The 47,285-nt window shown below is 68.4% G+C and carries 35 protein-coding genes; 9 read left to right on the top strand and 26 right to left on the bottom strand.

Features of this window, described 5'->3' with window-relative positions:
- Positions 1-63: 63 nt before the first annotated feature.
- From ACFWMR_RS23095 to ACFWMR_RS23085, 3 genes are read right to left on the bottom strand one after another with little or no spacing between them, the layout of a single operon-like run.
- A complete protein-coding gene (locus ACFWMR_RS23095; RefSeq protein ID WP_378379839.1) occupies positions 64-2,238 on the bottom strand; it encodes a xanthine dehydrogenase family protein molybdopterin-binding subunit in 2,175 nt (724 codons plus the stop codon).
- On the bottom strand, positions 2,238-3,197 hold the full coding sequence (locus ACFWMR_RS23090) for an FAD binding domain-containing protein (protein ID WP_378379838.1): 960 nt from the start codon (positions 3,195-3,197) through the stop codon (positions 2,238-2,240). Before ACFWMR_RS23090 ends, ACFWMR_RS23095 begins: the two co-directional genes overlap by 1 nt.
- On the bottom strand, positions 3,184-3,636 hold the full coding sequence (locus ACFWMR_RS23085) for a (2Fe-2S)-binding protein (RefSeq protein ID WP_093937369.1): 453 nt from the start codon (positions 3,634-3,636) through the stop codon (positions 3,184-3,186). The genes ACFWMR_RS23090 and ACFWMR_RS23085 overlap by 14 nt, the downstream gene beginning before the upstream one ends.
- Before the next feature lie 222 nt (positions 3,637-3,858).
- Between ACFWMR_RS23085 and ACFWMR_RS23080 the strand changes: the two genes are divergently transcribed.
- Complete coding sequence (locus tag ACFWMR_RS23080) at positions 3,859-4,434, top strand: TetR/AcrR family transcriptional regulator (protein WP_378379837.1); 576 nt, start codon at positions 3,859-3,861, stop codon at positions 4,432-4,434.
- An 80-nt stretch (positions 4,435-4,514) separates the two neighbouring features.
- On the top strand, positions 4,515-5,351 hold the full coding sequence (locus tag ACFWMR_RS23075; RefSeq protein WP_378379836.1) for an alpha/beta fold hydrolase: 837 nt from the start codon (positions 4,515-4,517) through the stop codon (positions 5,349-5,351).
- Between the two features lie 13 nt (positions 5,352-5,364).
- Here ACFWMR_RS23075 and ACFWMR_RS23070 read toward each other — a convergent pair whose 3' ends face one another.
- Together ACFWMR_RS23070 and ACFWMR_RS23065 are read right to left on the bottom strand one after the other, a co-directional pair.
- Positions 5,365-7,524 (bottom strand): DUF6461 domain-containing protein, encoded by a 2,160-nt coding sequence (locus ACFWMR_RS23070; RefSeq protein WP_378379835.1) that lies wholly within the window; start codon positions 7,522-7,524, stop codon positions 5,365-5,367.
- 99 nt (positions 7,525-7,623) lie between these two features.
- Positions 7,624-8,214 (bottom strand): isochorismatase family protein, encoded by a 591-nt coding sequence (locus ACFWMR_RS23065; RefSeq protein ID WP_378379834.1) that lies wholly within the window; start codon positions 8,212-8,214, stop codon positions 7,624-7,626.
- Positions 8,215-8,334: 120 nt separating this feature from the next.
- Between ACFWMR_RS23065 and ACFWMR_RS23060 the strand changes: the two genes are divergently transcribed.
- Entirely contained in the window at positions 8,335-9,333 is a 999-nt protein-coding gene (locus ACFWMR_RS23060; RefSeq protein WP_378379833.1) for a GlxA family transcriptional regulator, read from the top strand.
- 471 nt (positions 9,334-9,804) lie between these two features.
- On the opposite strand, the gene ACFWMR_RS23055 is transcribed toward ACFWMR_RS23060, so the two are convergent.
- Complete coding sequence (locus tag ACFWMR_RS23055) at positions 9,805-10,170, bottom strand: ArsR/SmtB family transcription factor (protein WP_378379832.1); 366 nt, start codon at positions 10,168-10,170, stop codon at positions 9,805-9,807.
- Between the two features lie 298 nt (positions 10,171-10,468).
- On the opposite strand from ACFWMR_RS23055, the gene ACFWMR_RS23050 reads away from it, so the two are divergent.
- Entirely contained in the window at positions 10,469-11,149 is a 681-nt protein-coding gene (locus ACFWMR_RS23050) for a hypothetical protein (RefSeq protein ID WP_378379830.1), read from the top strand.
- A gap of 16 nt (positions 11,150-11,165) precedes the next feature.
- On the opposite strand, the gene ACFWMR_RS23045 is transcribed toward ACFWMR_RS23050, so the two are convergent.
- From ACFWMR_RS23045 to lanL, 9 genes are all read right to left on the bottom strand, one after another.
- Positions 11,166-11,315 (bottom strand): hypothetical protein, encoded by a 150-nt coding sequence (locus ACFWMR_RS23045; RefSeq protein WP_167406331.1) that lies wholly within the window; start codon positions 11,313-11,315, stop codon positions 11,166-11,168.
- Positions 11,316-11,428: 113 nt separating this feature from the next.
- Complete coding sequence (locus ACFWMR_RS23040; protein ID WP_378379829.1) at positions 11,429-16,303, bottom strand: DUF6531 domain-containing protein; 4,875 nt, start codon at positions 16,301-16,303, stop codon at positions 11,429-11,431.
- A 77-nt stretch (positions 16,304-16,380) separates the two neighbouring features.
- Positions 16,381-16,731 (bottom strand): beta/gamma crystallin domain-containing protein, encoded by a 351-nt coding sequence (locus tag ACFWMR_RS23035; protein ID WP_093937380.1) that lies wholly within the window; start codon positions 16,729-16,731, stop codon positions 16,381-16,383.
- Positions 16,732-16,912: 181 nt separating this feature from the next.
- Complete coding sequence (gene map / locus ACFWMR_RS23030) at positions 16,913-17,734, bottom strand: type I methionyl aminopeptidase (RefSeq protein WP_378379828.1); 822 nt, start codon at positions 17,732-17,734, stop codon at positions 16,913-16,915.
- An 897-nt stretch (positions 17,735-18,631) separates the two neighbouring features.
- Entirely contained in the window at positions 18,632-19,996 is a 1,365-nt protein-coding gene (locus ACFWMR_RS23025; RefSeq protein WP_378379827.1) for a diaminobutyrate--2-oxoglutarate transaminase family protein, read from the bottom strand.
- The gene (locus ACFWMR_RS23020; protein WP_378379826.1) at positions 19,993-24,057 is read right to left on the bottom strand and encodes a Pls/PosA family non-ribosomal peptide synthetase; all 4,065 of its coding nucleotides are present in this window, start codon (positions 24,055-24,057) and stop codon (positions 19,993-19,995) included. Before ACFWMR_RS23020 ends, ACFWMR_RS23025 begins: the two co-directional genes overlap by 4 nt.
- Entirely contained in the window at positions 24,054-25,319 is a 1,266-nt protein-coding gene (locus tag ACFWMR_RS23015) for an aspartate kinase (RefSeq protein ID WP_378379825.1), read from the bottom strand. Before ACFWMR_RS23015 ends, ACFWMR_RS23020 begins: the two co-directional genes overlap by 4 nt.
- A gap of 799 nt (positions 25,320-26,118) precedes the next feature.
- Positions 26,119-26,247 carry a DUF3105 domain-containing protein gene (locus ACFWMR_RS23010; protein WP_378379824.1) on the bottom strand — a complete coding sequence of 43 codons (129 nt, stop codon included), beginning with the start codon at positions 26,245-26,247 and terminating at the stop codon, positions 26,119-26,121.
- 164 nt (positions 26,248-26,411) lie between these two features.
- Complete coding sequence (lanL, locus tag ACFWMR_RS23005; protein WP_378379823.1) at positions 26,412-29,162, bottom strand: class IV lanthionine synthetase LanL; 2,751 nt, start codon at positions 29,160-29,162, stop codon at positions 26,412-26,414.
- A gap of 210 nt (positions 29,163-29,372) precedes the next feature.
- Between lanL and ACFWMR_RS23000 the strand changes: the two genes are divergently transcribed.
- Entirely contained in the window at positions 29,373-31,931 is a 2,559-nt protein-coding gene (locus ACFWMR_RS23000) for a helix-turn-helix transcriptional regulator (RefSeq protein ID WP_378379822.1), read from the top strand.
- Between the two features lie 4 nt (positions 31,932-31,935).
- Here the strand turns inward: ACFWMR_RS23000 and ACFWMR_RS22995 are convergent, their stop codons facing one another.
- From ACFWMR_RS22995 to ACFWMR_RS22980, 4 genes are all read right to left on the bottom strand, one after another.
- Positions 31,936-32,712 carry a ribosome hibernation promotion factor gene (locus ACFWMR_RS22995; protein WP_378379821.1) on the bottom strand — a complete coding sequence of 259 codons (777 nt, stop codon included), beginning with the start codon at positions 32,710-32,712 and terminating at the stop codon, positions 31,936-31,938.
- Entirely contained in the window at positions 32,709-33,590 is an 882-nt protein-coding gene (locus ACFWMR_RS22990; protein WP_378379820.1) for a universal stress protein, read from the bottom strand. The genes ACFWMR_RS22995 and ACFWMR_RS22990 overlap by 4 nt, the downstream gene beginning before the upstream one ends.
- Positions 33,591-33,630: 40 nt before the next feature.
- The gene (locus tag ACFWMR_RS22985; protein WP_378379819.1) at positions 33,631-34,155 is read right to left on the bottom strand and encodes a flavodoxin family protein; all 525 of its coding nucleotides are present in this window, start codon (positions 34,153-34,155) and stop codon (positions 33,631-33,633) included.
- A 146-nt stretch (positions 34,156-34,301) separates the two neighbouring features.
- Entirely contained in the window at positions 34,302-35,297 is a 996-nt protein-coding gene (locus tag ACFWMR_RS22980) for an Acg family FMN-binding oxidoreductase (protein WP_378379818.1), read from the bottom strand.
- Between the two features lie 235 nt (positions 35,298-35,532).
- On the opposite strand from ACFWMR_RS22980, the gene ACFWMR_RS22975 reads away from it, so the two are divergent.
- The gene (locus ACFWMR_RS22975; RefSeq protein ID WP_093937388.1) at positions 35,533-36,195 is read left to right on the top strand and encodes a response regulator transcription factor; all 663 of its coding nucleotides are present in this window, start codon (positions 35,533-35,535) and stop codon (positions 36,193-36,195) included.
- Here ACFWMR_RS22975 and ACFWMR_RS22970 read toward each other — a convergent pair.
- Positions 36,192-37,928, bottom strand: coding sequence for a sensor histidine kinase (locus ACFWMR_RS22970; RefSeq protein ID WP_378379817.1), 1,737 nt, complete (start codon positions 37,926-37,928; stop codon positions 36,192-36,194). The two genes, ACFWMR_RS22975 and ACFWMR_RS22970, sit on opposite strands and share 4 nt — an antisense overlap.
- Before the next feature lie 348 nt (positions 37,929-38,276).
- Here ACFWMR_RS22970 and ACFWMR_RS22965 point away from each other — a divergent pair, with 348 nt between their 5' ends.
- Positions 38,277-39,326: a hypothetical protein gene (locus ACFWMR_RS22965; protein ID WP_378379816.1), complete on the top strand. Its 1,050-nt coding sequence runs from the start codon at positions 38,277-38,279 to the stop codon at positions 39,324-39,326.
- Between the two features lie 323 nt (positions 39,327-39,649).
- On the opposite strand, the gene ACFWMR_RS22960 is transcribed toward ACFWMR_RS22965, so the two are convergent.
- The 6 genes from ACFWMR_RS22960 to ACFWMR_RS22935 form a co-directional block, all read right to left on the bottom strand.
- A complete protein-coding gene (locus ACFWMR_RS22960; protein WP_378379815.1) occupies positions 39,650-40,549 on the bottom strand; it encodes a universal stress protein in 900 nt (299 codons plus the stop codon).
- Positions 40,546-41,151, bottom strand: a complete 606-nt coding sequence (locus ACFWMR_RS22955; protein WP_378379814.1) for a CBS domain-containing protein — start codon at positions 41,149-41,151, stop codon at positions 40,546-40,548. The genes ACFWMR_RS22960 and ACFWMR_RS22955 overlap by 4 nt, the downstream gene beginning before the upstream one ends.
- Before the next feature lie 13 nt (positions 41,152-41,164).
- Complete coding sequence (locus ACFWMR_RS22950) at positions 41,165-42,091, bottom strand: universal stress protein (protein ID WP_378379813.1); 927 nt, start codon at positions 42,089-42,091, stop codon at positions 41,165-41,167.
- Between the two features lie 153 nt (positions 42,092-42,244).
- Positions 42,245-42,988 (bottom strand): ANTAR domain-containing protein, encoded by a 744-nt coding sequence (locus tag ACFWMR_RS22945; protein WP_378379812.1) that lies wholly within the window; start codon positions 42,986-42,988, stop codon positions 42,245-42,247.
- 206 nt (positions 42,989-43,194) lie between these two features.
- Complete coding sequence (locus ACFWMR_RS22940) at positions 43,195-43,878, bottom strand: ABC transporter ATP-binding protein (protein WP_378379811.1); 684 nt, start codon at positions 43,876-43,878, stop codon at positions 43,195-43,197.
- On the bottom strand, positions 43,875-44,957 hold the full coding sequence (locus ACFWMR_RS22935) for an ABC transporter permease (protein WP_378379810.1): 1,083 nt from the start codon (positions 44,955-44,957) through the stop codon (positions 43,875-43,877). The genes ACFWMR_RS22940 and ACFWMR_RS22935 overlap by 4 nt, the downstream gene beginning before the upstream one ends.
- A gap of 169 nt (positions 44,958-45,126) precedes the next feature.
- Here ACFWMR_RS22935 and ACFWMR_RS22930 point away from each other — a divergent pair, with 169 nt between their 5' ends.
- Both ACFWMR_RS22930 and ACFWMR_RS22925 read left to right on the top strand, forming a co-directional pair.
- Positions 45,127-46,302, top strand: a complete 1,176-nt coding sequence (locus tag ACFWMR_RS22930; protein ID WP_378379809.1) for a sensor histidine kinase — start codon at positions 45,127-45,129, stop codon at positions 46,300-46,302.
- Positions 46,299-46,934: a response regulator gene (locus ACFWMR_RS22925; protein ID WP_378379808.1), complete on the top strand. Its 636-nt coding sequence runs from the start codon at positions 46,299-46,301 to the stop codon at positions 46,932-46,934. The genes ACFWMR_RS22930 and ACFWMR_RS22925 overlap by 4 nt, the downstream gene beginning before the upstream one ends.
- The last annotated feature ends 351 nt before the right edge of the window (positions 46,935-47,285 follow it).

Here is a 47,285-nt window from a genome sequence, read left to right as displayed (position 1 = left end):
CCCCCTTCCTTGCGCCTAGCGCAAGGAAGGGGGCCATCATGTACTTCGGGACCGAACCCGGGGCTACGACTCGTCGAGCAGGTCCTCGATCTGGATGGGGATGTGCCGCACCCGGATGCCGGTGGCGTTGTGGACGGCGTTCGCGACGGCCGCCGCCATCCCGACGATGCCGATCTCCCCCAGGCCCTTCGCGCCGACCGGGTTGTGCAGCGTGTCCGGGTACTCGACGAAGTGGACGTCGACGTCGGGGATGTCCGCGTTCACCGGAATCAGGTAATTCGCGAAGTCACCGTTGGCGAATCGGCCGTCGGCCTCGATCTCCAGCCCCTCGTGCAGCGCGGCCGAGACTCCCCAGATCATGCCTCCGACGATCTGGCTCCGCGCGGCCGTCGGATTGATGACCCGGCCCGCGTCGAACACGCCGAGCATGCGGGACACGCGGATCTCCCGCGTCCACTTGTGCACACGGACTTCGCAGAACTGGGCGCCGAACGAGCTGAACGAATGCTTCGTCAGCTCTTCGCCGGGCGCCGACGAACCGGCCACGGAGAGCGACGGCAGGTTCAGTGCCCGCAGCAGCTCGCCGAACGTCATCGTCCGGCCCTCGGCGAACACCTTGCCGTCCGCGTAGGAGACCTCCATGCCCTCGAACGGCGCTCCCGGCGCGGACGCCAGCTTCAACAGATCGTCGATCGCCTTGGCGGCGGCGATCATGATGGCCGATCCCGCGCTCGCGGTCGCCGTCGAACCGCCCGACATGCCACCCGGCGGCAACGTCGAGTCACCGAGCCGCGGCACCACTCGATCCGGCGAGATGTCGAGGGATTCCGCGCCCACCAAGGAAAGTACGGTCAGCAGCCCTGTTCCAGGGTCCGCCCCGCTGGTCGCGACGACAGCCGTTTCGTCGGGCAGCAGGGTGACCCCGACCGTGGCCGGGAACCGCAGCGCGGGGAACATGGCGGTGGCCGTGCCGACGCCCACGAGCCAGTCCCCGTCGGTCTTTCCCTGCGGTGAGCGGTCCGCCCAGCCGAAGCGGTCGGCGCCGATGCGGAAGCATTCGTCGAGATGCTTGCTCGACCATTGCAGATCGTTGCCGGGCGGCGCGTTCGAGTTGTTCCGCTGACGCAGCTCGATCGGGTCCATCTTCATCGCCACCGCGAGCTCGTCGATCGCGCTCTCCAGCGCGAAGGACCCGGGCGCCTCCCCCGGCGCCCGCATGAACGTCGTCGGAGGCACGTTGAGCGGCACGATCTTCTGGCTGATGGCCAGGTTCCGGGTCGCGTACCACTCGCGCGAAGTGCCGTGTGACGTCGGCTCGACGAACGACCGGTCCGCCGCCGTGCTGCACCAGGAGTCGTGGCGCAAGGCGTTGAGCGTGCCATCGTGCTCCGCGCCGAGGGCGATCTTCTGCACCGTCGCGGCGCGGCCCGCAGTCGCGGTGAAGACCTGTTCCCGGCTGAGCGCGGCCTTCACCGGCCTGTCCAGGGCCCTCGCCGCCGCCGCGGCCAGGAACGCCGGCACGGACGTGCGGCCCTTGCCGCCGAACGCCCCGCCCACGAACGGGTTCACCGCATGCACGTCGGCCGGGCTCACGTCCAGCGCCGCGGCCAGCTCCGCCGCTTGGAGATCGGATGCCTGGTTTCCACTGTGGATCGTCAGGCCGTCGGGTCCCCACACCGCGACCGCGGAATGCGGTTCCATCGCGGCGTGGTTCTGGGTGGCGGTGGAGTACGTCGCCTCGACGACCACCGGGCTCGCGGCCAGCGCCTCCTCGATGGACTCGACCCCAGGGGCGAGCACGGCGAGCGAGGAAGGCCCACCCCGCGAGTCCGGCGCGTCCTCGGCCGTGGCGAGGCCGTCCTCCAGCGAAGTCAGCGCGGGCCTGGACCGATAGGAGACCTCGACCAGCATCGCCGCGTCGCGTGCCTGCTCGTAAGTCTCGGCGACGACGAAGCCGATCGGCTGGCCGTAGTAGGCGACTTCCTTGTCCTGCAGAGGAACCCAGGTCTCGCCCATGAACGCCGTGGTCGGTGTGCGCAGTTCCAGGGGATCGAACGGCGAGTACACGCCGAGCACGCCCGGAGCGCCCTTCGCCTCCGTGACGTCCATCGCCTCGATCTCGCCGTGCGCGATCGTACTGAGCACGACGTAGCCGTAGACCAATCCGGGGAAGGTGTGGTCCGCCCCGTAATCGGCCCGGCCGGTGACCTTCAGCGGCCCGTCCACCCGACTGGTCATCAGCGGCTCCCCTCGGTCAGTTCCAGCAGCGCGCGGACGATCGTCCGGCGCAGCAAGGACGGTTTGAATCCGTTCGCGGACAACGGCCGCGCACCCTCGGTGGCCAGCGCCGCCGCCTCTTCGAACGCGGCGACGGTCGTGGGCGCGCCACGCAAGGCCTCCTCGACCGCGGGCAGCCTCCACGGCACGGTCGCGACACCACCGGCCGCGACCCGGGCATCGACGATGCGCGAGTCTTGGACGTGCAGCGCGACCGCGGCGGAGCACAGCGCGAACTCGTAGGATTGCCTGTCCCGCACCTTGACGTAAGTCGAGTTCGACGCCCAATCCAGGCGAGGGACGACGACCTTGGCGATCAGTTCACCGGGGCGCAGGTCGTTCTCCACCTCGGGGGTGTCACCGGGCTGGCGGTAGAACGAGCCCAGTTCGACCGTGCGGGTCCCGGTCTCGCTGACCAGCCGGAGCCGCGCGTCGAGAGCGACCAGGGCGACGGCCACGTCACTGGCGTGGGTCGCCACGCACGAATCGCTCGTGCCCAGCACGGCGTGCATCCGGTTGGCGCCCGAAATCGCCGGGCAGCCGCTGCCGGGAACCCGCCGGTTGCACGGCATGGCGACGTCCCGGAAGTACGAGCAGCGCGTGCGCTGCATCAGGTTCCCGCCGATGCTGGCCATGTTCCGGATCTGCTGGGAAGCGCTGAGCAGCAGCGCCCGCGAGATCGCCGGGTACACGCCTGGATGTCCGGCGATGTCGCTCATCCGCTCCAGCGCGCCGAACCGCAGCCCGTCGTCGGTGTCGATGCCGCGCAACGGCACCGCGTTGATGTCCAGCACCTGCGGTGGAGTGAGGACGTTGAGTTTCATCAGGTCGACGAGTGTGGTCCCGCCCGCCAGGAAGGTGCCGGGTGAGGCGACCGCGTCCTCGACGGTCTCGGGTGCGAGCAGCTCAAAGGGACGCATCGGCCCGCCTCGCCTGCTCGACCGCCGCGATGATGTTCGGGTAGGCCGAGCATCGGCAGAGGTTGCCGGACATGAACTCGCGGACGTCCTCGACGTCCTGCTCGACGGCCGCGACCGCCGACATGATCTGCCCGGAGGTGCAGAATCCGCACTGGAGGGCGTCCTGATCGACGAACGCCTGCTGAACCGGATGCAATCCGTCCACTGTGGACAACGCTTCGACCGTGGTCACCGGCTGTTTCACGGTGGCGGCCAAGGTGAGACAGGAGAGCACCGGCCGTCCGCCGACGTGCACCGTGCAGGCGCCGCACTGCCCTCTGTCGCAGCCCTTCTTCGGGCCGGTGACCGAGAGCCGTTCCCGCAGCGTGTCCAGCAGTGTCACCCCGGGATCGACACTCAGCTGTTCCGTCCTGCCATTGACTTCGAGTGAGATGTCCACTGGATCTCTTTCCGCCGATCGTGCGGGCCGAGAGCCCGACGGCGTAGGTTGAGGTGGTGGGGAGTCAGTCGTGAAGTGAACCGGATATTAATCCGCTTCACTTTCAAGCTAGCGGAAGCCGATCCGCTCCGCAATGTCGACGTCGGCTCCTGGAGTCGCTCCAGGTCCTCGGATTCTTCGGCTACATTCACCGGGGAACGGGATCGGCGAACAGGAGGGGCGATGACGACGGGATCGGTGAATCCCCGGCGCGCGGACACCCGGCGCAACCACGAGCGCATCCTCGCCACCGCGGCGAAGTCCTTGGCCGGGTCGGGCGAGGTCTCGTTCAACGCCATCGCGAAGCAGGCCGAAGTCGGCGTCGGCACGGTGTACCGGCACTTCCCCTCCCCGGAGGCCCTCATCCTGGCGGTCTACGAGCGCGAGGTGCGCCAGCTCGTCGACATCGTGCCGACCCTGCTCGACAAGCATCCGCCGGAGCAGGCTTTCCGGACGTGGACGACCGATCACTTGGCGCACTACATGATGACCAAACGCGGACTGGCCGACGCCCTGCGCGCCGTGACCAGCTCCCGCGGCGAATTGCCCGCCGGAGCCTACGAGGCTATGGTCGGCGCGGTCTTCACACTGCTGAAAGCCAACGTCGACGCCGGCACCGTCCGCGCGGACCTGGCACCTGAGACCGTTCTGCGCGGCCTGGGCGGCCTGCTGTACCTCGACCCGAACGGCGAGTGGCGGCGCGACGTCGCGAGCCTGCTCGACCTGTTGTGGCGTGGGATGGGCACCTCCCAGGCCTGACGGGACGCCTGGCAGGAACGCGACGATGAATGACTTTCCGGCCCCTCGACCGGAAGCCGGCCCGGATCCACAGTGGTCTCATGGGCAAAGCCACTGAGATCGGCGTCAGGCGGACCACCGTCCAGGTCGGCGGCGAAACGATCAGCTGCCTGACCGCGGGGAGGGACGGCCCGGCCGTCTTGCTGTTGCACGGCACGTACTGGAGCCGGGTGTGGCTTCCCGTCCTGGACGGACTCGCCCACGCGGGACTGCGGCCCATCGCGGTCGACTTTCCCGGTCTGGGGCGTTCGGGCGGCGAGCTCACCCTGGAAACGGCGGCCGTCCCGGCACTCGCCGAATGGGTGGCGCGGTTCGCGGCGACGCTGAAGATCGCCGAGCCGATCGCCGTCGCCGGTCACGACATCGGCGGCGCCGTCGCCCAGCATCTCCTCGCCAAGGGACCGCTGGGGATTTCCCGGCTGGCCCTGGTCAACTCGGTCACCTACGACTCCTGGCCCGCACCCCATGTCGCCCGGCTCCTGGAGCGGACGGCCACACCCGACGAATTTCTCCTCGCCCGTCGCCAGGCCGTGACGACCGACCTCGCGGGGGCCGCCACCGGGCAGCTGATCGACGAGTACCTGGAACCGTGGGCCGATCCACGGTCCCGCCGCTCCTGGCTGGCCATGGCAGGCGCCGCCGAAAGCCGTCACACCCTCGATCTCGTTCCCGCGTTGCGGCGGTCCACGACGCCCAAGACGCTGATCTGGGGCGAGGACGACGCCTTCGAAAGGGTGGAGTATGCCGAGAAGTTCGCCTCGGAGATCCCGCGGACCACGCTCATCAGGGTCCCGGGCGCGAGCCACATCCCCACCGAAAACGCCCCGGGACCGATCGCCCGAGCCTTGGCCGGCTTCTTCGCGAACCCTCAGCCCTGAACCGAGATCGGCACTACTCGCGGGCCACTCGCCGGGCGTACTCCAGCAGGTTCTCCCCCTCCGGCCCGGCGGCGTACCGCGCCGCGGACAGCGAGTTGATCGCAGCGGCCAGCGGATCCGGGTTGGTGGCGTTGTGGATCGCCTGCCACAACCAGGCGTGGTCCCGGCCCTCCCTCAGTTGCGATCGCCTGGCCAGGTGTTCCGCATCGGGCCCCAGACGACGCTCCGCGAGCGCGGTGGCGACGACCGGGTCTGCGGCGACGCCGGCGTGCTCGGCCGCCGCGGTCGCCGCCCGCCAAGCCAGCTCCCGCAATTTTTCCTCGGGCACGAAGGCCAGCCGATCGGTTTCGGCACCCAAAGGACCACTCCCGGGATACGCACGCGATCCGTCGGCTTTCCGCGCCTCGGGGTACAGCTCGGGCAGGGGCGGCAGGATGCGGTACGCGACGTCCAGCTCGCCTATCCGCTGGAGGTCTTCCTTCCGCAGCCGGCATCCGGTGTAGCGCTCGACGGCGACAAGGCCCTTCTCCAGTCTGTCGCGATAGCTGTCGAAATCCAGACCGGACAGAGCCTCGTCCACCTCGGGATCCTCTATCTCGTCCGCGTGGCCGAGTTCGAACGCCGCGAGAACCTTCCCGTCGTCGGCGAAGGAAAGCCGGGTCAGCGCGTTGACGTTCCAGTACATGCTCGCCGTCCGGCCCGCCCGTGACACCGGTTCCAAGACCCCCGGGTGCGAACCCTGGAAGCCGTTGAACTCGACGGCCAGCACGCCGCCCTCGACGGCCAGCACGGAAACCCAGGGGTCGAGGTCGAATTCCCGCGAGAGTTCCTCGGCGGACTCCGCGGCCGCGGCCGGATCCGCACCGAAGCCGCGGAGCACCTCGGCGGGAGAGGCCCCTGCCACCATCGTGACCGTCGCCGCCTCTCCCAGCACGCTCTGGGAGACCCACCGGTAAGCGGCTTCCGGCGGCCGCTCGAGGTAGGGCACGGGTTCGCCGCGGACGACGTAACCGAGCCGGTCACCGTGCTTGTACACGATCTCCGGCCCCGGAGGCGCCTGCCACAGCATGAGTTCGTAATGCTCGCGGTCTTCGCCGTCCCGGCCGACCGCGTGCACCCGGACCCGGAAATCACCCGGCCACGGCGGCGTTCTCGAACCAGGCGAGCTGCCCTCGATGAAGGCTGCGTCACCTCGCTCGGCCCGCCAAGAGATCTCGACGATCTCGTCCCACCAGTCGAGGTTGAGCTCGTCCGGCGGCCCTTCGAGGATCCGCATCGAGACCGCCATGTGCCCTTCATCGAGACCGGTCCGTACGGCGACTCCACCCGGGACCGCGACGGCGAGGCCATTCCCGCTGAAATCGGCCTCGCCGGCTTCGGAACGCTCGGCCAGGGTGAACCTGTGATCGCGCACCTCTGCCGAACACGACGCCCAAACCGGCAACACGTACTCGGCCCGGCGTTTCTCCAGCAGCGCCGCCGCATACGCCGGTGGCATCGGAATTTCGCTCAACAGAGCCGAAACAGCGCCCAGTGCGACACCGACGACCGCGGCGGAGGTGCTTGCGACCAGCGGAGCTTCCACTCGCCGCAGAACCACCACGGCGACCGCGACGGCCAACGCGAAATGCACTGCTCCGTGCTCGGCCGCCAATTCGTCTTCGCCGGTGAGGCCAGGGGCGGCGGCCAGCGACGAAGCCATGGCCTCGTGCGCGGCCAGCTCCGCGACAAGCGCCACGACCAGTTCGGAGACTCCCGGCCGCAGCTGATCGAGCAGCCGCACCGCGATGTCGGTCGCGGGATTCGGCCCACCCACCATCCCGAAGCCGAAGCGCGTCGGTGTCGCGTCCGGCCCCGGAACCGCCGCCTTCACTTCGTCCGGGATGGCGACCATCAACTCGTCCAAGGTCAGTTCGAGTGCGCCGAGCAGTCGCTCGGTCACGGGAGCGCCGAGCGAACTCAAACGGCCCGACACCGACGGATCGCCAGAGCTGGCCATCAGCCGACCCGCGACGACACCGAACACGCCCGGCTTCGCTTCCGGCGCGCCCAGCCTGCCGAGTGCCGCCGCGGGATCATGCGGAATTCGACCGCGTAGCAACGGAATCAGCTCCGTGACCACCGGCACGAGGGCATCCGTCAACCCGGACGGCACCTCTGTCTGTCTCTCCATGTCAGCCCCTCCCAGTTCGACAACGCGGGCACGGTAGCGAGACACACCGACAGATTTCAGGTGTCCTTCCGAAAGCGCACCGGGATCGGCTGAGGCCGATCAGCCGAGTTCGGCCGTGGACGGGACGACGACGGCGTAGAGATCACCGATCGTGGCAAGCGCGGCACGGTGCTGCTCGGCCGCGGTCACCGGTCCGGCGGCGGACGGAAGCGCGCGCGTCGCGCAGGCGGCGGCCACCACGGTCGGGGCGTTCCCGCGCAGGAACGCGCCTTCCGCGGTGAAGGTGACGCACATGTGGGTCATGAATCCGGCCACGACGACGTTCTGGTGCCCGGCGGCGTCGACCAGTTCCCCCAACTCGGTTCCGACGAACGAGTTCGGCGCGGTCTTCACCACGACCTGCTCACCCGCGGCCGGGACCACGCGCTCGTGGATCCGGCCGATGTCCTGTTTGAGGTCGTACGGGCTGCCCTCGCCACCGTCGTGCATGACGTGGATGACCGTCGCGCCTTCGGCCCGTGCGCGGGCCAGCAGGGTGGCGGCCTCGTCGAGCGCCGCTTCCCAGCCGTCGAGTTCCATCACGCCGCGGGTGTAGGTGTTCTGGTAATCGACGAGGATCACCGTCGAGTCCGAGAGCGTCGCCGGAGTCGTCGGCAAGGTGCTGATTTCGCGGAGAGTGGTGCTGGTCATCGTGTTTCCTTCGCATTCGGTGGGTACGGCTACCATGATGGCTGACCCGATCCGATATCGAGATACGGTTTCGGGTCAGCCATGGTCGAGATCGGCCGACATCCGCGAGAAGGAAGATCGATGAGCGCTCCGCGTGTGGCCGTCCTGGCGTTCGAAGGGATCAGCCCGTTCCATCTCGCCGTGCCGTCGCTGGTGTGGGGACCCGAATCGCCGGCGGGAGACATGGAACCGTGGCCGATCACAGTCGTCGCCCTGGACCCGGGCAGCCTGCCCACGAGCGCCGGCTACGCCATCGACGTCCCCGCAGGGCTCGACGCGCTCGCTGAAGCCGATATCGTCGTCGTGCCGTGGTGGTCCGACCCGGAGTCCCCGACACCTTCCCCCGTGTCCGCCGCGCTCCGGACCGCGCACGAACGCGGGGCGCTCGTCGTCGGGCTCTGCTTGGGAGTCTTCGCCCTCGCCGACGCCGGCATCCTCGACGGGCGCGCCGCGACCACCCACTGGAAATGGGTCGAAACGTTCCGAAGGCGCTTCCCTTCAGTGGAACTGCGCCCTGAAGAGCTGTACGTGGACGAAGGCGACGTCGTGACCGGCGCGGGCGCGACCGCCGGGATCGACACCTGTCTGCACCTGCTCGCCCGCACGGCCGGTCAGTTCGTCGCCAACCGCGTCGCCCGCCGGATCGTCGCCGCGCCGCACCGCCCCGGCGGCCAGGCCCAGTTCATCGAACTTCCGGTGCCCGCCCCGGACGACGACCCTCTCACCCAGGTGATGAACTGGGTCCAGTCCTGTTTGGACACTCAGCACGGCATCGACGGGCTCGCCGCGCGAGCACATATGAGCCGGAGCAGCTTCACCCGCGCCTTCCGCGCCAGGACCGGCACCACCGTTCACCATTGGCTGGTGGCACAACGCCTCGCGCGAGCCCGTCACCTGCTCGAAACGACCGCGCTCGGCGTGGACGCCGTCGCCGCGCAGTCCGGTTTCGGCACTCCGGCCCGGTTGCGCGAGCACTTCGCCACCGCGCTGGGCACCACGCCGACGCGCTACCGGGTCGAGTTCGCCGGGCCGACGTCGCACGCCGAGCCGACCGCGGTTGGACTCAAGCCCAGTCTGTGAAGGCCCCTTCACAGTGCTAGGCGCCCCGAAAGCGGCTTTTGCGACCTTGGGTCCCGGCGGCCTCCGTCGGACACCCGGAAATCCTTTTCCCGCACCACATCACGAACCGGAACCGTTATTTCCGCAAACGGACGCCCACAAGTCCGGAAAGAGCGCGGGCCGAGGCGTGTCCTACACTTGATTTTCACATGAGTGAATAGCTCACCCCCGAGGGTGAGCTCTATCGAGTGCATTGCCCGGCGTGACTGGATCGAGCAACCGCTCCGGGGCAAGATGACCGGGCACGACGAACTGCCATGACGGAGGACCATGTGGAGCAGTGCGGGACCCCCATCTTCGACTCGCTGGTCGAGGAAACGAGGCGAGCGGCCTCACGAGGCGGCGACGGCAATTCGGAATTGACCGGGAAGCATGCCGATACCGGTCAGGAAATTGACGACGATCGCGCGCCCCGGTAATCCTTGTGGCCATTCATCCCGTTTCCGGCGAATTCGGACCATCGGAAGACGTGGCGGAATTCTGCAGATCGTCGAGCAATTCCATTTGGCCGGTGATGACACTGGTGAGAATTCCGCGCGCGACGGCGAGCAGTTCGGCCACCGACGGACTGGTCAGCGAGTAGGACACGGTCGTACCGTCCTTGCGGGGCACCACCAGTTTGGCCCGGCGCAGCACCGCGAGCTGCTGGGAGAGGTTGGCGGGCTCGATGCCGAGGTCAGCGAGCAGTTCCGAGACGTGATGGTCCCGCTCGCTGAGGAGTTCGAGCACGCGGATCCGGACGGGGTGCCCCAACGTCTTGAAGAATTCCGCCTTCACTTGGTACAGGGGTCTGCTCATCGGTATCCCTCCGCTGCACGGGGAAGGATCGGTCCGGCCGTCCGCATGACAACAATCGTGCCCGACCAGGCCGCCCGCGAAACAACACCCCGCGCGAAACGGGCGGGACCGCACCCGATCAGGGCATAGCCTGCGTTTTCTTCAACCCCAGCACACACCGTTAAATTGCATACTTATGCAAGTCTGCACACCCAGAGAAGGTGAGAACACCTGTGAGCCACGGCATGCGGGATTCCGCGAGCCCCTTGTCGGCCTACCGGCGCACGAGCGCCGCCCGGCCCGTCGCGAGGAGCGCACGGTGACGACACGCCGCCCCGCGCCCGCCGCTGCCACCCGGGCCCATCTGATGCTCGCCGCCCACGCGGCAGAACTGGCCGACCTCGCCGCGAACGCCGCCCGGGCGGACACGGCAGCCGATCAGGAGACGACGCGGGCCACACCGGACCATTCGGACCTGATCGGGATGGCGCAGCAGATCCTCGACGCGGCCGTGGTCGCCGCGAGGCTCGACGGAAAGACCTGGCAGGAGATCTCCCGCTCGCTCGACGACGCGACACCGCAGTCCGCGCGTACGCGGTATTGGCCCGCGGTCGCGCGGTTCCGGGCGGATCCCTTTCCCTCACAAGACGCACGCCGCGAAGGCGTGCCGGGGCGTACACGGCAGACGTCCTTCAGGCTGCGCCGCTCGCTTGTCCCGGAACGGCAACCCGAAGCTCCGGCCGAGGCCGGAGCGGGTGCGACTCCCCCGCCTGCCTCGCACCTCGCCCTCGTCACGATCCCGTCCGAGCAGGGCGAGACCGAGACGGAACGCGAACCGGCGGCCGCGGACACCAGGCTGAAGATCGCGGAAAGGCTGGTCGCCGCCTACGAGCGGATCGCGACCAACGACCGGCAACCGCCACAATGGATCCTCGACGGCCTTGCCCACGCCCGCCGTACCGCCGCGGAACTCCGCGCGGCGGGCAGATCCGCCGAATGACCTCGGCGAGCCGAAGCTACGCCGAGGTCGCGAGACCGGCTTCGCGGTCGAGGTCGCGCTCGTCTTCTGCCTGCTTCCGCAACACCATCTTCGCGACGAGATCGAAGATCGGCGTCGCTTCCTGCGGGAAGGTCACGCTCTGCTGATTCGCACTGTCGGCGATCATGAACTGCTGCTCCTCAAGAGTGACGGCTACTGCGACCCATCACTCTAACGGCCGCATCACAGTCACGGGGCGTAATTCGGGTTTTTCGGCCGAATTTCCCGTCACAGCGGCGCTCACAGGTACTGGCTGAGGTCGTGCCCCTTCGGGTTCTTGATCCACTCGGTGCCGTCGGGCTTGGTGAACTTGCCGCTGATGGTGTCGAACTTGGTGCCCAGCGGGGGCAGGTCCGGCAGCGGGACGTCCATCTTGCTGTTCATCAGCCGTTTGGCGATGTCCGGGGTGATCCCGGTGTACTGGGTGTTGATCTCGACGTGATCGCGGATGCCGCGTTCGAAGTCGTTGTCGGATTTGGGGAACTTCACCTCGTCGCTGGGCTTGACCTTGAAGTCGATGGCGATGTCGGAGGCGTCCCGTCTCGCCAGGGCGGGGTTGATGTCCACGAAGGTGTGCAGGCTCGATTCGAGCTTCTTGTAGTTCATGTTCGCGGTGTGGGTCAGCGGGATCATGTTGTCGGCGGTGCCAGGTCCGCCCATGTCGCCGTTCTCGAGGTGCCCGCGGATCCACTTCTCGTCGGCCCTCAGGAACTGGTTCCCGTCCGCGTCGGGTTTGTTCCTCCGGGTGTTCTCCAGGGTCTCCACGAGCTCGTCGCTCAGCTTGTTCTCCCCGTACACCGACCCGTCCGTGTCCACCTTGTTGTGGATGACCGAGTTTTCGTTCAGCTTGTCGACGTCGGTGACCTGGTTCTTGTCCGGCTGGTTGACGAAATCCTTCCCGCGCGTGGAGTTCTTGTCGTAGGTGGCCGTGACCTCTTCGGTGGTCCCCGCCTGGTTCTTGGTGCGGCCACCGCGGTTGGCGTTGTCGTTCTCGGTCCGAGGGCGCTTCGCGCTGCCCCCGGTGTTGCCCGCGTTGTGCCCGGTTCCGGAGGTTCCAGGGCCGTCGACGAACTTGCGTTTCTTGGGACACCAGACCAGGCCGAGCGGATCCGAGCCCGAAGTCGGGTCGTGCGGGTAGCCGGCGGGATCGGGCCCGGCGGGGAGGCCGAGCGGATCCTGGCTGAGGTACCGCGCGGTGGCCGGGTCGAAGTAGCGGTGCAGGTTGTAGTGGAGCCCGCTCTCCGCGTCCAGGTACTGACCGGGGAACCGCAGCGGTGTGCCGGGGAACGGCGTCCCTGGCAACGGCAGGCCCCACAGTGTCCAGCGGCCGCTCCAGTTCGGGATGCCGACCGGGTCGAGCAGATCGGTCGGCGTGCCGATGGAGTCGTTCACGAAAGCCTGGAATCGTACCGATTCGGCGGCTTGGTCGGTCTGGGTGACCGGTTCCTCGGTGTCCGGCCGCCGCTCCCAGGTGGTGACGGTGACGCCTGACGGCCCGGTGTGCGCCTGCTCGATCAGGGCATTGCCGTCCCAGACGAAGCGCACCTGCTCGACAACCTGGCCGTCCGGGCCGAGGAGTTCCTTCGCCGTGCGGCGGCCGAGCGGGTCGTAGCGGTACCGCCAGCGGCGTCCGTCCGGCGTGGTGAGACCGGTCAGCCGGTTGCGCGCGTCCCACTCGTACCGCCAGATCCGGTCACCCTCGTGCCTGGCGGTACGGCGACCGCTCACATCGTGTTCGTAGTGGACCGCACCCGCGCTGGTGACCGTGTTGCGCTCGTAGGTGCGCTGTCCGGCTTCGGGGTAGGCGACGTTCGTGGTGGCCCATTGCACGACCTTCCCGGCGCGGTCGTAGGCGACGTCTTCGCGCACGCCGTCGACCAGGTGGGTGGTGATCCGTCCGGCCGCGTCGCGTCCGAAGGACTCGCCTCCGGCGGCGTCGCGGATGGCGGTCAGATCGCCGTCGGCCGACCGCGCGAACTCCCGGTGCCGCAGTACGGTGCCGGTCGCGTCGGTGAGGGTCTGGCCGACGATCCGGTCGTCGGCGTCGAACTGCTGCCGAAGCCGGGCACCTCCGTCGACACGGCGGTCGATCGGGCGGCCTTCGGTGTCATAGGCGTATTCGACGAGGTGATCGGCGGTCGACAACGCGCTCGGCCGCTCTTCCTTGTCGAAGGACCAGACGCTGGTCGCACCCGACGGGGTCCGGCGGCTGATGGCGCCTTGCGCCGAGTCGTACTCGAAGATCACTTCGAGTCCGTCGGTGACGGTGCGGACCGTCCGGCCGTTCTCGTCCCGTTCGAACTCCACGACGGACTCGCCGTCATCGGCACGGACCAGTTCGCCCACCACGTCGTAGGCGTAAGTGGTCTCCGTGTCGTCGGTGCGGATCCGGACCAGGTTGCCGATCAGGTCGTAGCCGTATTCCGTCGCCCGGCCGGCGGGGTCGACCGACCGGACGAGCTGGCCCGCCGCGTCGTAGGCGTAGGTGGTCGGCCTGCCGTCGAAGTCGGTCTGCCGGACGAGACGACCCGCCGGATCGTATTCGTAGGTCCAGGTCAGCCCGGCGGGGTTGGTCACCGTGGCAGGCCGCAGCTCGGTGTCGTAGGCGTACTGGGTCCGCCCGCCCGCCGGATCGATCTCCGCGGTCAGCATGTCGAACGGGCCGTACTCGCGCCGCGTCGCGCGCCCCGACGGATCGACGTGCTCGATCTCGTTGCCTTCGCTGTCGTAGCGCCAGCTCTGCCGCTCGCTCAGCGAGCCGACCCGCCAGGCCCGAAGCCCCTCGACGGTCCAGCCGATCCGGGCCCGTCCCCTGCCGTGCGGAACCGAGCGCGGCCTGCCGAACAGGTCGTGGTCCTCGGTGCCCGGGTCGTCCGATTCCGGGCCGGTGTCGATGGTGATCCCGCCGGAGACACCGACCGGATCCTGCCGCGGATCCGGCCCAAGGCCGTCCGGGTACGCCCGGTAGCGGGTGTGGTCACCCTCGTCCGCCACCAGCCCGTCGACCGCGCCGTCCTCGGAGCGGTTCACCAGCACCACGGTGTCGTCGGGCCGGGTGACCTTCGAGATCTCGCCATCGGCGTTGTAGGTGAACCGCGTGGTGCGGCCGAGCGGGTCGGTCTTCGACAGCATCCTGCCCCTGTCGTCCCAGGTGAAAACCGTGGACGCGCCGAGCGGATCCGTCTCGCGCACCACGTGGTGCGCCCCGTCGAGCTCGAAAACCGTGACGTGGCCGAGGGAGTTGGTGTAGCGGGTCCGCCGCGGCTCGTATTCGAAAGCGCAGTCGAGGAAACCCCGATCGCCGACGGTGCGGACACAGCGCCCGGCCGCGTCATAGATGTAGCGGTACCAGATCCCGTTGCGGTCCTGCCATTCCGCCAGACGACCTTGCGGGTCGTAGTCGAAGCGCAGAGCCCGCCCCGAAGAGTTGGTAACCTCGGTGAGGTTTCCGGCGTCGTCGTAGCCGTAGCGCATGACGACCACGTTCTGGCCCTGGCCCGGATCGGTCATCCGCACCGCGTGGATCCGGCCGCGTGCGCGGTCGATCTCCAGCACCCGTCCGTCGGAATGCCGCCAGCGCAGGCCGGCACCGTCGGCGTCGTGGTCCACCTCGATCCGCGGGCCGTCCTCGCCGAGCTCGAACGCGGTCAGCGGCAGCACTCCCGCCGGGGCGCCGGACACCGGCGCGAAGCACAGCGTGATCCCGGAATCCCAGGTCACGAGCCGATACAGCCCCGCCTCGTCCACCATCAGCACACGCGAGGGCCCGGCGAGCGATTCCATCGGCAGTCCCGGCAAGGGCCGCGGGAACATCATGACCGTGCCGTCGTCGGAGAAGAAATGGACGTGATCGGCGGTGAATTCCAGCCGCAGATCGGCGGTCGACGCCCAGGACGGGCCGAAACCGGTGCCCTCCCGGTAGCTCGACATGTGCGTACGGCGGATACGGATGGGCAGCGGGCCCGCCAGCGACAGGTCGTCCTGCACCATCACGACCTCGCCGGTGGCGATGTCGATCGGGTCGCCACAGAGGTTCAGTTCGTCCGGCGCGGCCGGCTTGTTCGGCGGGTTCTCCCCGCCTCCCCGAGGCGGGCTCTTGGTCCCGCCACCGGAGCCTCCGCCGGAACCCGAAGGAGTGACGTGATCGCCGGTGGGGTTGGTGTTGCCGTTCTTGTCCCCGCCGCCGGAACCGCCCTTGTCGCCACCTGTGTTGCCCTTGTCCCCGGACGGACCGTGATCGCCGGAGGGATTGGTGTGGTCTCCCGACGGGCTGGTGTTTTCGTCCTTCGGGTTCGGCTTGGGCTTCGAATCGGGCGATTTGGTCTTGATGTCCTTGGGCTTGCCGGACGGCTTGACCGTTCCGCCCTTGAGGTTCTTCAACGCCTTCGCGGCGTCACCGAACAGATCGTCGACCTTCTTCAGCAACGGCGTGAGGGCCTTGAGCGCCTTCACCAGCTTCGTCGTGAGACCGGTGATCTTCGACGCCGTCTTCGCCACCGCCGCCACGACCTGCGGCACCACCCACGCCAGCCCGATCCCGAGCGTGAACACCACCTGCAACGCCCACGAGATCAGATGCCCGATGAGTTCGGCGATGATGTCCCGGACCAGCGTCCGGACCGCGGCGACGACCTCCCCGGCCGTCTTCACCCCGCTGCCGGCGCCCTCGCTGCCCTTCTGCGCGCTCTCGATCAGCGTCGCCGTGTTCTTCGCCTGCTTCCGATACGCGTCAGCGGCTTCACCCGACCAGCTGCCGAGGTCCTTCTCGACCAGATCCACCAGCTCGACGGAGACTTCCCCGAGTTCTTTGGCGATGTTGGTCCAGGTCTCCGCCTGCGCCGCGATCTCGTCGGCGTTGCCGGTCAGCGCGTTGAGGGCCTCCTTCAACGGACCGACGTGCTCGATCAACCAGCCGACACCGGCGGCGAACACCGCCCCGAACGGGTCCATCACCGCGGTCAGCGCGTCCAGCGCGGTCCCCACGGCGCCCATCGCGACGGATGCCCAGTCGCCACTCTCGATCGCGGACTTCAGGTCGAGCGCGCCCTCCAGCAACGGCACGCCCGACACCGCAGTTGTCGAGTCCTTGACCGGCGCGACGAGGGGATTGCTCATGACTTGATTCAAGCATGGAGCGATGGCCGGACGGCGTCACACCGCCCGGCCATCGGATGACACAGCTCAGCGGGCTGTCACCAGATGCGCACCTCGTACACGCGGACGGTGCCGGAGAAGCCCACACCCTGCCAGTAGCCCAGCGTCGAAGTCTCGTACCGGCCGTTGCGCTCGTAGTTGACGGTCACCTTGTTGTTGCCCGAGAAGACGTTGTAGACGCCGCCGATGTTCGTGCCGGTGACTCCGGCGTTCGCGAAGCACTTGTTGGTCCCCATGCCGTTGCCGAACGAAATGTCCAGCTTCACGAAGTCGTCCCTGTTGCCGCAGGCGACCTCACCGATGGCGAAGGCGGGGCTCGCCGGAATCGCGACGAGCAGGCCGAGGGCGGCCGCACCGACGACCGAAAGCCTCTTGAGACTCTTTCGCATTATGGCTGGATTTCCTTCCTCGCAGGGATGATCGCCCATTCGTTCACGGGGCGGGAGCGAGCCTATCCACGCTGGAACGACGAGGAACGAAAAGTCCGTGACCCTGCCTGTTGTGCGTCCCGACACTGACCGAAGAGGCAGGAAGGTGCCCGAGATCACTCGTACGGCTGACTCGAAGGGCTCAAGAATCCTTTGTGGACAGCCGATCGGACCCGGCCCGCGCCACGGGTGCCTCCTGCTCACGACGGGTGAGCACCAAGGGGACGTCCTCGGTGACGGCCACCGTGTGCTCGGTGTGCGCCGCGCGCGAGCCGTCCGCCGATCGGATGGTCCAGCCGTCGGGGTCGAAGACGATCCGGTCGGTCGTGCGGGCGAACCAGGGTTCGAGCGCGAGGGTGAGCCCCGGCTGGAGCGTCAGGCCGCGGCCGGCTTTACCTTTGTTGGGAACGTGGAGTTCCTCGTGCATGGTGCGGCCGATGCCGTGGCCGCCGAACTCGGTGTTGACCGGATAGCCGTGATCACGGGCGACCGCTCCGATGGCCGCCGAAATGTCACCCAGACGATTGCCGGGACGCGCCACGTCGATCGCCGCCTCCAGAGCTTCCTCGGTGGCTCGGACGATCCGCAGGTCCTCCTCGGCGGCCGTCCCGACGATGACCGTGCGCGCCGAGTCGGCCGCCCAGCCGTCGATCGTGACCGCGAAGTCCGCGGTGAGCACGTCGCCGTCCCGCAGTACGTAGTCGTGGGGCAGGCCGTGCAGGACGGCGTCGTTGACCGCCAGGCAGATGACGTTGCGGAACGGCCCCTTGCCGAAGGACGGCGCGTAGTCCCAGTAACACGACTCGGCCCCGCGCCGTTCGATCATCCCGCGTACATGGTGTTCCAGGTCCATGAGGTTGACGCCCACGTCGGCGAGTTCGCCGACTTCGGTGAGCACCTCGGCCACGAAACGCCCGGTCACGTGCATGCGCTCGATCTCGGCGGGCGTCTTCAGTTCGATCACGGGAGCCTCACGTCCAGGGTTGGTATTATCATACCGGCAGCCTAACACGAAGTGGTATAATAATACCAACGATGTCTCCTGAGTGGGCCCGGTGTCGTGAGTGTTTTGGGTCGTTCTAACCGGCTTTACCACTCACGACCTCTCTTTCCTCAACGTCGAGCACGACACCTCTGCCTCACTTTCGCGTGACCGGATGGACGGCACCTGTGATCAGACGGACGACACACGTGACTGGACGGACGACACGCGACGGGGACTCGGCTGGCGCCGCGTGTCGTCCGTCTGATCACACGAGCCGTCCACACAGTCACGTGTGTCGTCCGTGCGGTCACGCGAAACCCGCCGGACCGTAGGTACTCAAGACACGATTGGCTCTAACCCCACTTGCGACTCACGACCACCTCGACCTGATGCGATCCGCCGGGAAGGCGGCGTTGCGGAAGCCACTTTCCGTGAAGGCCCCCTTCACGCTGCTCAGCCGAGGGAACTCGACCTTCACGCGTTGCCAAGTACATGAAGGCCCCCTTCCTTGCGATAGGCGCAAGGAAGGGGGCCTTCATGTACTTGGCAGGCGGGCGGGCCGCCGGGACCGAGTCGGTCGGGGTGGTCGTGAGTGGCAAGTGTCGTTCTAGCCGACCTGTATTTGCCTACCTACTGGGTCCGGCAGTAGCTGAGCCGGCATCCTCCACACTCGACCGTGCCACCGCTGACACTGCACATCGGCTCTGGCCGGTGTGGGTCGACAGATACCGGTCCGAAGGTGGCGATGCGGCAAGCGCCGGGAAACGAGCCCAAGCCGAGCAGGAAACGAGTACTGGTCCGCTCAAGCCCGAATCGCGGGAGGCGAGCTCGGTATCCGAGGCCCACTTGGCCCCTGTGCCTCCGCTCTCGCTACCTCTACCGGGCCGAGACGCAGTGCTCGACGGCGTCCAGCAGGATCGCGCAGGCCAGCTCCACCTCCTCCTCGTTCACGGTGAGCGGGGGCATCAGCCGGATCACGCTGTCGTCGCGGCCGCCGAGTTCGACGATCAGGCCCTGCCGCAGCGCGTGCGCCTGGACGGCACGGGCGAACCCGCTCGCCGGTCGGCCGTCGCGGGGATCGGCCAGTTCGATCCCCCACATCAGGCCGAGGCCGCGGAACTCACGGACCCAGGGATGACCTCGCAGCACCCCGAGCCGTCTTTCGAGCTGCCGCCCACGGTCCCGGACGTTGCCGAGCACGTCGTCGCGCCGGACGATGTGGACGGCCGCCGTGCCCGCCGCGAAGGCGGCCTGGTTGCCGCGGAACGTCCCCGTGTGCGCACCGGGTGCCCAGCCGTCCAGCCGCTCGTCGTAGAGGATGACCGCCACCGGCAACCCCATCCCGCTCAAGGCCTTCGAGGCGACGATCACGTCGGGTTCGATGTCGTAGTGCTCGAACGCGAACCAGGTCCCGGTGCGACCGCAGCCGGTCTGCACCTCGTCGACGACGAGCGGGATGTCCAGTTCCGCGGTCAGCTCGCGGACACGCCGCACGAAATCGCGGTCCGCCGGGATGACCCCGCCTTCGCCCTGCACCATCTCCAGGATCACCGCGGCGGGAAGCGGGATCCCGCCGTTGGGATCGCGCAAGGAGCGCTCCAGCAGGCCCACGCAGTTGGTCTCGCAGGTCTCCCGCGAGAGCCCGACCGGACAGCGTGCGCAGTAGGAATAGGGGAAGAAGTGCACCCCGGGCACTCCGTTGGTGATCGGCCGTTTCTGGGAGACCAGACCGGTCAACGCCATCGCCGCGTGACTCGATCCGTGGAACCCGCCCTGGAAGGTCACCAGATCACCGCGTCCGGTCGCGGTCTTGCAGAGCTTGATCGCGGCGTCCACGGCGTTGGCCCCGCCCGGACCGCAGAAGTGCATCCGCATCCGCGAGCGCATGCCGGGTGGCAGCATGGACAGCTGGGCGTCGACGAACTCGCGTTTGGCCGGTGTCGGGAAGTCCAGGCCGTGGGTGAGCACGCTCAGCTGCTCGCTGGCCGCTTGCACCAGCTCGGGATGATTGTGACCGAGGGACAGCACACCCGCGCCTGCCAGGAAGTCGATGAAGACGTTCCCGTCCATGTCACGGATGTAGCTGCCCTCACCGCCCGCGATCGCGATCGGCAGGTTGCGCGGATAGGCCCGCGCGCTGGATTCCCACTGTCGCTGGTGTTCGAGGAACTCGGCCGAGCGAGGGCCGGGCAGATCACCGTCGACGCGGGGCGCCGGTTTCGCTGTATGGGTATAGGTCATGGCAGCCTCCTTGCCGCGGTGATGATTTCCGCCGTGTCGAGTTCGACCGCCGGATTGGCCTGCCAGCGGGTTCGCGCCGGGGCGGCGGTGCCTTTCATCAGGAACGCGTCCGCCTCGACGATAGCGCCCTCCGCCATCGTCACTCCGTAGTGGACGAAGGCGCCGGTGCCGAGCGTGCAGGCCGGGCCGACGGCGATGTGATCGGATTTGAACGTGCCGTCCTCGAGCGAATGCGCTTGCAGGACGGTGTGCAGGTTGAGCGTGCAGTCGTCACCGATGCTCACCAAGGACCGCTCCGGGATGGCGCATCCGTCGTCGAAGACGCGCCGTCCTATCCGGACGCCGAGGCACCGCCAGAGGAACGATTTGAACGGTGTCCCGTTGAACAACGCGAGATAGCGAGCGGGGCTGAGCTTCCAGTACCGCTCGTGCCGCCAGAACACCGGATCGTAGATCGAACAGAACCGCGGTCGCAGCGACCGGAAGCCCTGCACGGCGAGTTCGGCGAACATGAAGTACGCGACTGTGAACAGAAGCGAGGCCACGATGCCACCGCCGACGGCGAGCGGCCCGAACCTGTCGTGCGCGACGCCGGCGGCCGTCCCGACGAGGGCGACACCGAACAGATGGAGCCAGTGCACCAGCACGTAGACGAGGATGGTGCCGATGTTGTGCCGGTTCTTCGCCACCAGGCTCCGGCGCAAACCGTCTCCGGTGCTGAGGTGCTCGAACCCGCTGTCGCGGCGGACGTTCCGGGGGATCTCGAACGCCGGTGACCCCAGCAGGCCGACGTTCTCCCGGATCGGCCCGTCCAAGGGCACGAGTACCTTCGTGGCCAGCAGGACGTTCCGCCCGATTCGCGCGTCCGGCGGGAAGGCGATCTCGTTGCCCAGGAACGCCTGTGGCGCGATGGCGGTCCGGCGCAGCCGGAACGACGAGGCGGAGAAGTCCGCGTTGAGCATCGAAAGACCGTCCGAGACCATCGTCCCGGTGCCGACCGTGCTGAGGAACGGGGTCTCGTGCTTGACCTCGACCCCGAAGTTGGATCCGGTCTGGTGGATCTTCGACAGGTCGTACCCCAGTGCGCGGAGGTAGTACACGATGTAGCTGCTGTCGCCGAACAGGTAGGTGTACGCCCGCAGGTTCGTCAGCCGCGCGATCAGCCGCTGGATCCCGAAATGCGTTCCGTACAGGGGGTAGACCCGGCCCGGCCGGATGAACAGGTTGAGCAGGCGCGGGATCGTGAGGAAGACCGCCAGCCCGGCGAACAATCCCCCGAAGTACAGCAGCGCCGAACCCACGATCTGGTCCCGGTAGAAGGCCCAGCTGGTGAAGTCCGCCGTCGCCGTGAACAGGCGGTCGACGACCAGTTCCGTGCCGCCCAGAGTCGCGGGAAGCGTCACCAGCAGCAGAAGCAGCAGGCTGGACAAGCAGAACACGAACGGCCGGAACCCGTTGCGCGCCACCGTCCCCAACGCCCGATAGTCCACTGTAGAGAGGCGGGCGGGGGTGCCGTGCCAGGATTCGCCGTCGGGTACGGCCTGCCCGGTGTTCAAGGACGACGAGTGACCGAGCTGCGCGTCGTCCCCGATCGCGGTGTCGATGTCGAGCACGGTCATCTCACCGACGAAGGCGTGGTCGCCGAGGGTGACCCTGCCGGTCTGGATCCGGCCCGCCCTGGCGCGGTAGCAGGAGAAGAAGACGTCCTTCCGGATGACGGCTCCCGCTCCGACACGGAGCAGATCGGTGCAGACCGGTGGGTTCCGGGACAGGATCAAGGCCCCCTTGCCGATGTCCGCGCCGAGCGCCCGCAGGTACCAGGAGTACAACGGAGTGCCGGTGAACAGCATCAGCGGACTGAACCTGACCAGGGTCTTGACCGTCCAGAAGCGCAGGTAGCCAGGGCTCCACAGTGGGATCTCCCCCGGTTTCCACCGTCCGACGATCGTCCACTTCGCCACGATCGGCACCACCGACAGCACGACGAAAACGACGAGCCCGAAGGCGACCGCGCGCAGGTAGACGTCGACTGTCCCGGTCGTCGCGGTGATCCAGGCGAACCCCTTGTCCAGGATCCATCCCGAACCCGCGGCGTAGGCGAGGAAGATGACGAGCTGGAACAGGCCACAGAGGACATAGGCCCTGGTGGACGCCCGGCGTGGTTCCTCGGCGCGGGCGACCCCGCCCCGGGGCGAAGCGGGAGCCAGTTCGGCCAGCGCGCGAACGGTCGGATTGAGGTACACGTCTTTCGCCGACAACGGCGCGACTTCGCCGCGTTCCCGCACCCGCGCGCAGAACTTGGCCAGCAGCAGCGAGTCCGCGCCATAGTCGTCGAAGAAGTGTCCCGTCGCCGAGATCCGCTCGATCCCGAGGACCCCGCCCAACGCCTCCGCCAGGTGTTGTTCGGTCTCGGTGGCCGGTGCCACGTAGTCGACGTCACTCGCCGCTCTTCGCGGATTCGTCGGCGCCGGGAGGTTCTTCCGGTCCGCCTTGCCCGCCGGCGTCAGGGGAATGTGATCGAGCTGTTCGAGGTAGGCGGGCACCATGTAGCCCGGCAGCAGCTCCCCCAGACGGCGGCGTAGTTCTCCGGCGTCGACGGTCGTCTTGTCGCGTCGCAGGCTGTAGTAGGCGACCAGTTCGGTCGTACCGGCCTCCGGGTGGTGGGTCTCGACCACCGCCTGGGCGATCCCGGGTATCTGCAACAGGACCGATTCGATCTCCGTGAGCTCGACCCGGTAACCGCGGATCTTCACCTGCGTATCGGCGCGGCCGTGGTATTCGATCTCGCCGTCCGGGGTGATCCGGCCCAGATCACCGGTGCGATAGATGCGCTGCGACGGGTTGTGCCCGATGTCGAGGAAGTCGGGGATGAACGCGCGCTCGGTGAGGTCCGGCCGGTTCAGGTAGCCCCCGGCGAGCCCGATCCCGGCGATCCCGATCTCCCCCAGTTCCCCGGCGGCCAGTGCTCTCGCTTCGTCCGGGTCGAGGATGACCACCGAATAGGTCGGCAGGGGCACCCCGATGGTCACCGGCCGATCCGGTCTCAGCACCGACCACGTCGCGGTGACCGTGGCCTCGGTCGGACCGTAGACGTTGAGAAATCTGCGGTCCGGGTGGTACCAGCGACGGACCAGGTCCTCCGGACACGCCTCACCGGACACCAGCAGGAACCGCAGCAACGGCAGGTCCTCGTCCAGGCTGGCGAGCAGGGTCGGGACGCAGCACAGCGCGGTGATCCTGTTGTCCCGCAGGAATTCGAGGAGCTCGTGGCCGACGAGGCTGGTGCCGCCGGGTTTCGGCACGAGCGTCGCACCGCACAGCAACGGGACCCAGATCTCCTCGACCGAGAAGTCGAACGCGATCGTCATGCCCTGGTAGATCCGGTCGGTGCCCTGGATGCCGTAGACGTCGGCGGCGACGCTGACGAAGTTGCAGATCGCGGCGTGGTCGATCGTCACGCCTTTCGGCCGCCCTGTCGAGCCGGAGGTGTAGACGATGTAACAGAGTTCGTCCGCCGGCGCGCCTTTCTCGGCCGCGCCGAGCCGATCACCCGGCAGAGCCTCGATCCGGTCCGCGTCCTCGTCGAGACAGAGCACGTCGACGCTGCCCGGCTCGAACCGATCTCGCAGACCCGAGATCGACAGCACCAGCCGGACGCCCGCGTCGCGGACGATGTAGCCCAGTCTGTCGTCGGGAAAGCCCGCGTCCAGTGGCACGTACGCCGCGTTGACCTTCAGCACCGCCAGCATCGCGACGTAGGGATGAACCGGTTCGTCGAACAGCAGCCCGATCCGATCACCGGGCAGGACCCCGTGCGCCCGCAGGTGGCGGGCGAGGCGATTGGCCCGTTCGTCCAGTCCGGCGAATGTGAGCTTCGTGCCCCCGGTGTCCACCGCGAGACGGTCGTCGAGACCGTCGGCGTGCAACCGGTCGCAGAGCCGCTCGTACAACTGCTCGAGCCGATCGCCGACGCTCCAGCGAACCCGCTGTTCGTGACCGTCGCACGTCAGGACCAGGCCGTCGGTGGTGAACAGACCCGACGGCTGGCCGTACGGGCTCATGTCCTGTCCTCCGCGAGGCCGAACGACTCGTGCAGGGCGCGGACGGTCGTGTCGACGGCATCGGCGGGGATCACGGCGGTGAGGCGAGACTGCGAGGTCGTCATCGCCGGCACCGTGACACGGTGATCGGCGAGGACTCGCAGCAGCTCGGGCAGGAAGCCGGGTGGGTCGAGCAACGCGGTGCCGACGACGGAAACCGAGCCCAGTTCCTCGAAAACGGTGGAACGGGCGTCCAGTTCCACCGCGAGTTCCGTGATCGGCCGCCCGAGCGGCTCCGAGCCCCGGACGGTGAATCGCAGTTCGCCGGGATCGGGCCAGCTCAGGTTCTCCGGTTTCACCCCGCATCCGGCGAGCGTCGTGAGCACGCGGGCGTATTGGTCCGGCTCCGACGCCGAAACCTCGACCCTGACCAGCCGCACGTCGCGTTCGTGGGCGATGCCGATGACGCGGGGAGTGCCTTCCAGGGACGGCTCTCCCGTGACGACGGTGGAAGGACCGGGATCCGAGGAATGCGTCACCCGCACGGCCACCCCGTGACGGCGCGCGAGTTCGACGGACCTGGGGTGGAGCACCCGGGCACCGACGCCGGCGAGCTCGACCATGGCGTCGTAGGAGATCTCCTGGACCGGCTGGGTGTCCGGCACGATCCGGGGGTCGGCGGTGCGGACGCCGTGCACGTCGGTGCAGATTTCGCATTCGGGACCGCCGAGCGCGGCCGCCAGCGCCACCGCGGTGGTGTCGGAGCCGCCCCTTCCCAGGGTCAGCAGTTCCCCGTTCGCGTCACGTCCCTGGAACCCGGCGACCACGACGACCTGCGCGTCACGCAGCCGCGTGATGATCTTCTCCGGGTCGATCCGGACGATCGTCCCCGCCCCGGGGTCACCGCTCACCTCGATCCCGGCCTGGTCACCGGACAGCGAAACGGCTTCCACGCCGCGCTCCGCCAGCGCCATGGCGAGCACCGACGCGGAAACCTGCTCCCCCGTCGCCATCAACTGATCGAGTTCACGTGGAGACGGCGGCTCGGCGAACTCCCCGGCCAAAGCGATCAGCCGGTCGGTGGTGTCCCCCATGGCCGACACCACCAGGACCACCCGAGCCCCCGCCTCTACCAGCGAGGCCACCTCGGTGGCCACATCACCCACCATCCGGGGTGTGGCCAGCGATGATCCACCGTATTTCCGTACGACCAGCCCTTCGCTTCGCACCTTTCGTAAAGGCGGGTCCAAGCTGACTTCAAGATCTTGGGTCGAATTCACCATTTTCCTTAATAGAACGCCGTTATGGCTGGGTTTGCATTCGGACAATGAGCAGCACCCGAATAGACCGTGACGAATACACGCATTCGACACGGGTTGCGCTACAACGAGCGGGCCAAGCGCGTCGCGCAGTCGTGATGACAGCATTGGAAAGTAGTGCGAGAAACTTTGAACGGGTACCTCCATCCGTACGAAAGGTCAACCATTGGGTTCGCACGACATAAGTCGGCGACAATGCGCAAGGGCATACGTACGAACAGCCCACTTCGATGGAATTAGGTCAGACGAATGACGTATTCGGATTCAATTCGAAATTCGAGAAAACGGTCGATCGGCAAGACGGAACGAATTTAACCACCCATCGGAAGTTACGAGATCCTTTTACCTCTCCACCAGCCGGGAGGAACCCGTCAAAGAGGCCATGGCGCCCTCAAAGTACGAACCCCGGCATTTTTCCCGTCGTTCAGCGCGGAGACACCCGGGCGTCGGCGCCGTTCAGGAACAGGACACACGGCATCTTCGGACAGGTCAATCCCATAATGCGGGTCGAGTTGCGGCACCTGGCGTCGTTTGCAGTCCGCCAACGCGCGGTCGAACCGGATGTGAACGCCTCACTCACCGGGACGGCATTCTTGTCCGGAGCCGACCGGTCAGCGTCTCGCGAACCACGCCGGAAAACGGTTCAGTGATCACAAACTCCACCAATGGGACTTACCGCTGGATACGCCACCAAAGAACTGATCACCCCTAATGTAATGGGTTTCCGGACGCCGCTGTCGCACGGCGCTCCTTTCTCGACCGACTACGGACCGGCCCGATAAACATCGACGAATCGCGCGATCCTCGGGTCCTCCGGATCGTCCACGGCGAACTGTCTCCCCCACGCGGTCGCTGCCGCGACGGCGGACGAACCGTGGTACGGACCTGGCAAAGCGTGGTGCTTTCCCTTGATCAGGCCGGGGCGACAGGCATGGCCTGGGTCTCCTCGCGTGGGAAACCCGCCGGAGGCGGAGTCTCGTCGACGCCTCCGGCGAGTTCGTCTACGGGATGGCGGTCGCTACCGGGCCTTGCCGGCGACTCGAACAGCCGTATCGGTCATCGCCTCTCGGAATGAGTTCCGGAGCGCTCCGGCGAGCGGCCGTCACGCCAGGCGGAAGGGTCGGGGTGGAAGAGCCGCCGTCCGCCGAACTTCAGGCGGGTGAGGAAAGCGAGCTGGCCGGAGATCCCCGCTCCGTAGCCACTGGTGACGTCCTTGCCGCCTTCATCCGGCAGTACGGCCCGGCCGTTCCGGTAGATCCGCCGCGCCCACATCAGCTGTGCGATCGACTCCGCCCAGGCCCGGTAGGCCGGGTCGCCGGTCGCCCCGGCCAGATCCAGCAGGAAGTCGCCGTTGCCGGGAAGCCCGTGACAGTAGGCGGTTCCCGCCCACTGCCGGGTCGCCATCACCGCACGGGCCGCGCCGATCGAAGCTTCGAGATAACGCTCGTCCCCGGTCACGGTGTAGAGACGGCACAGGAACGTGCCGATTCCCGCGGAACCGTTGCACCACCACACCGGCGCCCGCGACGCCCCCGGACAGTCCGGCCAGTGCATCGCCCCGGCGTCGACGCTCGACGCGGTCAGCAACGTGTCACCGCAGCGCCGGGCGGCGTCGGCGAAGTCTTCACGTCCGGCTGCTCCCGCCGCGGCGAGCAGGAACGCGCCGATCCCGGCCACGCCGTGGGCGAAGCCGTACGATCGATAGCCGGCGAGGTCCGAGTCGAACGACATCGGGATCGTCCACAAGAGACCGTCGGAGCCCGGATTCGCGGCGGCCAGCACGGACTCGGCACAGTGGACCGCGCGCCGTGCCAGTTCCGCGTCGCCGGTCTCACCTGCCAGGTAGAGGAAGCAAGTGCCCAGCCCCGAGAGCCCGTGGGTGATGTCGGGGTTCGGCCAGGCCATGATGAGGTTCTTGACCAGCCGCAGGGCCCGGTCGGTGAGGTCGGAGCAGCCCAGGGCCCGGCCCGCGTCGAACAACGCCCAAGCCGTCCCGGAGAAACCGAAGTACAAGCCGGGAAGACGATGGTGCTGATCGTCGAGATGCCGGAGTATCCGGGGCAGCACGATGTCGTAAAGCCTTTCGACGTGCATGTCGTTCTCGCTGAGCTTCGCCAAGACTGCGAGGGTGCCCGCGAGACCGTGCTGGACGGAACAGGGTTCGTTCAGCTCCCCGAACCCGGTCTCGGGCCAAGGTCTCGGGGCGGCTTCGGACGCGGCCGTCTCGACCAGGTACCCGAGTGCGCCCTCGACGAGTTCGTCCCACTGCTCCGGAGACCAGAGCAGTTCCCTCGACCTGGTGAGCGCCGGTGCGGGGCTTTCGGTCAGCGCGATGACCTCCGCCAGGCTCATCCGCTCGGCGGGGTCGGTGCGCACGAGCCCCTTGATCACCCGGCTCAACGTCCGCGAGACGGGCCGGGACAACGGCGGGGCGAGCCATTCGGCCACTCGTTCCTCCAGCGGGCGTACCTCGGGGAGATCCTCGGCGAAGTCGGGATTCACATGGGCGATCTGATGCAGGAGCGTGGCTCCGAGACTGAAGAGGTCCACTGACGGCTGCGGGTCCGCGCAGGCGAACTGCTCGGGAGCGCTGAGCCCCGGGGTTCCGCTGCCGGCGCCGAGCACCACCCACCCGGCCGGTTTCCCGACGCGGACGGCCGCGAGTTCGAGGTCGATCAGCCGTACGGAGCCGTCGGGCATGGTCAGCAGGTTGTTCGGTGTGAAGTCGCGGACGACCACGCCGCGTTGGTGCAAGCCGCGCAGCAATCGCGCGAGCTTTCCGGCCAACGCGGCACTTTCGACAGTGCCGAGCTGCCCTTCGCCGTCGCGCAGCACGCCGTCGACCCGCTCACGGAATCCCTTGCCGTCCAGGAATTCCTCGACCAGGAAAACGTGTTCCCGCTGCTCGAAAAGGTCGACGTATTCCGGAACGAGTCCGGTACCGGCGAGGTGCCGCAACACGAACGCCTCGTGCCGCAGGTAGTCACGCGCGTCGAGCCCTTCGCGATCAGTGCCGACGTGTGGCCGAGCTTCCTTGACGATGACCTCGCGGCCCGTCTCCCGGTCCAGCGCGCGGTAGACGCCGCCCTTGTTCGCGTGGCGGACCACCCGCGTGACCTCGTACCGGCCTTCCGGCAGCACCGACGTCACCGTGGTGGAGTCCTCGTGGCCGAACGGGTCCGGGAGCCAGGACGGGGCCTGGAAGAAACCCTGGCTCCGGTCCTCCACCGGCGCACCGTTCTCGTCGAGGACGCAATCGCGATAGCCACCGTCATGGGTCAGCATCCGGTAACCGTCGAAAGCCCCATAGCGGTAATGGACCAGGCTTCCCGGGCGATACCGGGCATCGGAAAGGATCGCCGGACCGGACAGACCGGAAGTCGCTTCGTGCAGCTTCTCGGCGAGTTCCAGCAAAGAATCACGATCCGGCGGATAGACGGTGATGAATTTACCGGAATTGCCACGAGGGCACCGGAAGTCGTTGAGTTTCAGCACGTCGGCCGACGTGGAGGCGAATTTGAACTGCGCCGAAGAGGCGAGCAGGATCGGCAAACAGGCCTGCAACACCCAGGGCGCGGACAGCACCGTGGCCGAAACGTGCAGCTTCCAGCCCTGGACACGGGGCTCTTCCACCGGCGGGCGCAGGCAGGTCCAGTTGTCGGAACGCTCGAGCAGCCAGCCGGAAAGCACACTGTCCGCCAGGGAATCGGCAACCAGGTCGCCGGGTTCCGGGAAATCCACTGACAGCGCCACCGTTCGCGGCATGGCCTGGAGATCGTCTTCTTCACGAACAAGCGGGAGAGCCATTGCGTGTCCTCGACGTGGGCGGTTTGAGGACACGAACGTAGGCCGTGACGAAACCACTCCGACAGAGCAGAACAACTACTCAGGTCCCTATTCGGACGGACCGCCGGATTACTCAATGCGAATGGAGCATCGTCGCTTGACGTATCCCGGTACCGCATCGACGCTGGGACGAAAGCGTATCCGCGGAGGACATCTGAGGGGGGTGCCACCTTGGATTCGACGTGGCCGCTGGTAGGTCGGCGGAGAGAGCTTTCCTCGATCGACGAAGCGCTGGCGGGGACCACCGGTGGGCTCGTCCTCGCCGGGGCGCCGGGCGTCGGGAAGACCCGGTTGCTGCGGGTCGCGATGGACCGCGCGGCCGCGGCCGGGCGCCGTGTCGAACTTCTGGCCGCGACCGGAGCGGGATCGTCGATCCCGCTCGGCGCGGCCTCCCATCTCCTGCCCGTCACCCCGTCGTCCGACGAAGAACCCGACCGCACGACACTTTTCCGGTGGGCTTCCGCAGGTTGGGACGAGGACGGCGCGGTCCTCGCCGTCGACGACGCCCATCTGCTCGACGAGGGGTCGGCGGCGCTGGTCCATCATCTGTGCACTCACCGGCGGGTCGTCGTGGTGGCGACCGTGGTGACCGGGGCGAGTGCGCCGGACGCGATCTTCACCTTGTGGAAGAACGGGCAAGCCCGCCGCACGGAGATCCCACCGTTGTCCGACCGTTTCGTCGACGACCTGATCGGACACGCCCTCGACGGCCACGTCCCGGCGTCCGTCCGGACCCGGCTGCGCCGACTGGCCGACGGCAACCCGTTGCACCTGCAGGCTTTGGTGCTCGACGGACTCGAATCCGGTGCGCTGACCAAGGAAAGCGGAACCTGGCGATGGCAGGGTCCGGTGGTCGGCGCGTGGCGGCTGCACGAACTCGTGGAGGCACGGCTCCACAGTTGCGACGCGGACGTGCGAGCGGTCGTCGAGCTGGTGGCCTGTGGTGAACCCTTGCCACTCGAACTGGTCGAACCCGAACCCGGACTGCTCGCGGCCGAACGCGCCGGACTGCTCGAGGTCACCGGCGACGGACGTCGCTCCGAGGCCCGGCTCACCCATCCGATCTACGGCGAAGTGCTCCGTTCGGGCCTGAAACCTCTGCGTACCAGAGAGATCCACCGCACCCTGGCCGAGCGTCTCGGCGCGACCTCGTTGCGGCGCCGGGACGATCTGCTGCGACTCACCACCTCGCAGCTCTCCGCCGGTCTGCGACCGAGCGTCCCCGACATGCTCGCCGCGGCCCGGCAATCCCTTGCCCGCCACGACCTCGTGCTCGCGGAACGGCTCGCGCGCGCCGCCGTCGACGCGGGTTCCGATCAGGCACGGACCCTGCTCGCCGAAGTACTCAGCTGGTGTGGGCGGCATCAGGACGGAATCGCGGTGCTCGCGGAGAGCGGCCGGTCCGAGCCGAGCGACTGGACCACGACCAGGGCGAGGCTCCTGTACTGGGGACTCGCCCGGCACGACGAGGCCACGACGATGCTCCCGGACGACCCGACGGTGACCCGGGCGCTGATCCTGCTCGCCGAGGGGAACTGCCAGGACGCGCTCGACATCGCGCTCAAGATCACCGACCTGGAGTCGGCGCCGATCGACGCGCGGCTCTGGGCCTTCACCACGGCGGTCAATGCCTACGCGATGCTCGGCAGGGCTTCGACGGCGCTCTCCTTCGCGCGCCGCGGCAGGCGGCTCGCGGAACGTCACGACGACCTGGTCCGCACCGGATTGCCGTACCTCCGCCTCGCCGAGGGGTACACGTTGTTGTTCGCGGGCAGGCCTTCCGAGGCACAGGACGTCGCCGAAGAAGGTGGCCAGTCGGCCGTGCGGTTCGGCGATCCCGGTCTGATCGCGGTCTGGTCCGGTCTGTCCGGGCTGATCGCCCAGCTGCGCGGTGAACTCCGTGCCGCCGTGACCTCTCTACGCGAAACCGTCGCCATCGAAACGGTGCAGGATCCGACCGGCAGCCTTCACCTGCACGAGACGCTCCTCGCCGGAACACTGGCGATGAACGGCGCGGGTGACGAAGCGGCGGAAATCCTTGACCGCGCTCATGAGGAAGATTCGGGAACGGCGGTGAAACGGCTCTTCCGGCCGCACGCCGAAGCTCATCGCGCCTGGGTCACCGCCGCCCGCGGTGACGTGCGGGGCGCCGCGGAGATCGCGCTCGCCGGCGCGGCGCTCGCCAGGGAGGTCGGAATTCCGTGCATGGAAGCGGTCGTGCTGTACGAGGCCGCGCGGTTCGGTGCGGCGAGGCAAGTGGAGAAGCGCCTGACGGTACTCGCTGAGATTGTCGAAGGCGGCCTTGCCGTCGCCTACCGTGACGCCGCCGCCGCGCTGGCCGCGGGCGACGAACCCGGTCTGCTCGCCGCGGCGGACGCGTTCGCCGCGCTGCCCGCTCCCCTGCTCGCCGCAGAGATGCTGACAGCGGCCGGGCGAGTGGCCCAGGCCGCGGGGTATTCACGGCGAGCGGGTGCCGCCCTCGCGAGGGCACGGGAACTGGCACGACGCAGCCCGACCGCGCGGACACCGGGGCTCCTCGGGGTCGAGGGCACCCAGCAGCTCACCCCGAGGGAGCGCGAGATCGCCCGGCTGGCCGCGAGGCAGGCGACGAGCCCGGAGATCGCGCGCCGGTTGCGGTTGTCCGTCCGGACCGTGGACAACCATCTGGCCCATGTGTACGACAAACTCGGTATTTCCGGCAGGATCGAACTCGCCACGCTGTTCCGGTGAGCGCCTAGGCGGCCGGGGTGATCAGGCCGTATCGGCCGTCATACCGACGATAGAGCACGTTGCCCCGGGCGCGTTCGAGATCGAGGAAGAAGAGGAACGGCAGACCGAGCATGCCGAGCCGATCCACCGCGTCCTCCGTCGTCAGGACCGGCGCCGGTTGCCCGCTGACGGTCACCGCGAGCGTGAACGGGCTGAGCCGATGCGGTCCCGGCGGCGTCGACTGCGCCAACCGGTGCAGGGTGGGGCCGGCGTGGTAAAGCACGCTGTCCTGCCCTGTCCCTGATTCCGTGAACAGATGGAAGTCGTAGTCCAGGAGGTGCATCTCGAAGAACGCGTCGTCCACAGTGGAGCGAGCGAGTGAGCAGGACTTGTGCCGGACGATCTCCCGCACGCCCTCCGGCCAGGGGACCGTCCCGCCGGCTGGGAGATCGTGCCGCCATTCGTCAGGGTCGACACCCGGCCGCCGTCCGCGCCTGGCCTCCCAGTGGAGCACGCTCCGTTCCAGCTGGCGTCGCAACTTCGCGTCCAAGCGGTCGATCGCCTCTTCGGCGGTCGGCGCGGCGACCTGGGCTCGCAGCCGCCGCCCGCTCACGTCGAGGTTCGCCTGGGCGACCACTGGCGGATTCCCGTACTCGCTCAGCCGAACCGACGCGGCGAGCACGGGACGATGGGCGAGTCCGAAAAGCCGTTTCACCTTCCGCCCGGCACGTTCGGCGAGGACGGGCGGAAGGTCACCGCGCACCGTCACCTGCACATCCGGCGTCACCTTGATCCCGGTCATCTTCGTTCTCCCTTCACCGAAAGCGGTTCCTCGTCGCGGATACCGAACGCGGGAACCACCCCCGGACGGACGACGGCGATCGGGCACGGCGCGCGCCCTGACGAGCCCTGATCGACCGAGCCGAGCAGGAGTCCGCCGAACCCGCTGTCGCCACGCGTCCCGACCACGATCAGCCCGGCTCGCTCGCCGTATTCCATCAACACGCGGCCAGGACGCCCCTTGACCACGAGACACTCCGACACGACGTGCGGGAACTCCGCGGCGACACGGTCGATGTGCTTTTCCAGGGAGCGCAGGAAGAACTCGCGCGCGCCGCCCGAACCGCCGGGATCGATCTCGCGCCAGGTCTTGAGCACGGTCACCGGCACGCCGAGCGTCGAAGCCTCCAGGAACGCGAAGCGCACGGCGGCGGCCGAGCCGCCCCAGTCGTCCACGCCGACCAGTACCGGCCCCGACCTGGTCCGATCGCCTCGGACGACGATGACCGGGCAGTGACCGTGGACCGCGAGCGCGAGCCCCGACGATCCCAGCAGCAACCGGCCGCCACCGGCGATCCCGCGTGACCCCAGCACCACCACCGCCGCCCGCCACGACTCGTCGACGAGCAGGGCTCGCGGGTCCCCGGTCCTGGTCTCGGCTTCGATCTCCAGCGTCGGCTCCGACGTCCGGGCCACCTCGGCCGCGATCTCCAGTCTTCTGGTACCGGTCGCCCACATGGCCTCGCGCACCTCGGCCGCGGTGACCTCCAGGTTGGGATAGTCGTGACCCGGCGGGACACAGGCGTGGACCAGCCGCAACGGCCGTTCGCTCCGGACGGCTTCGCCCGCCGCCCAGCGCACCGCCCGCAGCGCGGCTTCGGAGCCGTCGACTCCCGTCATGACGGGTTCACGCTTGCCCACCATCACCACCGCTTTCCGGTCAGCCGATCTTCGGGGCCGCTACGAACCTTCTGCCGAGCGCCGCACCCCACTCGCGGGCGCGTTCCACTTCACCGGTGCGCAGCACCGTCCGTTGTCCGTCCATCTCGACGAAGAAACTCTCCGCGGGCACCAGCGGCACGAAGCCGAGCCGCCGCAACCTGCGCGCGGCGGTGACCGCGGCGGATCCGGTGAGCCAGCGGGGCTTTCCCAGCCGGGTGTCGAAGGTCGCGACCGGCCTGCCGCCGGACACCCGGTTCAGGGTGCCGAGCCGCTCGCGGAGACCCGTACTCGAGCGCACGTCGTCCTCCGCCTGCCTTCCCGCCTCGTTCCGGCTCGACGGCCACGACAGCCCGTGCACGTGAGTCGGCCCACCGGCGACCAGCAGGTCGGTGTCCGGCGCGGACCGGGCGTCGTCGACGTTGACCACGGACACCTCCGCGAACGGCATGAGCCCGTCCCCCACGGCCTTCGCCACGCGTTCGGTGTTCCCGAACATCGACTCGTACACCAGCATCACGCGCATCAGCGTTCTCCTCCTCGGCACGGAGCGGACAGCTCGACGATCCGGGTTTCCGCGCCGCGTGGACAGGAACGAAGGGCCCTGCGAGGCGGGTCCTCCGGCCCTCCTCGGCGTCACGGGTCGCAATACGAACCTGAGGGACCTCTCGCTCAAAAGCCGCGCCCGAGTACTTCGTCGACCGCGCGGCGAGGACTGGAAGACACCGACCCGGAGGGGTGGCCGAACCGCATGAGCGCCTGCGGGAAACCGGCCAGTTCGAGGTCTTCGCACAACGCGGAACGGACCTCGGGCAGGTGCAACGGCTGAGTCAGGACCGAGCCGACGAGACCACCGTCGACCGCGGCGAGCCAGGTGGTCTGCACCGCGTGACCGGCCGCCAGATGGTCGTACCGGGTGTCGTCGAGGGTCAAGAACACGAGCAGCGTCTCTTCGGCCAGCCGTCGCATCAGGACCGCGTTGTCCGGCAGTGCCGTGGACGGCCGGACCAGCCCCGCCCACGGCAACGACCCCGGCGGGAGTGCCGTCGCGGCGAGGCCCACACCGTGTCGATGGGAGACCTCGTCGCGGATCGTCCACAAGGCGAGCTCGCGCTGATACCCGTGGTCGTGCTGGTGGGCTTCCGCCGCGAATTCGAGCAGCTCGGCGACGCGGGTCAGTTCGAGTTCGTCGCGGATCGGCTTGGCTTCGACGCCCGCCGAAGAGGCGGCGACCACCAGCTCACCGATCCGTTGAGGCGAGACCGGCAGTCCGGAGAAGCGCCTTCGATAGCTGCGCCGCCGCTCGATGGCCGAGTACCGGTGCAAGTCGTCGGCCGAAGGCAGCGCCCGCTCTCCCGGCGCGAGCGAGGCGACCACTTCCGGGCGTTCCGGGTCGGGGAAGGTCTCCGTGCGTGGCCCGTACCCGAGCACGCGGATGGCGATTTCCAGATTCGCGAGCGCGGCGCCGCAGGAGATCACGCGGTCGCGGCCCAGCGGATCGTGTTCCGGGAGAAGCAGGTCCCGTCGCTCGACCAGCAGCAGCCGGTCCCGCTCGAACTCCAGGAGCCACGGCTGGGTGTTGTGCACCGAAGGCGCCCGCAGCAAGGTCCGCGCCAGTACCTCGGTCTCCGCCGTGGACCAGACCTCTCGCTGCTTTCGCCGCATCATGTTCCCGTCCTCCGCGCTCGTGCCGTGCCGGGACCCCACCGTGCGCCGAGCCGGGGGTCCGTGCGCAGGTGCGGAGGGCTCGGATCGGCGGGACCTAAGCCCCGGCCTCGAACCGCGGCGCTGTCCGGTGAGGGACCAAAGCCCTTCCACGGCAGGACGTCCAGACCGGTGTGTCACCACGGCCGCCGGAGTACGTTCGGCACACGGCCAGGACCCTGCGGCAGGAGGACGAGCCATGACGATCAAGGTGTTCCTGGTCGACGATCACGAAATCGTCAGGCGCGGCCTCTTCGATCTGCTCGGCAGCGAGCCGGACATCGAGATCTCCGGAGAAGCCGCGTCGGTCTCGGAGGCCCTCACCCGGATCCCCGCGAGCGACACCGACATTGCGGTGCTGGACGTCCGCCTCCCGGACGGCACCGGCATCGAACTGTGCCGCGAACTGCTCTCCACCGGGACTCGTCTGCGCTGCCTGATGCTCACGTCCTACGCCGACGACGAAGCCCTCTTCACCGCGATCATGGCGGGCGCGTCCGGATTCGTCCTGAAGCAGGTGCTCGGCAACGACCTCGTCTCCGCGATCAGGACCATCGCCGACGGCGGCTCACTGCTCGACAGCCGCACCACGGCGGCGCTGATGAATCGCATCCGCCGGGAGAACGACCGCGAGGATCCGATCGCCGGGTTGTCCGAGCAGGAACGAGCGGTCTTCGAACTCATCGGTGAGGGCCTCACCAACCGCGAGATCGGCGACCGGCTCTTCCTGGCGGAAAAGACCATCAAGAACTACGTCTCCCGGATCCTCGGCAAACTCGGCATCCAGCGCCGGACACAGGCCGCCGTACTGGCGACAGAGCTCAAGAAGGAGGACCGGATCCCGCTGTTCGGTGATCACTAGGCCCGGTCACCGCGGGACAGCGGGACCCGCCACACGATCCTGGTCCCGCCGCCCGCGCGGTCGGTGAACTCGGCATGTCCCCCGCACCGTTCGGCTCGTTGCGAAAGGTTGTCGAGCCCGCTGCGCCTACCGGTCGACGGCAGTCCGACGCCGTTGTCGCTGACCTCGATGGCGAGTTCGGTATCGGCCTCGACGGTCACCGAGATCTCGTCCGCGCCGGAATGCCGGATGGCGTTGCTCAGCGCCTCCCGGACGACGGCTTCGGCGTGCTCGTACAACTCGGCCGGGACGAGCGTGTCCACTGCGCCGGCGATCCGGACCGACGGGGTCACCGCCGGAGCCGTCGTCAGCTCGGTGACGACGTCCAGCAGCCGTCGGCGCAGGCTGGTCGCCTCGTCGGCTCCCGCGGTGTGCAGGTCGAAGATCGAGGTCCTGATCTCGCGGACGGTCCGGTCGAGCTGCTCGACGGCTTGGGTGACCCGGTTGCGGGCGAAGTCGTCCGGCACCCTCGGCAGGATGCTCTGCAAGCTCATGCCGGTGGCGAAAAGCCGTTGGATGACGTGATCGTGGAGGTCCTGCGCGATCCGGTCACGGTCGGCGAGCACGTCCAGCAAGCGCTGGTTGCGCTGCTTCTCCGCGAATTCGAGTGCCACCGCGGCCTGGTCGCCGAAGGAGGACAGCATCGGGATCTGGTCGGCCTTGAACTGCTGGGTGCCCTTCTCCCGGCTGGCGACCAGTACGCCGCCGACGCCCGCCGCGCTGGTCAGCGGCGCCACCACCCCGGGGCCGGAAAGAGCCTTGTCGCCCGAGGTGAAGACCGTACCGAGGTCCGCGATGAGACAGGCAGGCCCGTCATCGAACACCTCGTCGAGCAACGGATGCTCGCCCGAGATCGACTTCCCTTGCAGGAAAGCATGCCGTTCGCCGGAGACCGCGGTCACCGTCAGCGGTCGCGTTCCCTCCGGCCCGTCCTCGGCCAGCAGGATCATCACCTCGTCGGCCCCGGCCAGTTCCCGGACGCTCCGGACGATCAGGCCCAGCGTTTCGATCACCGAAGCACCGCCGAGCAGCTCGCCGTTGACCTTCGCCACCGCCTCCAGCCACCGTTCCCTCGTCCGTGAGCGCTCGAACAGCCGGGCGTTGTCGATGGCCACGCCCGCGGCGGCGGCGAGCGCCTGCAGCACGACCTCGTCGTCCGCGGTGAACTCGGCGGCTCCGCGTTTCTCGGTCAGATACAGGTTCCCGAACACCTCGTCCCTCACTCGGACCGGAACCCCGACGAAACTGTGCATGGGCGGATGGTTGGCGGGAAAGCCGACCGAGGCCGGATGCGCCGACAGATCCGGGACCCGGACCGGATGCGGCTCTTCGATGAGCAGGCCGAGCAGCCCTCTTCCCTCGGGCAGATGTCCCATCGTCGCCCGGATCTCCGGCTCGATGCCCACGTACACGAACTGCGAGAGCCCGTCCTCGTCACCGACCACGCCCAGCGCGCCGTACTGGGCGTCGACCAGTTCCACGGCGGCCTGGACGATGCGCTGCAAGGTCGAATCGAGTTCGAGCCCGGTTCCCACCGCGAGGACCGCGTCGAGCAGCCCCTGCAGCCTGTCCCGGGTCTTGACGATCTCCGAGAGCCGCTCCTGGACCTCGTGCAGCAACTCGTCCAGCCGGAGCCCGGTCAGTACCGCCGCGCTGGGCGGCCGGCTGCCAGCCGGTCGCGGCTCGGCCGACATCGCCGCCTCCTTCCGCTAGGGAATGACGACTCGTTCATCGTCAGGACCGGCCTCAGCGTTCCACTCAGCGGACCCGCTGCCAAGACATGTCGCGATCTCCGCGCAGGGACGACCCGGCCGGACGCACCGGCCACGGCCGGAATGCGCCCGAGTCACCCAGCCGGATAGCCCAAACGCATGATCGAGCCGGTCCTCTGTGGACGGTGGCCGATCGGGGCCGAAGAAGACAGCGATGACAAGATGACAGCCGGGTGTTCACCCGGTCAGTCCACCTTTCGCCGCCGCGCACCCGGAACGCATTAAGCTGCGCATTCGTGCCCAGCCCCGTCCACCACCCAGGCGGTAGCGATGCTCGAGCGAACCGGCTACACCGCGATCGACCTGCGGCCGCTGACCGGCGGCGAGGGCACCAGCGCGTACTCGGTCAGTGACACCGAATTCGTCGTCGGCGAGTCAGGCTCCACACCGGCCCGTTGGAACCGCGAGGGTGTCCCGTCCGCCTTGGCCGTTCTCGACGGCTACTCGGGCGGCCGTGCCTGCGGTGTCAACAAAACCGGAGTCACCGCGGGAATCCTTCACGACGGCGAGCACCTCCTCCCGGTGCGCTGGGATCCCGCCGGTGGCGTCCAGCGTCTCGACCTGCCCGATGGCACGATCTCGGGCGCGGTGAACCGGATCAACGACCGAGGCTCGATGCTGGGCGGCGCGATGGAACCCGGCTATCGCTGGCGCGCGGTCCGGTGGACTCCGGACAGTCGTCTCGCGGAGCTCGAACCGTTGACGGCCGACGGCGAGACCCAGGCGCACGACCTGAACGAGCTGGACGAGGTCGCCGGGACAGCCAAGGACGGCTCGGGTGCCCGCACCGCGGTGCGCTGGAGCCGTACGGGAGAGGTCAGCAGGTTGCCCTCGCCACGTCGCGCGACCGCCCACTGCATCAACGACCAGGGTGTGGTGGCCGCCGACGGAGTGTCGTGGAACCGCGACGGCCAGGCCACGCTCTTGACCGGCGGCCCGGTCTTCCGGACCGGGCAGACGCTGAAACTCACCAATGACGGAGCGACGATCGGCTGGGGCGCGACGACGGACGGGCAGCAGATCGGCATCCGCTGGAACTGGTCGGGTGAACCCACCGTGCTGCCTCCGCTGCCGCCCGACACCACCAGTACCTGCTTCGACATCGACGACGCGGGCGTGGTCGTCGGCGAGTCGGCCGGCGGCACGAAGGTGCGTCCGGTCTGGTGGGACGAGGACGCGACACCGCACCCGCTGCCCTCACCGGCCGGCCTCGACGCCATCGTGGCTCAGCACATCACGATGACGGGCAACGTCATCATCGGCTACGGCTACGACCCCGCTGAAGCCACCTATCGCGGGATCGCCTGGTACCGCACCTGAGTCCTGGCCCTCGCCGAGATCCGGCGCGCCGGATCTCGGGGCCATCGCGGATCGCGGTCACCGAAGCCCCCGCGCCCAGGTGACAGCACAGCAAACGTGGCGCGGTGCACCGCGTGACGGGAGGGAGAGTGGCGTGGAACGACGCGACCGCCGTGATCCCGTCGAGCCGTTCCGGGCCGGTTCGCGAAGCACCGTGCACGAACCGGATCGCGACAGTGTCCACTGTGGACACTCGTTCGCGCGCCTGGGCCACCACGGTGGTGTCGTCGCCGATTTCGGGCGACGACCACGCTGTCCAGCCGACGTCCGGGAATCGGCAGCGGTCACCGGGTGCGCCTCGGCCGGACCACCATCACCGGGCATTCGGCGTGATGGGCCAGTGCTTGGCTGGTCGAGCCGAGCAGGAGGCCGGTGAATCCACCGCGACCGCGGCTGCCCACCACCACCAGTTGCGCTTTCGCGCTCCATTCCAGCAGGACCTGTCTCGGCCGGTCACGCACGAGTGAGCGTTCTACCGCGACGTCCGGGTACTTCTCCTGCCAGCCCGCCAGGCGCTGCGCGAGCAGCCTGCGTTCGTCGTCCTCGATGGACTCCCATTGGGTGACCAGCCGCGCCATGCCGTAGACGTCGTCGTAGGTGACGTCCGACCAGGCGTGCACCGCGACCAACGACGCGTTCCGGCGTGAAGCTTCTTCGAACGCGGCCTCCAAGGCCTGTTCGCTCAGCGGGCTCCCGTCGACGCCGACGACCACCGGCCCGGCATCGGGATAGTTCGCCGTGCCCTTTCGGCCCCGGAGCACGACCACCGGACAATACGCGTGCGCGATGATCGCCGACGCCGTCGAACCGATGGTCATCTCCCCGAAGAAGCCCTTGCCCGTGCCGCCGATCACCACCATCGCCGCCGACTTCGACACGTCTGCCAGGACCGCGACCGGAGAACCCGTGGGCATGAGGGTGTCCACCCGGACGCCGGGAGCCGCCGTCCCTGCCTCTTCCACCGCTTCGTCGAGGATTCGCCGCCCGTCCGCGGCTAGCACGTCGAACCACGGCGCGGGGCCGGCGAGCCCACCACCGTAGGCCCGCTGCTCCACGTGGAGGGCATGCACGATCAGCAGTCCCAGACCCCGTTCGGCGGCGCGGGTCGCCGCCCATCGAGCGGCCGCGCGTCCCGGCTCCGCCCCGTCCACCCCGACGACGATCCTGTTCAGCGCGGCTGTCATTCCTCGCCCTCCTGGTAAGTCACCTTCGCTTGTACGACACCGGGAATCCCTTCGGCGATGACCTTCGCCACGTGGTGGCCGGTGTCGTTCCCGTATCGGTCACCGATGCTGACCAGCCCGTCCTGGACCTCCACCGTCCATCGGCCGGGCCCGCCGTAGATCGCGAGGTGATGCCGGACGTCGGCGGCGATCGCGTCGTCGGCCCGGGCGAACGCGCGGACGAAATCGCCCCGCGTGAGGATGCCCACCACCTTCGCACCGTCCACGATGGGTATCGCGCGGATCTTGCCGTCGAGCAGCGCTCTGCCGACGTCCGCGAGATCCGCCCCGGCGCTCATCCCGGTGACGGGCGTCGTCATCACCTCGGCCACGGTGACTCCCGGCGTCGTCTGGCCCGCCGGGTGCCGCGCCGACCGGATGTCCTCGGGGAACCGGTCCCGGATCAGGTCCGCCTCGGTCACGATGCCGATCAAGTGATCGTCGTCGTTCACCACCGGAAGAGCGGTGAAGCCGTGTTCGGTCAGCAGTCCGGCGGCGCGCTTGGCGGTCATCTCCGGTGCGACGGTGACGACCGGCCTCGTCATCAGGTCTCTTGCCCGCATGTCGCCTCCCGTCTCACGGTCGCGTGCCGCCATCGGCCTCACTCGGCACCGCGGGCCGGATGACGGCGACAGGACATTCCGAATGGGCGACCAGCGCCTGGCTCGTCGAGCCGAGGAGCATGCCTTCGAACCCGCCTCGTCCCCGGCAGCCGACCACGACCAGGCGTGCCCGGGTGCCGAACTCGAGCAGGGTGCGGATGGGGCGCCCCCGGCGCACGACGACCTCGACCGGAACGTCCGGGTACTTGTCCTGCCAGGGAGCCACTTGCTCCTCGACCGACTTCCACTCGTCCGCCTCGATTTCCACGGCGTCGACGTCGAGGAGATGCGGCCGGAGCGCACCGTGGTCCAGCACTTCGGACCAGGTCCGGACAACGGTCAAGCCGCTGTCCCGCAACCTCGCTTCGTCGAAGCCGAACCCGAGGGCGGCTTCGCTGGTGGGAGATCCGTCGGTACCCACGACGATCCGGCCCTCGTCGGGCAGCGGGCCGTCGGGCCGCCGTCCGCGAGCCACCACGATCGGGCAATGGCCGTGTCGGGCGAGCGAGACCGCCGTGGAGCCGATCAACGGTCCGGTGAATCCGCCCAAACCTCGTGACCCCAACACCACTATCGCCGCCGTCGTCGACTCCTGGATCAGCGCGGGAACGGCGCTCCACTCCCGGACCGCGGTCTCGACGACCAGCTTCGGAAACCGGCTCAGGACCCCGTCCCGGGCCCGGGCGATCCACTCTTGGCCCTGATGTGCGAACCCCGCGCGGATCGTTTCTTCCGGGGGAAGGATCCCCGGCATCTTCGCGACCGGTACCCGGTAGACATGGACGAGCCGTAGCGGCACTCCTCGTCGTGAAGCGTCGTCCGCCGCCCACGACGCCGCCGTCCTCGCGGACCGGGAACCGTCGATCCCGGCGACGATCGTCCCGTCCGTGGCGACCGGCATCCCTGCTCCTCTCGTCGTGTTTCGACGGCCTCAGTCTCGAACGAGGGGTCGATCTGATCGCAGAGGATGAAGTCCCGCGGCCCTTGGCCGTCCGTCCCGTTCCCTTGGCGGTCCAGCCCGGGACGAAAGGGCGAAAGTCCCTATCGTCGGGATTCAGCCCGGAAAGCGGGCCCGGTGGTGATGGAGGTCTTCGAGGGCGTCGAGGGTGGCCGTCCGGCGGTACCAGTGCAGCCAGGTCGCCGTCTGGTACGCGATCCGGGACAGTTCGTCGCGAGTCGCCTTCGACGGTCCTTGCCCGGGGCGGTGATAGTGAACGGAAACCACGCCTTCACATCCGTCCGGACCGCACAAGGGCAGGCTGTACACGGCCCGGACCTTCTCCGCGACGAGGGCTTCGAGCGCCGGCCGATCGAAAATGCCGGACTTGGTGACTTCGGCGACCGTGATCGGTTCACGCACCCGCATGGCGATACCGCACGCGGTGGCATCACCCTCGACATGGGCGAAGTGCTGGAAGAACTCGGCGGAGAATCCTTCGGCACGTTCCAGTTTCAGGCCCGTCCGGTTCTTGGTCACCGATTGGATGTCGCCCTGGGCGGTTTGGGCCCGGTCGGTCACGCGGTCCAAGGCCGCCCACAGCAGTCCCGCCGGCCGGATCGTGGACGTGGCGGGCAGGAAATCGAGTTCCGGCGCGCTCCGCCAGACCCGTGGCGGAAACCAAGGGCCTTCCCGCCACGGGCGAGGCGCGACGATCAACGCCCTGGCCAGCGCGTTCGGGCCCACGTGGTGACGGAGCGCGGCGGTTCGCAGCGCGTGGATCGCCGTCGTGGCATCGGCCAGTTCGTACCGGGCCATCAGCACGCCGGCCGCGTGCTCCAAGGTCGCCCGGTCACGCAAATGCCTAAGAAGGGCATCAATGTCGATCGGCTGCCCGTGCACGGCAGTCGATATCCGCTGGGTCCCCTTGTCGCCCGACATCACTCCAGGCGGTTCGCTGTCGCGCGGCATCCAGGCGGCAGCCGCATCGAGACACGCCACGGATCCACTATCCGCTCTCCCTTATCAGCGGACAAGATGGTTTTCCCTGCGAAGGCATCACAAGCTCAGCCGACCGGTGAGGGGATGCTCAACCTCCCGTCGTGGACTTCGGCGATCCGGTCCACCGCGGCCAGGTGGGCTCGGTCGTGGGTGACCAGGACGGTGGCGGTCGCGCGTTCGTGGGTGAGGCGGGTGATCAGGTCGACGATCGTGGCACCGCGATCGTGGTCGAGGGCGCTCGTCGGTTCGTCGATCAGCAGCACGGTGGGCTCGTTCATCAGCGCGCGGGCGATGTTCACCCGCTGCCGTTGACCGCCGGAGAGCTGATGCGGACGTCGTCCTGCCTGCGGCGCCAGCCCGACGGCGTCAAGGAGTTCCATGGCCGCGCCACGGGCTTTGGCCGGAGAACGGCCGTCGATCCGGGCCATGACCTGGAGTTGTTCGACGGCGGTGAGCGAGGGCAGCAGATTGGGCTGCTGGAACACGATTCCGATCTTGCGACGCCTCAGTTCGGTGAGTTCGCCACGGGTCAGGCCGGTGGTCACAGTGCCGTCGACGGTGACGGCCCCGTCGTCCGGGCTGATGAGGGTGGCGGCGACGGCGAGCAGGCTGGATTTGCCGGAGCCGGACGGTCCGGCGACCGCGGTGAGCCCACCCGCCGGAACATCCAGGGTGACGTCGTCAAGAGCGGTGAGGCGGGCGTCGCCGTCGGGATAGGTGAGGGTGACGCCGGTCAGGTTCAAACTCATCGGGCACTCCCCAGTGCGGTCAGCGGGTCGACGGAGGTGATGCGGCGAACGGAAAGGGCGGCCCCCAGCGCGCCGAGCAGGATCATGACGGCGGCCGGGACGAGCACGGTGGCAGGAGTCAGCAGAAAGGGCACCGCGGAGCCGGCGACCAGGGCACCGAGGCCGACGGCCAGTCCGGTCCCGACGGCGGTGCCGCCGACGAGAAGCACGACAGCCTGGCCGAGCGCGTCCTTCAGCAGGAACCCGGTACTGGCCCCCAGCGCCTTGAGCACGGCGATGTCACCGGCACGCTGGATGGTCCAGACAGTGAAGAAGGCGCCGATCACGAGAGCCGAGATGGCGAACAGGAAGCCTCGCATCAGTTGCAGCGAACCGTTTTCTGAGGTGTAGGAGCCGATCGCGGACAACGAGTCGTTCTTCGAAACCGTCTTCGTGCCCAAGGCACTGTCAGTGGCCGCGACGTCGACGTCGGCGCCGGTGGTCAGCGCGAGCACGGTCGCGCTCTGCGCGCCGCCCGCGGGTGGCACCGTCCTCGCCCAGACTCCGAGGCTCGCCCAGACCACCGGCGTGTGGCTGAACCAGGCGTCCCCCGACACCGCGGCGACCGTCAGTGGACGTCCGGCCACCGACAAGGTGTCTCCGGTCCGGACGCCCAGGTCATCGGCCGCGGACGTGGACAGCACCACCGAGTCGTCCCTGATCGCGCCGCTGTCCGGAGCGAGCGCCGAACCGGGCGGGACGCCGAACACGGAGATCCCGGCGCTGCGGTTTCCCGCAGTGGCCTTGGTGGTGGCGATGCCCAGCGGCTCGGCATCGGTGACACCCGGGGTATCGGCCCACTGCCGCCGCTGTGTCTCGGTGAGAGCGGAATTGGCATAGGAGAGGTTCTGTCCGTCGCCAGGAGCGGCGAAGACGATCTTGTCCGCGGGCAGGCCGGTGATCGCGGAGATGTTCTGCTCGCCCAGCCCGGCGGTGAGCCCGGACAACAGGCCGACCAACAGGGTGATCAGCACGACTACGGCACCCATCAGGGCGAATCGCCCTTTGGCGAATCTCAGGTCTCTCCAGGCGACGAACACGGCTCTGGTCTGTCCTTTCCGGCGGGTGGCTGGTACCTCTCCACGATCGCCGCCTGCCCGGGCGAGGACATCTGGCCGGAGACCACACTTCGCGGGCCGGAAGACGGCACGCCGCCTCTACCTTTGGATAGAGGCGCTCCCCGATCCGGCTACGTAGCCTGGACGCATTGTGATCACCGCGCCCGTTTTGACCCCGACCAGCAAGCTGCTGACCTGGTGTCTGCACCTGCTGCTCTTCGCTCTGCTCGCGCTGGCGGCCGTGCGGGCGGTGGCGGCAGGCTCGCCCCGGGCGGCGGCGGTGGTCGCGATGGCGGTGGTCTGCGGTGCGGTGTACGCGGCCGGCCCGCTTCTGCCCCACATCAGGGCGTCAGTGCGAGCCGCCGCGTGGTGGTTGCTCGCGGTGGGCGTCGCGTGGGTGGCCCTGCTGGTGCTGACCGCGGACGGCGTGTGGGTCGCCTTCCCGTTGTACTTCCTGCAACTGCACCTGCTGCCACGCCGCCATGGCCTGTTCGCGGTGATCGCGACCGCGCTGGCGGCGATCACCGCGTTCGCCGTCCATCAGGGTGCCTTCGTCCCGGCGGCGGCGATCGGCCCGGCGCTCGGCGCCGCCGTCGCGGTCGCCGTCGTCTGGGGTTATCAGGCGTTGTACCGCGAAAGCGAACGTCGCCGGAACCTGATCAAAAAGCTCACCGAGACCCGGGTGGATCTCGCCGAGGCTCAGCACGAAGCGGGGGTGCTCGCCGAGCGGGAGCGGCTGGCCCACGAGATCCACGACACCCTCGCCCAGGGGCTGTCGAGTATCCAGCTCCTGCTGGTCGCCGCCGAAAGGACGCTTCCCGAAAACGCAGGGAACGCCGCCCGTTACGTCGAGCAAGCCCGCCAGGCGGCCGCGGACAACCTCGCCGAAGCCCGCCGTTTCGTCGTCGCCCTGTCCCCTCCCGCGCTCGACGACTCCACGTTGGCCGACGCACTGAAACGCCTGTGCGCCACCACCACCGCCCGGCACCGGATCACCGCGAGTTTCCATCTCTCCGGCACTCCCGTGCCGCTGCCGACCACGCACGAGGTCGCGTTGCTGCGCATCGGCCAGGCGGCTCTCGCGAACACCGTCCGGCACGCCGAGGCGTCCACCGCCGAGGTCTCGTTGAGCTATCTGGACAAGCACGTCGCCCTCGTCGTCGCCGACGACGGGATCGGCTTCGATCCCGGGCACAGCGGCTTCGGCTTGACCGCGATGCGCTCCCGGGCCGAGGCCCTCAACGGAACCCTGAGCGTCGGTTCGGCCGCCGGCCACGGCACCACATTGTCCGTGCGGTTGCCCGTCGAACCCAAGGAACGCCCGTGACCGAGCCCCCGATCCGTCTCCTGCTGGCCGACGACCACCCCATCGTCCGGGCGGGACTGCGCGCCGTGCTGGAAACCGAACCCGGCCTCGTCGTCACGGCCGAAGCCGCGACAGCGGAGGACGCGGTGGCCCGCGCCGCGGAAGGCGACATCGACGTCGTGCTGATGGATCTGCGCTTCGGCCCCGGAATGACCGGAGCCGAAGCGACCGCGGCGATCACGGCGAGGCCGGACGCACCCCGGGTTCTGATCGTCACCACCTACGACACCGACGCCGACACCCTGCCCGCCATCGAAGCCGGAGCCACCGGCTATCTCCTGAAGGACGCGCCTCCCGAAGACCTGGCGGCCGCCGTGCGCACCGCCGCGGCGGGGCGCACCACGCTGGCACCGACCGTCGCCGACCGGCTCATGAGCCGTATGCGCATGCCCACCACGGCATTGACCCGGCGCGAGATCGAAGTGCTGGTCCTGGTGGCCGACGGCCTGTCCAACCGGGCGATCGCCGACAAGCTCCACCTGACCGAGGGCACCGTGAAATCCCATCTGGCCCGCAGCTACACCAAACTCGGGGTCGACTCACGCACCGCCGCCGTCGCCACCGCGACCGACCTCGGTCTCATCCGCCGCTGACGGCTCTCGTATTCGGGCGGTGAGGCGAATACGGCAGGATCGATCCTGCTGAGCATGCCTTCTTCGCTGCCTGAGGGCATGGTTCCGGACTGGCCGGCGAGCAGTCGCACCCCGAGTGTCCACAGCGGACCTTCAGCGACGGTTGAGCCTCCGATTTATGGGGTTTCGGGACGTCTGAGGTTCCGAAAAGTGGCTTGCACGAAGCTAGATCCTGCCGGTACGCATCGGGCCAACGGCTCGTGAGTGGTGATTCGGGCTAATGAGGGGTGGGGGTGTGGTGGTATACATCGGCATATTTATGAAGTTTTTAAAAACCCCCCCCAAAACAACCGGGGCGCCCGAGATGTAGAG

Origin of the sequence: Amycolatopsis thailandensis, assembly GCF_042723255.1 — a bacterium.
Taxonomy (GTDB): Bacteria; Actinomycetota; Actinomycetes; order Mycobacteriales; family Pseudonocardiaceae; genus Amycolatopsis; species Amycolatopsis thailandensis.
This window is presented reverse-complemented; position numbering and strand designations above follow the sequence as displayed.

What these genes read in the sequence shown, in the direction of transcription:
- ACFWMR_RS23055 (WP_378379832.1), bottom strand. Translation starts at nt 10,170, where the DNA reads ATGAGCAGACCCCTGTACCAAGTGAAGGCGGAATTCTTCAAGACGTTG.
- ACFWMR_RS22980 (WP_378379818.1), bottom strand. Translation starts at nt 35,297, where the DNA reads ATGATGCGGCGAAAGCAGCGAGAGGTCTGGTCCACGGCGGAGACCGAG.
- ACFWMR_RS22985 (WP_378379819.1), bottom strand. Translation starts at nt 34,155, where the DNA reads ATGCGCGTGATGCTGGTGTACGAGTCGATGTTCGGGAACACCGAACGC.
- ACFWMR_RS23095 (WP_378379839.1), bottom strand. Translation starts at nt 2,238, where the DNA reads ATGACCAGTCGGGTGGACGGGCCGCTGAAGGTCACCGGCCGGGCCGAT.
- ACFWMR_RS23020 (WP_378379826.1), bottom strand. Translation starts at nt 24,057, where the DNA reads ATGAGCCCGTACGGCCAGCCGTCGGGTCTGTTCACCACCGACGGCCTG.
- ACFWMR_RS23065 (WP_378379834.1), bottom strand. Translation starts at nt 8,214, where the DNA reads ATGACCAGCACCACTCTCCGCGAAATCAGCACCTTGCCGACGACTCCG.
- lanL (WP_378379823.1), bottom strand. Translation starts at nt 29,162, where the DNA reads ATGGCTCTCCCGCTTGTTCGTGAAGAAGACGATCTCCAGGCCATGCCG.
- ACFWMR_RS23070 (WP_378379835.1), bottom strand. Translation starts at nt 7,524, where the DNA reads ATGGAGAGACAGACAGAGGTGCCGTCCGGGTTGACGGATGCCCTCGTG.
- ACFWMR_RS22965 (WP_378379816.1), top strand. Translation starts at nt 38,277, where the DNA reads ATGCTCGAGCGAACCGGCTACACCGCGATCGACCTGCGGCCGCTGACC.
- ACFWMR_RS22940 (WP_378379811.1), bottom strand. Translation starts at nt 43,878, where the DNA reads ATGAGTTTGAACCTGACCGGCGTCACCCTCACCTATCCCGACGGCGAC.
- ACFWMR_RS22970 (WP_378379817.1), bottom strand. Translation starts at nt 37,928, where the DNA reads ATGTCGGCCGAGCCGCGACCGGCTGGCAGCCGGCCGCCCAGCGCGGCG.
- ACFWMR_RS23025 (WP_378379827.1), bottom strand. Translation starts at nt 19,996, where the DNA reads ATGACCTATACCCATACAGCGAAACCGGCGCCCCGCGTCGACGGTGAT.
- ACFWMR_RS23080 (WP_378379837.1), top strand. Translation starts at nt 3,859, where the DNA reads ATGACGACGGGATCGGTGAATCCCCGGCGCGCGGACACCCGGCGCAAC.
- ACFWMR_RS22975 (WP_093937388.1), top strand. Translation starts at nt 35,533, where the DNA reads ATGACGATCAAGGTGTTCCTGGTCGACGATCACGAAATCGTCAGGCGC.
- ACFWMR_RS23075 (WP_378379836.1), top strand. Translation starts at nt 4,515, where the DNA reads ATGGGCAAAGCCACTGAGATCGGCGTCAGGCGGACCACCGTCCAGGTC.
- ACFWMR_RS23045 (WP_167406331.1), bottom strand. Translation starts at nt 11,315, where the DNA reads ATGATCGCCGACAGTGCGAATCAGCAGAGCGTGACCTTCCCGCAGGAA.
- ACFWMR_RS22995 (WP_378379821.1), bottom strand. Translation starts at nt 32,712, where the DNA reads ATGACCGGGATCAAGGTGACGCCGGATGTGCAGGTGACGGTGCGCGGT.
- ACFWMR_RS23060 (WP_378379833.1), top strand. Translation starts at nt 8,335, where the DNA reads ATGAGCGCTCCGCGTGTGGCCGTCCTGGCGTTCGAAGGGATCAGCCCG.
- ACFWMR_RS23040 (WP_378379829.1), bottom strand. Translation starts at nt 16,303, where the DNA reads ATGAGCAATCCCCTCGTCGCGCCGGTCAAGGACTCGACAACTGCGGTG.
- ACFWMR_RS22990 (WP_378379820.1), bottom strand. Translation starts at nt 33,590, where the DNA reads ATGACGGGAGTCGACGGCTCCGAAGCCGCGCTGCGGGCGGTGCGCTGG.
- ACFWMR_RS23035 (WP_093937380.1), bottom strand. Translation starts at nt 16,731, where the DNA reads ATGCGAAAGAGTCTCAAGAGGCTTTCGGTCGTCGGTGCGGCCGCCCTC.
- ACFWMR_RS23015 (WP_378379825.1), bottom strand. Translation starts at nt 25,319, where the DNA reads ATGGTGAATTCGACCCAAGATCTTGAAGTCAGCTTGGACCCGCCTTTA.
- ACFWMR_RS22955 (WP_378379814.1), bottom strand. Translation starts at nt 41,151, where the DNA reads ATGCGGGCAAGAGACCTGATGACGAGGCCGGTCGTCACCGTCGCACCG.
- ACFWMR_RS22960 (WP_378379815.1), bottom strand. Translation starts at nt 40,549, where the DNA reads ATGACAGCCGCGCTGAACAGGATCGTCGTCGGGGTGGACGGGGCGGAG.
- ACFWMR_RS23090 (WP_378379838.1), bottom strand. Translation starts at nt 3,197, where the DNA reads ATGCGTCCCTTTGAGCTGCTCGCACCCGAGACCGTCGAGGACGCGGTC.
- ACFWMR_RS22950 (WP_378379813.1), bottom strand. Translation starts at nt 42,091, where the DNA reads ATGCCGGTCGCCACGGACGGGACGATCGTCGCCGGGATCGACGGTTCC.